Consider the following 56,672-nt stretch of genomic DNA (forward strand, 5'->3'; position numbering starts at 1 on the left):
CAGGCCCGTGAGGTCCTCGTCCGCCTGGCCGTGGCCGACCACGTGGGTGCGGATCACGTCCCCGCCGCCGCCGAACAGCCCGCCGCGCCGGTCGGCCTCCAGGACCACCTCGACCTTGCCCTCGGTGGTCACGAAGCTGATCTCCAGCGAGTTGCAGGCGTGCGCGTACTGCGGCGCCGAGGAGTACTCGATCTCCTGGTAGAACGGCAGCGTCTGCCCGGTGCCGCGGATGTGCCCGGCCTCCAGGTCCGCCGAGCGGAACCGGAAGCCCAGCTGCAGCAGGGTGTCCAGGATCCGGCGCTGCACCGGCAGCGGCTCGACCTCCAGCGGGTCGGAGTCGCCCTTGTCCAGCGCGCCCGCGATGTCGACCTCGGTGCGCACCCCGAGCTGCATGCCGTGCAGGCGCTGCCCGGCGACGCTGGTGACCGGCGTCTCCCACGGCACCTGGACGGCGAACGGGATCGAGCGGTTCTCGCCCGGCGCCAGCTTCAGCGGCGCGGTCACCGAGAAGCGCGCGAACGGGTACAGGCCGGTGCTCTCACCGTCCTCGTGCTCGATCTCCACCCGGGCGACCAGGGTCAGCGTGATCCCCCGGATGTCCGCCTCCACCGTCCCGCCGGTCAGCTCGACCGTGCCGGCCATCGTCCCGCCGGGCTGCACGACCGGCGTGCTCAGGACGGTGTCGACACCGGGACCGCCGACGCCCAGGGCACCGAGCAGCTTCTTGAACACCATGCGGACGCTCTCCTCGCATCAAATGGGTGTGGACCGGGCTCCGTCCTACCGGATCGCCGGTCGTCCGGAGGAACGCCAGGCCGCCCCGGACGGTTCCCGTCCCATCTCAAGCCCGGTTGTAGGATGACCGGACAAGCAGTTGTAGGATGACCGATGACCGAGGCCCTACGGGGCCGTGCGCCCGGGCCCGTGCCGGCCCGCAGCGGCCCGTACCCCGGGGAGGAGAGCCCGTCATGAGCAGCGCGAACAGCGGCAACGACACGCTGCAGACCGCCGGGCGGCGCTCCCTGGTCGACACCGCGATCGACCAGCTGCGGGAGCAGCTGAGCGCCGGCGTCTGGCCGGTCGGCTCGCGCATCCCGACCGAGCACGAGCTCGCCGAGCGCCTCGGCATCGGACGCAACACCGTGCGCGAGGCGATCCGGGTGCTGGTGCACGCGGGCATGCTGGTCTCCCGGCAGGGCGAGGGCACCTTCGTGCGCTCCACCAGCGACCCGGCCGCCGTCCTGCGCGGCGTGCAGCGCTCCGGCGTGCGGGACGTCCTGGAGGTCCGCGCCGCGCTGGAGACCGAGGCCGCCCGGCTGGCGGCGCTGCGGCACACCCCCGAGGACGTCCGGCGGATGCGGGCCGCGCTGGCCCGCGAGGCCGAGGTGTTCGCGGCGCACCCCGAGCGGGCCGGCCGCGAGGCGACCGTCGAGCACGACCTGGAGTTCCACACCGCCGTCGTCGAGGCCGCGCACAACCCGGCGCTGACCGAGGTGTACCGCTACTTCGGCGCCTCGGTGCGCGAGTCGATGCGGGCGGCGTTCGGCGACCACGAGATGCCCGAAGTGGTCATGGCGACCCACCAGGCGCTCGTCGACGCGATCGAGAGCGGCGACCCGGAGCTGGCCGAGCAGGCGTGTCGCACGCTGCTCGCCGAGCCGACCGCCGCCGTCGAGCAGCTCCTCGCCGCCATCGCCGCCCGGAAGTGAACGGGCCGAGGCCCCCGTTCCCCGCTCCTTGGGCGTGCCCCCGCACGCCCCGAACTCCACGAAGGCAGCACCACCCATGGCCGTCACCCGTACCCAGCAGCCGGTTGCCACCACCGCAGGCTCCGTCGCACTCCCCGTCCGCAGCCGGCTGGCCCATCCCGCGCTGCTGCTGACCGGCATCGTGCTGGTCGCCCTGAACATGCGCGCCTGCCTGGCGGCGGTGTCGCCGATGGTGGCCGAGATCCAGCAGACCTTCGGGCTCTCCGCCACCGCGAGCGGGATGATCACCACCGTGCCGGTGCTCTTCCAGGGCGTCGGCGCCCCGCTCACCCCGCGGCTGACCCGGCGGTTCGGCACCGAGCGGGTGGTGCTGGGCGCGGTGCTGGTGCTCGGCGCGGGCGTCCTGCTGCGGGTGCTGCCGTCGGTGGCGGCGCTGTACGCCGGGTGCGTGGTGATCGGCGTCGCGATCGCCGTGCTGAACGTCTCGATGCCGGGCCTGGTCAAGCGTGAGTTCCCCGGCCGGGCCGCGGCGATGACCGGCGTCTACTCGACCACCATGCTGGTCGGCGCGACGATGGCGGCCGGTCTCTCGGTGCCGCTGGAGCACGCGCTCGGCGGCGGCTGGCAGGCCTCGCTCGGCTCCTGGTCGGTGCTGGCGCTGGTCGCGACGGTGGCCTGGCTGCCGCAGGTGCTGCGGGCGCGGGCCGCCGGCGCTGCCGCGGGCACCGCGGGACCGGCCGCCCCGGCGGCCTCCTCCCGCCCGATCGAGGGCATCTGGCGCTCGCCGCTGGCCTGGCAGATCAGCCTGTTCATGGGCGTCTCGTCGCTGCTGGTCTACACCCTGGTCGCCTGGATGCCGACCATCCTGGCCGACCACGGCATGGACCGCGGCGAGGCCGGCCTGGTCTTCGCCTTCTCCAACCTGGTGCAGGTGACCGGCGCCTTCCTGGTGCCGCTGTTCGCCGGCCGGATGACCAGCCAGCGGGCGCTCGCCGTCTCGATGGCCGCGCTCAACGGCCTCGGCATCGCCGTCCTGCTGATCGCCCCGGTGCCCGGCGCCTGGGTGTCGGCCACCATCCTCGGGGTCGCCCAGGGCGGCTCGCTGGGCCTCGGCCTCGCCTTCATCGTGCTGCGCACCGACAGCGTCGCCGGCGCCGCCCAGCTGGGCGGCATGTCGCAGGCGATCGGCTATCTGGTCGCGGCGGCCGGACCGGTCGGCGCCGGCGCCCTGCACCAGCTGACCGGCGGCTGGACCACTCCGCTGGCGCTGATGCTGGTGCTGGCCGCCGTGGTCGCCGCCGCGGGCTGGGGCGCCGGGCGCAACCGGACGCTCTGACGCCGTCCGCTCGTGCCCGGGCGGGTCCTGTGACCGGGCCGGGCCCGGGCGGGTCCTATGACCGGGCCCTACGACCGGGCCCTACGACTCGTCCGAGGCCAGGGTGAGCCCGGCCAGCCGCACCGAGGCCAGCACGGTCGCCGCCACCGCGACCACCAGCAGCAGCGGCACGGCAGCCCCGAGCGAGACCGCCGAGGTGACCGAGCCCTCGGCGGCCACCGACTCGGCCACCGCCAGGCCCCACTGCTGGACGCTGAGCGTCCGGGCGCCCTCGATGAAGTTGCCGAACAGCGACTCCCACACCAGCGCGTACGCCAGCCCGGCCACCACCGCGTGCCGGGTCACCACGCCGAGCAGCAGGAACAGCGCGCTGTACGCGGCCCCGGAGACCAGCGCGGCGACCGTGTAGCCGAGCGCCAGGCCCTCCTTGGTCCCGTACAGCACCAGCCCGGCGATCAGCATCGGCACCGCCGCGAAGACCCAGGTGGTGCCGATCGCGACCGCCAGCTTGGTGGTGATGATCTTCCACCGCGGCAGCGGCTTGGCCAGCAGGTAGACGATCGAGCCGTCGTCGATCTCGGTGGCGATGGCACCGGTGCCGACGACCAGGCCGAGGATCGGCAGCAGGGTGCCGAGGCCGAGCTTGCCGAGGACGTTCACGACGAGTTCGTGCTTGTCGCCACTGGACCCCGCGGCGATCGCCGAGACGGTCAGCAGCAGGGCGGGGACCACCAGCAGCAGCAGGCCGCGGCGGCGGCCGAACAGGCCGCGCAGCGTCAGCCTGGCGACGGTCGGGTTCATGGTGGGTCGGCCTTCCTGGGGTCCTGGTGGTGGTGGGTTCCGGTCGGCGGGTGGTGCCCGCGCTAGGCGGAGACGAGGTAGGAGAACACGCTCTCCAGCGACTCGTCCGCCGGTGCCACGGTGTACAGCCGGATGCCGGCCCGCTGGGCGACCTTCGGCAGCAGCGTGGTGAACCCCTGGAAGTTCACCGCCTGGACGCGCAGCGCGTTCTCCTGCCGGTCCAGCTCGATGCCGGAGGTCGACGGGTCGGCGATCAGCGCCGCCGCGAGCCGCCGGTCGTCGCTGGAGCGCACCAGGTAGCGGTGCGGGCGGTCGGTCATCAGCCGGCGGATCTTCCGGAAGTCACCGGAGGCGGCGTGCCGTCCGGCCACCACGACCTCGATGTGCCGGGCCAGCTGCTCGACCTCCTCCAGGATGTGCGAGGAGAACAGCACCGTGCGGCCGTCCTCGCCGAACCGTCGCAGCAGGTCCATCAGCTGGAGCCGCTGGCGCGGGTCCATGCCGTTGAACGGCTCGTCCAGCAGCAGCACGGCCGGGTCGTGGACCAGCGCCGAGGCCATCTTGACCCGCTGCTTCATGCCCTTGGAGTAGGTGCCGGTCCGCCGCTCCTGGGCGTACTCCATCTCGACCAGGGCGAGCGCCTTGCGGGCGGCGGCGCCCGGGTGCGCCAGTCCGTGCAGTTCGGCGTTGGCGAGGACGAACTCCCAGCCGGTCAGGTAGTCGTACATCGACTCCCGCTCGGGGACCAGGCCGATCTGCCGGTACACCTGCTGGTTGCGCCAGATCGGCGCGCCGTCCAGGGTCACCGCCCCGCTGGACGGCGCCAGGAAGCCGCTCATCATGTGGATCAGGGTCGACTTCCCGGCCCCGTTGGGCCCCAGCAGGCCGGTGATGCCGGGGCCGATCGCCATACTGACGTCGTTGACGGCGACCACGTTCCCGAACCAGCGGGAGACCTTGTCGATGGTGATGGTGGCCATGACGCCCTCTCAAACGTTCCGGTAGCGGCGCAGCAGCAGCCGGTAGGAGCCGGCCACCATCGCGGCGGCGACGACGGTGAACACCAGCAGGCCGAGCCCGCCCGGCGCGTGGATCCGCTCGACGCCGCTCCCGAGGTCGAAGAGCTCGTTGGTCAGGCTCTCCACCAGCGCGACGGGCGACATCAGCGCCGCCCACTGCGCGGACTCCGGGAGCCCCTCGCCGAAGCCGGCGGAGTCCAGGCTCATCCCGTACACGACCCCGAACACCGTGGCGCTGACCGCGAGGTAGCCCATGATCGCGGCCACTCCGAAGCCGCGCCGCGGGGTGGCGGCGGCGATCACCACCGCGACCGAGGTCGGCACCAGCGCGTAGAGCACCGCGGCCACCAGGCCGTAGAAGAAGTGCTCGGTCTGGTCGCCGAAGTCCAGCTTGATCAGCAGCGAGCCGGCGTACAGCACCACCAGCGGCGCGGTCATCAGCAGCAGCTGCGCGCAGGCCATCGCCCCGAACTTGGCCCGCACGTAGTCGGCGCGGGTGATCGGGCGGGAGAAGTACAGCGGCACGGTGTGGTGGCGCAGGTCCCGGGAGAACAGCACCGGCGCCTGCGAGGCGAGGAAGATCGAGACCACCATCCCGATCGCGCTCAGGTACTGCGCGTAGTCGACCGGCAGTTCGTCGGACGACGTCATCACCGCGACCGCCACGATGATCAGGGCCGGCACGGTGGCCACGCCCAGCACGATCATCGGCAGCACCTTGGACTTGCCGGACCGCCCGAGGCCGTACGCGGCGCGCAGGCTCTGGGTGAACAGCGAGCGGGCGGCGTAGGCCCGGCCGAGCCGGGGGCCGGCGTAGCCGCGGTAGCCGATGTCGTGGATGACGCCGGTGTCGGCCGACCGGGCCTCAGGAGGCAGCGACATCTTCGGTAACCCCCTCGTTCTTCTCCGCGCTCCGCGTGAACAGTTCCGCCACCCGGTGCCGCCGCTCCTCCAGCCGGACCAGCCCGAGCCCGAGGTCCGCGACGGTGTCCCGGATGGTGTCGTAGGTGTCGTCGCCCGCCAGCCGGACCAGCAGGATCCGCACGCCCTCCGCCTCCACCGAGAGCCCCTTCGCCGCCAGCCGCTCGCGCACCGCGGCGCTCGCGTCCAGGGCGTGGTCCTCGGGGTGGTCCGTCACCTCGACCGCCAGGGTGGCCGTCGTACCGGTGAAGGAGGCGGTGGACGAGGAGCGCAGCAGCCTGCCGCCGTCGATCACCACCAGGTGGTCGCAGGTGCGCTCCAGCTCGCCCAGCAGGTGGGTGGTGACCAGCACCGAGATGCCGAAGTCCGTGTACACCCGGCGGATCAGCGCCAGCATGTCGTCCCGGCCGACCGGGTCCAGCCCGTTGGTGGGCTCGTCCAGCAGCACCAGCTTGGGGTCGTGCACCAGCGCCTGCGCCAGCTTCACCCGCTGCTTCATGCCGGTCGAGTAGCCGCCCATCGGGCGGTAGCGCTCCTCGTACAGTCCGACGTGCCGCAGCGTGTCCGCGGTCCGCTCACGCGCCGCGGCGGCCGGCAGCCCGGCCATCCGCGCCATGTGCACCACGAACTCGGTGGCCGAGACGTCGGGCGGCAGGCAGTCGTGCTCCGGCATGTAGCCGACCCGCTCGCGGATCTCCGACCCCTGGGTGGCGATGTCCAGCCCGAGCACCCGCCCGGTTCCGGAGGTCGCCGGGGCCAGGCCCAGCAGGATCTTGATGAGTGTGGACTTGCCCGCCCCGTTCGCCCCCACCAGACCGACCACCCCGGGCTCGACCTCAACGGTCAGCTGATCGAGGGCGGTCACCCGGGGGAACCTCTTGGTGAGGCCGTCCGTCTTGATGACAGTGGACACGCGCTTCAACGTAGTGCCCGCCCGCGCACCCGGTCATGAGCTGCGATGACGACCCCGCCTGCTGCTCCGGTATGACGGCGGCCCGCCCTTCCCCTAGGGGATGCGCCCGTCCCCGGGGGCGGCGGCCGTGACGCGCCGCCGCCCCCGGGTGGCGGTCAGCCCAGCTGGGCGAGGGCCTCGGTGGCGATGCGCTCGAAGACCGCCAGGTCGTTGGCGAAGATCGAGTCGGGGACCGGCCAGTGCACCACGAGTTCGGTGATGCCGAGCTCCCGGTAGGTGCCGGCCCAGTCGACGAACGCGTCCAGCGACTCCAGCGGACGCTCCGCCGTCGAGCCCTGGAGCAGCATCTTCTCCAGCGTCGCGACGTCCCGGCCGCGCTCCGCACAGGCCGCCGTCAGCTTCTCGATCTGCGCCGCGACGACCGCGGGCGCCTGCTCGACCGGCACGTCCGCCGGCGCCTTCGGATCGCCGTACGTCACCCAGCCCTGCCCGTACTCGGCCGCCAGCCGCATCCCGCGCGGCCCGGCGGCGGCGACGTAGAAGGGCGCCCGCGGGCTCTGCACGCAGCCCGGGACGTTCCGCGCCTCGACGGCGGAGTAGTACCGGCCCTCGCTGGTCGTCGCGTCGTTGCGCAGCAGCTCGTCCAGCAGCGGCAGGAACTCGCCGAACCGGTCCGCCCGCTCCTTCGGCGACCACGCCTCCTGCCCGGTCACCGTCGCGTCGAACCCGGTCCCGCCGGCCCCGATCCCCACGGTCAGCCGCCCGCCGGACACGTCGTCGATGGTGAGCAGGTCCTTGGCCAGCGTCACCGGATGCCGGAAGTTCGGCGAGGTCACCAGCGTCCCCAGCCGGATCCGCTCGGTCGCCGCGGCCGCCGCCGTCAGCGTCGGAACGGCGCCGAACCACGGCCCGTCACGGAAGCTCCGCCAGGAGAGGTGGTCATAGGTGTACACGGCGTGGAAGCCCAGGTCCTCGGCCCGCCGCCAGATCTTCTGACCCTCGCCCCACCGGTGGATGGGAAGGATCACGGTACTCAAGCGCATACGGTGACGATACGCGCGCAAACGACGGCGGTTTCGGACCGCCCGCGCGACACCGCGGGTGAGTCGGCTAGCGTGGCGCCGTGGGCACGTTGAGCAGGCGGGAACTGGCCGCGTTGGTCGATGAGGCGACGGTCGACACGTATGACGAGCACGAGCAGGTGTCAGGTCTGTTCGCCGCCGTCGAGGAGAACCTGGTGGTGCCGTTCAGCACTGTGGTGCTGGGCGTCGAGGTGACCGTGCGCAGCGTTGACCTCTCGCCGGACGGCAGGATCGTCGCCCTGTGCACCCGCGGTGAGTACCGGCAGACGATTGGACTGCTGGACCTTCCGTTACCGAAACCGGCTCCGGACGGAGCGGAGTGGGTCGAGGCGTATCGCCACTGGGCACAGTGAGCGCCGGAATCTTCACTAGCGAGAGGGCCCACATGGTTGTCGCCACACGGAGCGAGGACAAGGTGTCGTTGCAGCGCCTGATCGAGCGCAGTGCCGAGCTGAAGGACAAACTCGTCACCTTCGGGCAGAGCGCGCGCTTCGACCGGTGGTTGACTCCCCTCCTGCTGGAAGCAGCAGGTCCTGAGCGGCAGTTGGAGCAGGCCGAGGCGATCCGGATCATCGACCACTTCATCCTGCGGTTCCGTCTGCCGGACGGTTCGACCGTGGTGGACCGGTTCGTCGCCGGGCAGCGGGACCTGACCGAAACCGACCAGGAGATGCTGCTCGGCTGGCGTGACCCGATGGAGGGCATCTTCGAGATCCAGCGCAAGGACGGGGACGCTGTCGTCCTGCTGAACCTGGTCGACGACCTCGAGTACCGCACGTACTCGAACGTCGGGCGGGCGGCCTTCCGCGGAGTTTCCAAGGGCGGATTTCTCCTCACCTGCCTGGTACCCGTCCACCCGGCCGACGGGGCGTGGCTGGTCTCCGGGGCGATGTCGTCCTACCCGAAGTCCAGCGCCACCGAGATCGCCCAGGCCGCACTCCAGTTGGCCACCAGCCACCCCGAACTGGTCTTCCGCAACCCCAAGAAGATCGAACAGGGATGGCAGTCGATGCGGGCGGACCGGGCCGCGTTCATCGCGTACTACGGCGCCGACGAAGTGGTCCTTCCCCCACTCGAAGCCGAGGCGCGGCTCAACGCCTACTACCGGCACCGGCAGGAGGCCGCCGTCGCCGAGCACCCCGAGCGGGTCCGGGGCAGGCGGCTCCCCGGCCTGGCATTCCCGGCCTTCGAACTGCCGCCGGCCCTCGCGGACTCGGACACCATCGGCGTCATCTACGACGAGGTCGACGGGCTCAACTTCTACGCCGACTACGGGATGCTGCGCGACCTCTTCGCCGACCCGGCCCTCGCCGGCCGCAGGCCGTTTCAGGACCTGCTGCGCACGTACCTGCGCGAGGAGTCGATCGCCCCGCTGCCGATCCGCCGCCTCGCCGCCGCCCACCCGGAGACCGTCGACGCGGTATTCCGGAAGCTGCTGCGGAAGCCCGGCTTCACCTGGACCGAGCACGGAGAAGCCCTGCTGCGCCGACGCAAACCCGGGTACTACGCGCAGGAGCCCCGCCCGGGCGTCTCCGTGATCGGCGAGCGACTCAGCGAGCTCGCCGCAGGCGTTCGACGGTCGAAGTCCAGCAGAACACCGCAGGCGCCGTACACCTCCGGTCACTCCTAGGGACGACACGGCGACTCTCAGGGCCTTACTTGCATAAGACGCAAGCCACTCTTCAACTTGCGCAATCCCCTCCACCGGCACTGCTGTCGCTCCTGCGCACGCCGTTCCGGGGAGAGATGCCGACCTGACTGTATCCGCATCCGCAGGAAGAGACCTCGCTCGCCGACATCGCCGTACGTTTCGGCGTCTCGACGGCCACCGCAAGGCGCGAGGCGGAACGGGTGGTCGAGGCAGAACTGGTCACAGAGCGACAGCACGGAAACCTCTGGCTCCTACAGGCCAACGCCACCGGGCGGCTGGCCGGCCCCCTGACCGAGCTGCTCGCACGGTCCTCGGCCCGCCGCCAGATCTTCTGCCCCTCGCCCGCACCGGTGGATGGGAAAGGATCACCGTGCTCCGACCTCTGCGCATCAGTCCTGCGGTGGCCTGAACAAGCCCTTCCAGGCTGACCACCAGCAGCCTCACACATCATGTACTACAGTCGTTCCATGGATACACCGCGTCCTGGCAAGACCCGAGTCACCAGCGTCTCCCTGCGGGCCGAGACGCTGGAAGCGATTCGCGCCCGAGCCGGCAAGCAAGGCGTCTCCTCCTACATCGAGGAGGCCGTGCAGCGACAACTCCAGCGCGAAGCCATCGACGAATACATCAAGGCCGCCGAAGATGATCACGGCCCGGTCGACCCGGCCGAGGTCGCAGCCAAGGCTGAACGCATCCGCGCGCACCATGCCGCTCACCGCGGAGACTCCGCCCCGGCGAACGCCGCGTGAGCGGCACGCTTGTTCTCGACAGCGAGGCTCTCTCGAAGCTGTCCCGGCGGCATCGCGACATGACTGTGTGGTTGGACGTCGCCCGCGCGCTGGATCTTCTGGTCGTGACGAGCGCGGCCACCCTGGTGGAAGCGCGTGACCCCAAGGTGCCGCAGGCAGCGTTCGACCACGCGGTCTCCCTCGCCAAGGTGCGGCCGGTCACGGAGGAGATCGCACGCGGGGCCAGCAAGTTGCTGGTAGCCGAGGGGCTTCACGGTCATAAGTACGCTATCGACGCGATGCTCGCGGCCACCGCGCATGCGGAGCACGGCGATGTGACTGTGGTGACCAGCGACGTCGATGATCTACGCCGCTTGTGTCACCGCCGCATCGCAGTCGAGCCGATCTGACCCACGCGGCACGTTCAATACCTGCTCTACGGCATATCCTCGCAAGTCAGCGTGCGATGGGTGAACGAGGCTTGACCGAGGTCACCAGCGTCCCCAGCCGGATCCGCTCGGTCGCCGCGGCCGCCGCCGTCAGCGTCGGAACGGCGCCGAACCACGGCCCGTCACGGAAGCTCCGCCAGGAGAGGTGGTCGTAGGTGTACACGGCGTGGAAGCCGAGGTCCTCGGCCCGCCGCCAGATCTTCTGCCCCTCGCCCCACCGGTGGATGGGAAGGATCACCGTGCTCAGTCGCATGGCCCGACCCTATGCGGGCACGGGGGGCCGCAGTGGCGGGCGACTCGCCGGGGAGGGGGGTGGTCAGGGGTGCGGGCGCTGGGCGGGGAGGTGGAGGGGGTGGGCAGGGGTGGTGCGGCGGGCGAGGTCGGCGAGGGTCTCGAAGAGGATGTCGCCGATCAGCACGGGTTCGCGGGAGGCCGGTGGGGCCTCCTCCTCGGGGAGGGGCGCGGGCTCGATCTCGATCTCGTCTGGGACCTGGCGAGTTCGCATGGCTCTTCCTGCCGACGGGGTGGCCGAGGGGGTTCTGCCCGGTCGGCGGGGGCGGGACACCCCGGAAGCGGGCGGATCGGCCGGAAGTGGCGCAGCGGGGGCCGAAACGCGTCGCGGTGATCGCGGCGGGGCCCCGGGGCGGGGCGTGCGGGCGTGGTTCGGCGGTGGGCGAAGATGGAGCGGTGACCACACCGCGCACCGCTCCCCCGACCCGGCTGATCGCCACCGACCTGGACGGCACCCTGCTCTGCTCCGGCGGCACCGTCAGCGAGCGCACCGCCGCCGCCCTGGCCGCCGCCGAGGCGGCCGGGATCCAGGTGGTGTTCGTGACCGGCCGGCCGCCGCGCTGGATGCAGCAGGTGAGCGCGCACATCGGGGGCCACGGGGTGGCGATCTGCTCGAACGGCGGCGCCGTGGTGGACGTGCGGCGCGGCGCGCTGCTGGAGTCGTTCCCGCTGGCGGCGGAGGACGCGCTCGCGGTGGTGGGGCGGCTGCGGGCCAGGCTGCCGGGCACCGCGTTCGCCTTCGAGTACCCGGCCGGGTTCGCCCGCGAGCCCGGGTACGAGGTGCGGATGTGGGGGCAGGACGAGAACCACCCGGTCGGGCCGGCGGAGGAGCTGCTCGGCCCGGGCGGCCCGGTGCGCGGGCTGTTCAAGCTGCTCGCCAAGCACCCGGACCTGGAGCCGGACAAGCTGCTCACCCAGGCCAGGGAGGCCGCCGCGGGGCTCGCCGAGATCACCCGCTCGGCGCCGATACCGCTGCTGGAGATCAGCGCGCCCGGCGTCACCAAGGCCAGCACGCTGGCCCGCTGGTGCGCCGGGCGGGGGATCGACCGGAGCGAGGTGGTGGCCTTCGGCGACATGCCGAACGACCTGGAGATGCTGGCCTGGGCCGGCACCGCGTACGCCGTCGCGAACGCCCATCCGCAGGTGCTGGCGGCGGTGCCGCTGCACACCGTGAGCAATGAGCAGGACGGCGTCGCCGCGGTGCTGGAGGAGATCCTCCGGCACCGCGGCGAGTAGGACGGGTCCGGGCCGGATCAGCCGAAGCGGCCGTTGACGTAGTCCGAGGTCCGCTGGTCGTGCGGGGAGTTGAACACCTGCTCGGTCGGCCCGGCCTCGACGATCCGGCCGGGCGTGTCGTGCGTCGCCAGGAAGAACGCGCAGGACTGCGAGACGCGCTGCGCCTGCTGCATGTTGTGGGTGACGATCACGATGGTGAGCCGGCCGCGCAGTTCGGCGATGGTCTCCTCGACCCGGCGGGTCGAGGTCGGGTCCAGCGCCGAACAGGGCTCGTCCATCAGCAGGATGTCCGGCTCGACGGCCAGCGAGCGCGCGATGCACAGGCGCTGCTGCTGGCCGCCGGAGAGCGAGCCGCCCGGCGTGTCGAGCCGGGTGGCGACCTCCTCCCAGAGGCCGGCGCGGCGCAGGCTGGTCTCCACCAGGTGCTCGCGCTCGTCCCTGGACACCTTGATCCCGGCGAGCTTGAGCCCGCTGGAGACGTTGTCCTTGATGGACATCGCCGGGAACGGGTTGGGCCGCTGGAACACCATGCCGATCCGGCGCCGCACCTCGGCGGGGCGCCGGCCGGGCCGGTAGACGTCGTCGCCGTCCAGCAGCACCTCGCCGGAGAGCGCGGCCCCGCGGATCATCTCGTGCATCCGGTTGAGGATCCGCAGGTAGGTGGACTTGCCGCAGCCGGACGGGCCGATCAGCGCGGTCACCTCGCCGGCCGGCATGGCGAGCGAGACCCGCTCCAGCACCTTGCGGGAGCCGAACCAGGCGGAGACGTCGCGGGTCTCCAGCCCGGCCAGGACGGGCTCCTGGTCGTAGCCGTCGTAGTGCGCGTCCTGCGGGTACAGCAGGTGCCGGCCGTCCTGCCCGTGGCCGCCGGCCGGGGGGACGGCGGGCAGGGTCATCGTGGTCTCGTCGGCCCCCGGGGCCTGGTCGTGCGACAGGTCGGTCATCGGTGCATCCGTCATCGGTACGGTCCTCCGGGCGCGCTTCAGTAGAGGTTGGGCAGCAGGGCGGCGGCGTTCTCGTAGACCGCCCAGAGCAGCGCGCCGATCACCGGCGCGAGGCTGAGGTAGGCGGCCGAGCGGCGCCAGTACCGGGCCAGCACGACGACGGCGGTCACCGCTCCGAGCAGGGCCAGCGACCACAGCTGCAGTGCGCCCAGGGCGCTCTTGTCGGCGGCCAGCGCCTTGTCGTACGGCGTACCGGCGGGGCGGCCGCCGGGGTTGGGCTGCGGGTCGCCGTCCAGCCGGGCGCCGACCAGCACGGTCGAGCGCGGGGCGAGGTCGGAGTCCCCGGTGACCAGCACCAGCCGGTTGCGGGCCGGGTCCACGATCGGGTGGTCGCCGTCGCCGTACACGTTGACGGTGTAGGTGAACCTGCCCTGTCCGGTGGTGGCCTCGATCTTGTCGCCCACCCGGAGCTTGGCCAGGTCGCCGAACGGCGCGCCGAAGGTCGTGCCGCGGCCGAACAGCACCGCGACGCCGGTCTGGCCGGGCAGCGCGGTGTCGCGGCGGTGGCCGGGGCCCTTCATGAGGTCCCGGCCGGTGGTGCCCTCGACCACGACCACCTGGTGCAGCCCGATCGCCGGGATGTCCAGCAGTGCGACGGGGGCGCCGTCCGCGGCCTTGCCGGTCGGCGCGGTCGCCTTGCCCAGTTGGTCCCGGAAGGTCTTGTAGGACGTCGACTGGAAGTGCTGCTGCTGGAGGTGCGAGAGGGTGAACAGGTAGCCGACGAAGCCCAGGGTGAGCGCGGCCAGCAGGCTCACCGCCCAGGCGCCCTGGAGGAAGCGGGTGCGTCCGGCGGTCCGGCCGGTGCCGCCGTCGGATCCGCCGCCCGGCTTGGGCTCCTTCCCGGCGGCGGGGGCCGCCGCCGGACCGGCCTGGCCGGCCGGCGCGGACGCGGAAGCGGGCCGGGCGGCGGAGGCCGGCTTCTCCAGCGCCGGGGCGGTCACGACCGGCCGCCGGTGTTGGTGCGGCGGCGCAGCAGGCGGCGGCCGAGCAGCGGCGGGACGATCACGACGGCGAGCAGTTCGAGCGCCGTCAGGACGGTCAGCGTCCAGTCCTCGGGGCGTCCGCCGACCTCCACCACATTGGCCGCCACCTCGGTGGAGCCGCCGCCGGTGCGGGCACGGGCGACCACCTGGCCGGTCTGGGGGTCGACGACCTGCTCGGCGGCCTGCTCCTCACCGGCCGCGGCGCCGTCGGCGGCGGCCGGGTCGACGGCCGCGGGGTCGGCGGCCGGGTCGGCCGCCGCGGCTCCGGCGGCTCCGCCGTCAGCCGCGCCGCCGGTCCCGCCGGTACCCGCCCCGCCGGAACCGCCGGAGGCCGAACCCGCGCCGCCGGTGGCGGCGTTGGAGCCGTTGGCCGCTCCGGTGGTGCCGGTGGCCTTGCCTCCGGTGGTGGCGTTGGCCGCCTTGCCGCCGGCCGCGCCGTTGCCGCCGGTCGACGCGGCGGCGCCCGCGCCGGCGCCGCCGGAACCCGCACCGCCGGTGCCGCCGGTGCCGCCGGAGCCGCTGCCCCCGGTGGCGGCCGAGCCGCCGCCGCCGGAGGCGCCGGAGCCCGAGCCGCCCGAGCCGCCGCCGTTGACGCAGTCGAGCGGGGTGCCCTTGGCGTCGCAGGGGTTGGGCTGCGGGGCGTTGGTGAGGACGGTCAGCTCACCGGCGGCGTTGAAGGTCGGATTGTCGCAGTTCGCCAGCGAGTTGGGGTCGACCGGGCTGGCGTTGCCGGGGATGTGCTGGGTCTGCAGCATGCCGCCGCGGACCAGGTTGCGCGGGATCGGCGAGTACCCGAGGTCGTCGGCCTTGCCCTGGCCGGCGCAGAGCACGTACGAGATGAAGCGGCTGAGCGCGCTGCCCTTCTCGTCGTTGAAGCGCGGCGGGACCGGCAGCGCCGCGCCCTTGCGCGGCACGATCAGGTAGCTGTAGCTGGAGATCGGGTAGGACCTCGGGTCGTTCATGGTGTAGACGCCGTCGAGGTTCTGCTGGAGGTAGTTCGGGTCGTCCGGCGAGGTGTTGTCGTCGACGCCGCGGATCCGGGCGGCGGTCAGCGCCACGGCGACGTTGGACGCGGTGGGGAGCGAGTAGTAGCCGGCCGGGTTGAGCACCTTGACGACCGGCCAGTTGCTGCCCTTGGCGAAGGCGTACTCGTCGTAGCCGATGGTGCCGGCGCCGGAGGCGCCCATGATGTAGTTGGCGACGACGTCCGAGCCGTTCTGCGCGGCCATCCGGCCCGCCTTGGGGAAGAACTCGGTGTAGTCGCCGCAGCCGACGCCGTTGACGCTGCGGCAGTACGCCTCCCACTCGGCCTGGTGGGTGTGCTGCATCCACCGGGTGAACTGCGCGGTGGCGCCCGAGCCGTCCGAACGGATGACCGGGGTGATCGGGATCGACGGGAGGGCCTTGCCGTAGTCGGCGGTGATCTTCGGGTCGTTCCAGTTGGTGATCTTGTTGGTGAAGATGCCGACGATGGTGTCCGGCGACAGCCGCAGGTCCCTCACCTGCTTGTTGCCGATGGTGAGGTTGTACATGAACGCGGTGCCGCCGGCGGTGATCGGGACGTAGGAGTACCCGTACACGGGGTTCTCGATGTTGCCCGCGCCGCCCTGGTGGCCGCCGCTGCCGAGGCCGGTGTCCTCCTTGGTGCGGAACGGCACGTCGGAGGCGGTGAAGTCGTTCTGTCCGATGGACCACTGGTTGCGGCCGGCGGCCGAACCCGTCGCACTGAAGTTGATCTTGATGCCCTGCGGGTTGACGTCATTGCGCCACTGGTCGATGGCCGGGCCGGCCCAGCTCGACCCGTCGGCGTTCAGCGAGGTGGCCGCGAACGCCGGGGTGCTCTGGCCCAGCAGCAGCGAGGCCGCGGCGAGGGACAGGGTCAGCAACATGGCGAAGGTGCGTGCCACGGGGCGGCTTGCGGCCTCCCACGACATGGGAACTCCTCTGGTACGGAGGGTGGTTGGTGCGGTCAGTGGTGACATCAGCGGTTGCTCCCCGCCGTGATGGCCCGTCGGACCTGCTCGCGCCGCCGCTGGCGCCGGCTGAGGTCGCCGGGGCGGCGGCCACCGATCACCCGGGCGGTGACGAAGAGGATCAGCACCACGACCATCAGGGTCAGCGCGGCCGCGAAGGCCCGCGCGACCATGTCGGGGTAGGGCTGCTTGACGTAGTTCCAGATGAACAGCGGCAGCGAGACCTGGCGGTCACTGAACGGGTTGCCGTTGAACTGCGTGGTGAACCCGGCGGTCAGCAGCACCGGCGAGGTCTCGCCGACGCCGCGCGCCATGCCGAGCACCACCGCGGTGACCAGGCCCGGACGGGCGGTCGGCAGGACGACGTTCCACACCGTGCGCCACTGGCTGCCGCCGAGCGCGTAGGACGCCTCCCGCAGGGTGCCGGGCACCAGCCGGATGACCACCTCGGCGGCCCGGGTGACGATCGGCATCATCATCACGGTGAGCGCCAGCGAGGCCGCGAACCCGCTCTTCTCGAAACCGAAGGTGATGATCACGACGCCCAGCACGAACAGGCCGGCCACGATGGACGGCAGCGCGGTCATCGCCTCCACCAGGGTCCGCACCGGCCGGGCCATCCGGCCGCCGACCTCGGACATGAAGACCGCCGCCGCGATGCCCAGCGGGACCGCGAACAGCGTGGCCAGGCCCAGCTGTTCGAGCGAGCCGACCACCGCGTGGATCGCGCCGCCGGAGGTGATCGGCGAGAGCGCCGCGGTGGTCTCCATCGACTCGGTGAAGAAGTTGGAGTGCCGGGCGGCGTCCATGCCGCGCAGCGCCACGTAGCCGATCTGCTCGGCGATCAGCGCCACCACCAGCGCGCCCGAGCTCCAGGCCACCACGGACACCAGGCGCTCGCGCACCAGCAGCGCGCCCCACTGGAGCCGGCCGAGCAGGAAGTAGCCGCCGAGGAAGGACAGGTACCAGCAGAGCAGGAAGCCGAACGCGCCGCTGAAGGGCAGCACCCGCTCGTAGAGCAGCCAGTCCAGCGCGAGCGAGCCGGACAGCGCGCCGAACACCGTCAGCACGTCCTCGCGGGTGACGCCTCCGAGCTTGAGCTTCCGCTCGGGCAGCGGGGGCCGGGCATCCTCCGGAGCGGCGGGTGCCGCGGCGGGCGCGGCGTCGGCCGGCAGGTCGAGCGTGGTCATCGGGTCGTCCCTTCACGACGGGGCGGCAGCGGGCGGGGGCGGAGGGTGAGGGTCATGGTCAGTCCGCCGTGGCCGCGCCGGAGCGGGACCGGTTGATCACGAACCCGGCCGCCAGGTTGACCAGCAGGGTGAGCATGAAGAGCACCAGACCGGCCGCCATCAGCGCGGAGAGCGCCAGCGGGTCGGACTCGCCGAAGCGCAGCGCGATCAGCGCCGAGATCGAGTTGGCGCCGTTCTCCAGGATGTGGGTGACGACCTCGAAGTTCGGCGAGATGATCAGCGCGACGGCGATGGTCTCGCCCATCGCGCGGCCGAAGCCGAGCATCACCGCGCCGATCACCCCGCCCTTGCCGAACGGCAGCACCACCGTGCGGACCATGCCCCAGCGGGTCGAGCCCAGCGCGTAGGCGCCCTCGCGCTCGCCCTGCGGCGCCTGGGAGAACACCTCGCGGCAGAGCGAGGTGACGATCGGGATGATCATCAGCGAGACGACCACGCCGGCGATGAAGGTCGACGAGGTGTACGAGGTGCCGATGTCACCGGTGCGCACCTTGAGGAAGGGGATCGCGTCACCGAGGTGGTTGGTCAGCCAGCGGGCGAAGCCGATGATCCTCGGCTGGAGGAAGAAGAAGCCCCAGAGGCCGTAGACGATGCTGGGGATCGCGGCCATCAGGTCGACCAGCGAGACCAGGGTCGCCCGCATCCGGGCCGGCGCGTACTCCGAGATGAAGATCGCCGTCGCCAGCGCCACCGGAACGGCGATGACCAGGGCGATCACGGCGATCAGCAGGCCGTTCGGCAGCACCGAGGCGATGCCGAAGTTGTGCGCCTGGGTCTGCCACTTCTTCTCGGTGAAGAACGAGAAGCCGACCTCCCGCAGCGCGTCCGCGCCGCGCAGGATCAGGAAGAAGGCGATCAGGCCCATGATCGCGAAGACCGAGAGGCCGGCCGCCCTCAGCAGGCCGCGGAAGACCCGGTCGCCTGGCGTGGAGGGGGCCGTGATGGTGCGGGGTACGTCGGGGTCCGGCTGGTGGGGGGCCGCGGCGAACGGTGTCGCGGGCCCGGCGGCGGCTGTCATGGTCTGCTCTCCGGCGCGCTCGGAACGGAACTGGTGCGGGGAACGGGGGAAGGGACTCGGCGGGGCCTGAACGGCGGCCCCGCCGAGTCGTCACGGATCGGCCCTCAGGACCGCCGGACCGAACGCAACCGCGCACGGAGGGCGGACGCCCCCGCGGCGATCCGCGCGCCGGCGGGCGTACCCGCCAGGAGCAGCGCCGCCGGGCCGCCCAGGAGCAGGGCGATGCCGGCGATCAGCGCGATCGGCAGCAGCAGCCGGGCCGAGCCCGACCGGTCGGCGGCCGGGGTGCCGGCGGCGACCGGGGCCGCCGCGAGCGGGCCCTTGGCCGCGCCGGACGGGGCGGGCGTGGCGCCGGGCGCCGCCCCCGCGGGCTTGGCCCCCGCCGCGGCGCCGCCGGTGCCGGCCGTGGTGCCCGCGGTGCCGCCGGTGCCCGTGCCGCCGGTGCCGGAGGTGCCTCCGGAGAGCGAGCCGGAGGCGCCGGAGACCGAGCCGGTCGAGCCCGTACCGCCCGTACCGCTCGTACCGCCGGTGCCGGCCGAGCCGTCGGAGACCGGGGACACCGGTGAACCGGAACCGTCCGTGCCACCGCCGCCCGTACCGCCGGTTCCGCCGATGCCCGAGCCGGTCGAGCCCGTGCCACCCGTACCGCCGGTCGAGCCCGTGCCACCGGTGCCACCCGTGCCGCCGGAGTCGCCGCCGCCCGGGTTGCCGCCGGGCCCCGGGCCGGGCGTGGGCGCCGGGCCGGTCTGGTTGCCGGGGTAGGTGCCGTCCTGGGCGGCGACGTGCTTCACCGCGGCCTGCGCCTGGGCCAGCTGAGCGTCCGTCAGCGCGAGGAAGCCCCGGGCCAGCAGGCCGGCGGTGGTGCCGTACCGCTGTCCCTCGCCCCGGTCGGTGACCCGCCGCAGGAACTCCGAGGCGACCTTGGACTTGGTCGCCGAGAGGCCCTCGGTGGGGGTCATCGCGTACTGCACCGTGGTCAGCGGGTACGCCCCGGCCGCGCGGGCGAAGTCACCGCCCGCGCCGTAGGGCAGCCGCTGGGTGCCGGTGGCCGGGTCGGTGGCCATCACGTCGACGGCGGCCTGGAGGCCGGCCAGGCTCGGGGTGACGAACTGCCCCGCCGGGTTGCGCAGCGCGGCCTCGGGCAGCTCGTACGCCTTGGCCTGTCCGCTGTCCATGATCGCGAACAGCCCGCGCAGGCCGGGGTCGACCGACGGGCACGCGGGGTGCCGGCCGTCCGGGTCCAGCTGCCAGAGCTGGCAGGTGGGCTTGTTCAGCAGGACGTTGCGGGCCACCTGGGCCAACCCGTTCACCGGGTTCATCTCGAACTGCTTCACGTTGCCGGGGCCGGAGTAGTCCTGCACCCGGATCGCGTCCACCGGGTAGCCGCTGTAGGCCGGCCGCTGGTAGAAGGTGTTCAGCCGGGTGCCCCACGCGTCGGGCGAGCCCTGGAGGAAGCGCGCGGCCTCCGGGTCGGCGGCGATCCAGGTGGTGAGCTGCTGGATCAGGTCCGTGGTGCCGGAGAGCACGATCGGGGCCGAGTTGGGGACCCACGGGCTGGAACCGCACGTCGGCCAGGTCTCGCCGCTGCCGGCCGGGATCGGGTTGGCCGCCAGGAACTCCTTGTCCTCGAAGATGCAGTCCGGGTTCCCGGCCACCGACTCGATGGTGGCGCCGATGGCCAGCGTGTACGACTGCGTCAGCATCTTCGCGATCAGGAGCGGCGTCAGGTTCATGTGCCTGAACTGCTTGGTGCTCACCGGGTCGTCGACCACGTACACGACGGAGATCGCGCCGTTGGCGAGCGGCGCGTAGACGTGCGGACGGGTCGCCGGTTCGTTCTCCGGCAGGGCGGTCAGCGCCAGGTCCGGCCCCTTGCGGGAGCGGAAGGCGGCGCGCGCCTGCGGCTCGCCGGTCGAGGGGATGTAGGAGATCCCGAGCGGCGCCTCGCCCTTGCAGAGCCCGGAACGCCACTGCTGGACCGCCCGGTTGGCCATCGCCAGACCGGCCATCTCCAGGTCGATGGCCGCGCTCTCGCACTCGCCGGCGGTGGGGGCGAAGGTCAGCGGGACCACCGCCCGGTTCGCCCAGGAGCAGGCCTCGCCGGGGAACCAGTTCTCGTTCGCCGCGGCGCTCGTGCTGTAGACCGACTCGGAGGCGTTGGCGTAGAAGCCGTTGATCGCCGGGTTGTCCAGCGAGTGGTCGGCGCAGTCGGCCCGCGCCTCACCGCTGTTCGCCCCGAGCGAGTCGCCGCCGTAGTTCGCCTCGACCACGATCGAGCACGGGTGCGCGGCGTCGCAGCCGAGCTTCTGGCTCTCCTGCGAGGTCCAGACCTCGATGTCGGCCTCGCCCCGGCCGTCCGGTCCGGTCACCCGGACGCTGCCGTTGAACGGGAACTCCGGGTTCTGGGTGCCGGCCGCGGGCCGCTCCTGGAAGAAGCCCTTGCCCGGGTCGGCGGCGCCGAAGAGGCTGCTGCCGTAGCAGTCGAAGATCGTCGGGTCCGTGCCCCGGCACTGGTAGACCCGGACCGCGTAGAGGTCCTGGCCGGTGTTGCTGTTCAGCTTGACCGAGCGCAGCGGCCTGCCGGCCGGGTCGACGGTCGGGGTGAAGCCCTCCCAGGAGACGTGGACGACCTGGTTGGAGAGGTCGGTGGTGTCCGAGACGGTGACCTTGCCCCGATCGCCGTACTCCCCGCCCTCGCCCTTCGGCTTCCAGAGCCGCGGCCCCTCGACGGTCTTCGGCGAGGCTGCCGATGCCACGGACACCGTGCCCGCCCCCAGCGGGAGGATCACCGAGACCCCGACGACGGCCCAGGCCAGCGCCATCGCCAGCAGCCCCTTGCCCCACCTCCCCAGGGCTCTCGAACCCGGTGGACGGACTCTCATGACGTGCACCTCCAGGGAACGCGCTGCGCGCGTAGACGAGGGAACCGGCCGGACCGTGGACATGTGACTGGCCAGAAGCCGCCGATGGTCCGTCACCATTCGGCCAGCCGTACATGGACGGCTCGGATCGCCCGGATGTACGGGGCCACAACACGCCTGCGAACCAGGCCCGTTGGACCCCGAACCTCGTCTTTCCCCGGAGCACGGAACAGCGGGGTCCGGACACCGGACCCCGCCACCGCTACCGGGTTCGACCCCGTGTCAGCTGCCGGCCTTGAAGGAGAAGCTGAAGGAGCCCACCGACTGACCCGCCTGGAAGAAGGTGGTGTTGAGCTTCGAGTCGAGGAACTTCGCGCCCTCGTCGTCCACCTGGAGGTCGGAGGACTCCAGCTTGCCGTCCGCCTGGGTGCCGGTCACCACGGTGTCGCCGGCCGGGTCCAGCAGCGCGACCGGAGCGGAGGTGCCCTCCAGGACGCCGGTGACCTGCCAGGTGTCGATGCGGAAGGCCAGGTTCTTGAAGACCGCGCTCTTGCCGGTGCGGAGGTTGACGAAGAGCAGGCCGCCGCCGAGCTGGACGTTGCCGTAGAAACCCGGGAGGTTCGCGGAGCCGCCGGTCACCGGGAAGGACGCCGACAGGCCCTTGGTGCTGTCGTAGGAACCGGTGGCGTTCGGCAGCGCGAAGACCAGGACACCCGCCGACAGGGAGCTGAGCAGGAAGCTGTTGCTCTCGTTCACCACGGCGGAGCCGGTCGGGGCGGTGGCCGCGGCGGCGTCGGCCACGGCGGAGACGGTCAGGCCGGTGGTGGCGATCACGACGGTGGTGGCGATCGCGGCGAGGCGGGTGCTGGTGCGGGACATGCTGCTCTCCTAGGTGTGCAACGTGGAACGGTTCGGCCGTGGGGCCGTGGTGTCTTGCCCTGCGTGGAGCGGTGGAGCGGTGGTGCGGTGGAGCCGTCGGACGGTGGAGCGGTCCCGCGCGGCCGGTGGCCAGGGGCGCGGACGCCCCCGGCCACCGGGTGTTACGGGGTGTTACGGAGTGTTACGGGGCGGAGATCAGGGGGTGGGGACGGAGATGGTGCCGCACGCGGTGCCCGGCAGGGTGCGGAAGCCGTAGCTCTTGATGTCCGCGATGGCGGTCGCGTTCTTGCAGATCCAGCCGTCCTTGCTGAAGATCGCCTTCAGGGCGGTGGCGCGCGCGTCACCGGCGTTCCAGTCGGCCTGGCGGACGACGTTGTACACCGAGCGGCCGAACGCCGAGTTGGCGAAGGTGGCGGACAGGGTGTTGGTCAGCGGGTCGACCGGGGCCGCACCGTCGATCGAACGGATGGACAGCGGGCCGGCCGCGTCCGTGCCGCTGCTGTGGCCGTTGTAGACCTGGCCGATGTAGTGGGCGGCGGAGTAGGGGACGATCGCGTCGACGTCGTTCAGGACCGCGTCGGTGCCGCGGTTCTCCTGGACGGTGGTGGCCTGGATGCAGGTGCCCGGGTTGGTCAGGCCCAGCGCCTGGAGGAAGAAGGCGCGGGTGCCCGAGCCGTTCTGCGGCAGGAACGCCTTGATCGTGGCGGTGGACAGCGACGGGTCGATCTGGTTCCAGGTGGTGTAGGTGCAGTTGTAGATCTTGGTCAGCTGGTCCGTGGTGAGGTTCGCCGGAGCGTGGCTGCCCGTGGAGAGGGCGGCCCAGGAGACCGCGTCCTTGGCGTAGGCGATGAAGAGGTCGGTCACCGGGTCGCCGCCGGTGCCGTTCTTCGGGCCGCGGGAGGAGCGCGCGAAGTCGAGCGTGGCGCTGTTGTTGGCGTTCAGCGCGGTGATGCCGGCGCCGGAGCCGTTCGGACGCGGGATGGTCAGCGCGCCGGACTTCGGGGTGATCGGCGAGGTGCCGGTCGCGTCGTAGCTGTAGAGCTTCGTGCCCGAGGCGCCGACGAAGGCGTTGTAGTCCGTGGAGAACTTGTTGAACAGCGCCTGGGTGGTGTCCGAGCCCACGCCGACGATGTCGGTCGCGGCGGGGGTGACACCGGCGGCCGGGTCGGCGACGGCGGTGCCGCCGGCGATGGTGGCGACCGAGGTGGCGATGGCGGCGACGGCGAGCAGCTTGGCAGCGGTCTTGCGCATGTTGCACTTCCTCCGGTGGGAGAGACGTACATCGCTTGCCCGGGTACTGCTTGTCAGTCCCGGGGCCGGGAGCCGCGTCCGCGGCGGCCCGTTCCGGCAGTGCCGATCCTGTCGGGCGGCGCGGTTCCGTCGGAAGGGTGGACGGTCGCCGCCGGCGATTGTCGATATCTCGGTTCGGAGAGGTTTAGCAACAGGTCAGCGGGCCCGCAGAGGGGGGGATAACCGCAGGTCAGAGGCCGGTGACGTTCTTCTCCAGGTGTCGGCTCGGGGGGTTGCCGGATACCTGCGCTTCACCGGAAGAGGGGGAAGCGGGGGCGTGGCCGGGGCCAACGCGAGAAGCCGCCCGAAGGCGGCTGCGGGAGGGGCGGACGGGCCGTCAGAACGGCCAGGCGTCGTCCCGCCCGGGGCGGCGCAGGTCCTGCCCCAGTCGCTGGAGTCCGGCGAGGAAGCCGGTCACGCCGGCCTGGCACTGGTCGCGCCGCAGGTACCCGCGGGCGCTGCGGGCCACCGGCCCGGCGGCGTCGGCGGCGCCCGGGCGGGTGGTGCGCAGCGGCAGGTACGCCGTCCACACCCACAGCCGCGCCTCGGACTGGCCGACGGCGCACCGCAGCGCGGCCCGCTCGATGATCAACTCCCTGACGGCCTCGGCCAGTTCGGCCTCACCCCGGTAGGTCCGCACGCCGACGCCGAGCTGCCGCCCGTTCGCCGCGCGCAGCGTCCAGGACAGCGCGCGGTCGCCGACCGGGACGGTCAGCAGCCGCGGCCCGCGCCGGTCAGTGGACATCGGACGTTCTCAACGACGGCCCCCGTTCGGCGAGTTCGTGTAGTTCCGGCAGTTCCAGGGCGGGCTGCTTGGCCAGCAGCACGACGAAGCGCCGGAAGGCGTTCTGGCAGGTCGCGTACCGCTCGTAGGCACGGCTGGACCGCACCTCCGGCAGCGCGCGCGATCCGGGGATCACCCAGATCCAGCCGATGCCGTCCCGGACGTGCGTGATCCGGGCGGTGAGCCCCTCCGCGGCGACCCGTAAGCCGTCGAAGCCGCGCTCCGCCTCCCCGGCCGTTTCGTACGCGGCCGGGGTGACCGCGACCACCCGGCCGTTCGGCGCCTTCAGCTGCCAGCGGTACCGCCCGTCCGGTGCCCGTTCGGCCCGGAACCCCCCTCGACTTGCCCCTGCTGCGGTGTGACCGCGGCTCGACGCGTCCACTGCTCCCCCACAGTCCGGTTCCTCTCCGAGACGGGAGTAAAGCTATGTGTGCACACGAGAGCGCCGGAAGGCTGCGAAATGCACAACTTGCTCCGTTGGCCGGGAAGTTCTCTCTCGTTAAACTTTCACCGAGTGCACACCAACCGCGCGCCAACCAAACCCGGCACCGATCCCCGTCGTTTACAAACTGCTCGAAGACGTCCGGGCGGCGTCCCACCCTTCGGACGGGCGTTCACAGCCGGGCGGTCCAGCGCACCCGGGTGCCCCTGCCGTACGGGCCCCGCTCGTGCCAGGCGTCGCCGCCGAGCGCCTCGGCGCGCCGGGTCAGGTTCCGCAGGCCGCTGCGCCGCCCGCCCTCGGGGATGCCGACGCCGTCGTCGGTGACGGTCAGCAGGACGCCGGGCCGCCCGCCCCGGTCCAGCGACTCCGGGTCGCCGCCGACCGGCCGGCCGCCGTCGTCCAGGTGCACGGTCGCGTCGACCTCCACGCCGACCCGGGAGGCCCGGGCGTGCCGGGCCGTGTTGGACAGCATCTCCCGCAGCGCCGCGAGCAGCTGACGGCCGGTCTTCTCGCCGACCAGGCTCTCCACCGGGCCGACGAAGGAGACCGAGGGCTTGAAGCCGAGCGCCGCCGCGGCCTGGCTGCACTCGCGCAGCACCCGGGTCCGCAGGGTGTCCGGCTCGTCGCCCTGGTCGTCGTGCTGGAGCGCGTAGATGGTGGTGCGGACCTCCTGGATGGTGGCGTCCAGCTCGTCCACCGCCTCGCCGATGCGGACCTTCACCTCGGGGACGATGGCGCGCCGGGCGGCGCCCTCCAGCATCATGCCGGTGGCGAACAGCCGCTGGATGACCAGGTCGTGGAGGTCGCGGGCGATCCGGTCGCGGTCCTGGAAGACCGCGAGCCGCTGCTGGTCGCGCTGGCCCTCGGCCAGCCGCAGCGCGAGCGCGGCCTGCGAGGCGAAGGTCTCGGCGAGCTGCTTCTCGGCCTCGGAGAACGGCACGGCGCCGCGCGAGCGCCAGACGCAGAGCCCGCCGAGCACCCGGCCGGCGGCGACCATCGGCACGGCCAGCGAGGGCCCGAAGCTGCGGGCGAGCCGGATCACCACGGTCGGGTCGGTGGACATGTCGTCGAGGTGGACGCTCTCCCCCTTGAGGAGCTGGACCGCGACGCTGCCGGGCGGCATCAGCTCGCCCTGGAGGAACTCGGCCGCCTCCCCGGAGGCGTGCGCCACCCGCATCTGGCCGTCGACGGTCGGCAGCAGGATCATCCCGAGCGCGGCGTCCGCCAGCTCCCGGACCTGCTCGGCCGCGACGGTGAGCGCCACCTCGGCCTCGTCGGTGGAGAGCAGCGCGGTGGTGACGGCGGCCGCGCCCGCGATCCACCGCTCCCGGCGCCGGCCCTCCTCGTAGAGGCGGGAGTTCTCGATCGCGACGCCGGCCGCGGCGGCCAGTGCGTGCACCACCTGCTCGTCCTCCGGGGTGAAGGCGCCGCCACTGCGCTTCTCGGTCAGGTAGAGGTTGCCGAACACCTCGTCGCGGATCCGGATCGGCTCGCCGAGGAAGGTCTTCATCGCCGGGTGGTGCGGCGGGAAGCCGTAGGAGCGCGGATCGGCGGTGAGGTCGCTGAGCCGCAGCGGCTCGGGCCGGTCGATCAGCGCGCCGAGGATGCCCCGGCCGACCGGCAGCTCGCCGATCTCCTGGACGGTCTCGTCCTCGACGCCGACGTGGATGAAGTCCTGCAGCCCCTGCCCGCCGGGCGCGACCACCCCGAGCGCCGCGTACCGGGCGTCCACCAGCTCGGCGGCGCCGGCGGCGATCCGGTGCAGGGTCGCGTGCAGGTCGAGACCGGCACCGACCGACACGACCGCCTCCAGCAGCCGCTGCATCCGGTCGGTGACGGCGGCGGCGGACTGCAACCGCTCGGACACCTCGGTGACCAGCGTGTCCAGCCCGAGCGAGGAGATCTCGGGCACCCGGTGCGGCGCCTGGTCGGGCTCCGGCGCCGGCGGGGTGAAGTCGGGCAGGTCTGGCGTGGGGTCCATGGTGAAGAGCGTAGTTTGTACGGTTTTCGACAGAAGTAACGACGCGACGGGCAGAAGGGCCCGCCCCGGTCATCCGACCGCGAGCGGCAGCGCGTCGGCCTCCCGTTCGCGGTCCCGCATCCGCCGGAGGCGGCCGCCGGGGCGGGCGGTCAGGTCGGACCAACGGCCGCGCTCGACGACCCGGCCGGCGTCCAGGACGAGGACCTCGTCGACGGTGCTGTCGTCGAGGCCGGCCAGCCGGTGGGTGATCAGGACGGTGGTGCGGCCGGCGGTCGCGGTGAGCAGGTCGGCGGTGAGGGCGTCGGCGGTGGGCAGGTCGAGGTGCTCGGCCGGCTCGTCCAGGACCAGCACCGGGAAGTCGGCGAGCAGCGCCCGGGCCAGGGCGAGCCGCTGGCGCTGGCCGCCGGAGAGACGGGCGCCGTGCTCGCCGACCATGGTGTCCAGGCCGTCGGGCAGGGACTCGGTGAAGTCCAGCAGCCGGGCGGCGGCGAGGGCCGCGCGCAGCTCCTCCTCGTCCGCCTCCGGCCGGGCCAGGCGCAGGTTCTCGCGCAGCGAGCTGTCGAAGACGTGCGCGTCCTGGGCGCAGAGCCCGATCACCCGGCGGACGTCCTCCCCGGCGAGTTCCCGGCTGTCCACGGCCTGCGGACCGCCGGCGGCGAGCCGCACGCTCCCGGCGTCCTGGTCCAGGAAGCGCAGCAGCGCCTGGGCCAGGGTGGTCTTGCCGGAGCCGGAGGGGCCGACCACGGCGATCCGGCGGCCCGCGGTGAGGTCGAGGTCGACGCCGGCCAGCGCGTCGCGGTCCTGGCCGGGGTGGCGGGCGGTCAGCCCGCGGACGGCGATCGGCAGCGGCCGCTCGGGCAGGGCCTTCGGCGCGGCCGGTTCGGCGACGGCGTCGGGCGCGTCCAGCACCTCGTCCAGCCGGGCCGAGGCGGCCTGGCTGCGCCGGCGGGCCTGGACGGCGAGCGGCATGCCGGTGACCGCCTCGAAGGCGGCCAGCGGGGTGAGCACGACCACCGCCAGGCAGACCGGGGCGAGCGCCCCGGACTCCACGCCGCGCAGGCCGACGGCCGCGGCGGCGGCCACGGTGAGGCCGGTGAGCAGGGTGATCAGCCCGGTGCCGAGCGCGGCGGTGGCGGCCGAGCGGGCGGCCAGCCCGGTCAGCGCGGTGTCGGCGGCGCGGACGGCGGCGAGCCGGCCGGGCAGCGCCCCGGCGACGGTGAGTTCGGCGGTCCCGCTGAAGGCGTCCAGCACGGTGGTGGCGAGCCTGCCGCGGGCCGGGGCCTGGCGGCGCTCGGCGGCGGCCGACCAGCGGGCGGCCAGCGCGGGCACCACCAGGCCGGCCAGCAGCAGGCCGAGTCCGAGCACCAGCCCGGCGGCGGGCAGGAAGGCGCCCATGGCGAGGGCGGCGGCCAGCGAGACCACCGCGGCCACGGCGGCCGGCAGGCGCCAGCGCAGGTAGTGGTCCTGGACGGCGTCGACGTCGGCGACCAGCCGGGAGAGCAGGTCGCCGCGGCGGAACGCGGGCAGCGCGGCCGGGGCGAGCGCGGTGAGCCGGCGGTAGACGGCGGCGCGCAGGGTGCCGAGGGTGCGCAGCACGGCGTCGTGCGAGACCAGCCGCTCGGCGTAGCGGAAGACACTGCGGCCGATGCCGAAGGCGCGCACCGCGGTGACGGCCATCATCAGGTGCAGGACGGGCGGCATCTCGGAGGCGCGGGAGATGAGGTAGCCGGAGGTGGCCATCAGCGCGACGGCGCAGCCGAGGGCGAGCGAGCCGAGCAGGACCGAGAGGGCGAGCCGGGGCTTGACGGCGTCCTTGCCGGGCGCCGGGCCGTCCTGCGGGGCCGGCCGGGTGGGCCGGCCGCGGTGCGCGAGGACGGGGACGGCCGCCTCGGAGGCCGGGGGAGCGGCGGGGCCGTCCAGCCGGACCTGCCGGTCGGCGGCGGCCAGCAGCGCGGGCCGGTGCGCGACCAGCAGCACGGTGCGCGCCGGGTCGGCGGCCAGCGCCCGGACGGTGTCCACCACGGCCGCCTCGGAGGCGCCGTCGAGGTTGGCGGTGGGCTCGTCGAGCAGGACGAGCGGCCGGTCGTCGGCGAGCAGCACCCGGGCGAGCGCGAGCCGCTGGCGCTGGCCGGCGGAGAGTCCGGCGCCGTCCTCGCCGAGGGGGGTGTCCAGCCGGGTGACGAAGTCGAGGGCGTGCGCCGCGCCCAGCGCCGTCCACAGCTGCTCGTCGGTGGCCTCCGGCCGGTAGAGCCGCAGGTTGTCGCCGACGGTGCCGGCGAACAGGTGCGGGTGCTGCGGCACCCAGGCGATCTGCCGCCGCCAGCTCTCCGGGTCCAGTTCGGCCAGGTCGTGGGCGCGCCCGTCGGCGGCGGTGATCCGGACGGTGCCGGCGTCCGGGGCGGTGAGGCCGAGCAGGACGCCGAGCAGGGTGGACTTCCCGGCGCCGGACGGGCCGGTGAGCGCCACGGTCTCGCCCGGGCGCAGCACCAGCGCGGCGCCGTCGAGGGCGGGCGCGGTGCGGTCGGCGAAGCGCACGGTGAGGCCGTCGGCCTCGACGACGGCCCCGGCGAGCGCGGGCGCGGGCACCGTGCCGGCGGCCGGCAGCGGGGTCTGGAGCACCTCGAAGATCCGGTCGGCGGCGGTCAGGCCCTCGACGCTGGAGTGGTAGAGGGCGCCGACCTGGCGGATCGGGAAGTAGACCTCGGGCGCGAGGATCAGGATCAGCAGCCCGGTCTCCAGGTCGAGGCTCCCGTTCACCAGCCGGAAGCCGATCGAGACGGCGACCAGCGCGACCGAGAGGGTGGAGAGCAGCTCCAGGGCGAAGGAGGAGACGAAGGCGATCCGCAGGGTGCGCAGGGTGGCCCTGCGGTAGTCGGCGGTGATCTTCGCGATGGTGGCGGCCTGGGCGCGGGCCCGGTTGAAGACCTTGAGCGTGGGCAGTCCGGCGACCACGTCCAGGAAGTGGTGGGAGAGCCGGGAGAGGGTGGTCCACTGGCGGTCCATCCGGGCCTGGGTGGCCATCCCGATCAGCACCATGAACAGCGGGATCAGCGGCAGGGTGCCGGCGATGACGGCGGCCGAGGTGGCGTCGGCGCCGACGATCCGCAGCAGCACGGCGGCCGGGACGACCACGGCGAGCGCCAGCTGCGGCAGGTAGCGGGCGAAGTAGTCGTCGAGGGCGTCCACGCCCCGGGTGGCGAGGGCGGTGAGTTCGCCGGTGCGCCGGCCCGCCGGGTGGGCCGGGCCGAGCGCGGTGGCGTGGTCGAGCAGCTTGCGCCGCAGGGTGGACTTCACCCGGGCGACGGAGCGGTGCGCGGTCAGTTCGGTGAGCCAGCCGACCAGCCCGCGCCCGATCGCGGTGAGCACCAGCAGCGCCAGCGGCGCGGTGAGCTCGTCGAGCCCGGTCCGCTGCTGGAAGCCGCGGACCACGAGTTCGGCGATCAGGCCCGCCTGGGCGACCACCAGGGCCGCGTTCACGGCGCCCAGGAGGACGGTCCCGGCGAGGAAGGTCCGGGTGGTGCGGGCGTACCCGAGGAGTCGGGGGTCGACCGGCTTCATGGCGTCAGACCTTGTCGAGGGCGGCGGCCGGGTCGTGCCCGGGGATGTGCTGGACGCCGATCCGCTTGCGGAACACCCAGTACGTCCAGCCCTGGTAGAGCAGCACGAGCGGGGTGAAGATCACCGCCACGATGGTCATCAGCTTGAGCGTGTAGGCCGCGGAGGCCGAGTTGCTCACCGTCAGGCTCCACTCCGGGTTCAGCGTGGACGGCATGACGTCGGGGAAGAGCGACAGGAAGAGCATCGCGACGGCGGCCACGACGGTGACGCCCGAGAGGACGAACGCCCAGCCCTCGCGGGCCACGTGGTTGGCGCCGAGCGCGCCGACCAGCGCCAGCACGGCGATCACCAGGGCGGCGAGGCTCCAGCCGTTGCCGTGGTCGGCCTGGGTCCAGATCAGGAAGACCGCGGCGAGCGCCGCCGTCGCCAGTCCGACCCGCAGGGCGGTGGCCCGGGCCCGCTCGCGGATCCCGCCGACCGTCTTGAGCGCGGCGAACACCGCGCCGTGGAAGACGAACAGCGCCAGCGTCACCAGGCCGCCGAGCAGCGCGTACGGGTTGAGCAGGTCCCAGAAGGTGCCGACGAAGTTCTTCTCGGCGTCGATGTCCACGCCGCGCACGATGTTGGCGAAGGCGACGCCCCAGAGGAAGGCCGGGATCAGCGAGGTCCAGAAGATCGCCTCCTCCCAGTTGCGCTGCCAGCGCGGTTCGGGCCGCTTGGCCCGGTACTCGAAGGCGACGCCGCGCACGATCAGGCAGACCAGGATGATCAGCAGCGGGATGTAGAAGCCGCTGAACAGGGTGGCGTACCAGTCCGGGAAGGCCGCGAAGGTGGCACCGCCCGCGGTCAGCAGCCAGACCTCGTTGCCGTCCCAGACCGGGCCGATGGTGTTGATCAGCACCCGCCGCTCGGTGGTGTTGCGGGCCAGCGTCTTGGTGAGGACGCCGATGCCGAAGTCGAAGCCCTCCAGGAAGAAGTAGCCGATCCAGAGGACGGCGATCAGGACGAACCAGACGTCGTGAAGTTCCATGGTGTGTCGGTCCTATCGATCCTCGGGGGCCTCAGTAGGCGAAGGCGAGCGGCTTGTCGGCGTCGTCGTCGGCGGCCGGGCCGCGCAGGGACGGGTCCTTGGCGGGCGGCTGCTCGTCGGTGGCCGGGCCGGCCTTGGCGTACTTGACCAGCAGCCTGACCTCGATGACGGCGAGGATCGCGTACAGCGCGGTGAAGGTGGTCAGCGCGCCGATCTGGGTGCCGACGCTCACGTTGGGGGAGACGGCGCTGGCGGTGGTCATCAGGCCGAAGACGGCCCAGGGCTGGCGGCCCATCTCGGTGAAGATCCAGCCGAAGCTGTTGGCGATCAGCGGGAAGCCCATGGTGAGGATGCCGATCCGCCAGCTCCACTTGGTGAGGAACGGGCCCAGCTCCCGCTTCGGGGTGAGCATCAGCCTCGGCACCTCGTCGTCGCCGGTGCGGAACTCCGGGGCCAGGAACCGCTTCCTGCGGGTGGTCCAGAGTCCGATCAGGCCGGCCACGAAGGAGGTCATCCCGAAGCCGATCATGAGGCGGAAGCCCCAGTAGGTGACGAAGATGCTCGGGATGTAGTCCTTGGGGTCGCCGCCGTGCTTGGCGGCCTCGGCCGCGGCGGTGTCGTTGATGCCGGGGACGGCGGAGCTGAAGTCGCTGTTGGCGAGGAAGGACAGCGCCGCGGGGATCTCCAGCTCGACCGAGTTGTGGCCCTTGCTGACGTCGCCGACCGCGAAGACCGAGAACGGCGCGGGGGCCTTGGTGTCCCAGAGCGCCTCGGCGGCGGCCATCTTCATCGGCTGCTGGCGGAACATGACCTTGGCGAGCTGGTCGCCGCTGAGCGCGGTGCCGAGGCCGGCGATGACGGCGATGACCAGGCCGAGCCGCAGCGAGGTGCGCATCGCGGCGACCCGCTTGGGGTTGGCGGTGGCCGGCTTGTGCTTGGCCTTCCAGAGGTGGAAGGAGGCGATGCCCACCATGAACGCCGCACCGGTCAGGAAGGCCGCGGTCAGGGTGTGCAGGACGACGGTGACGGTGGTGTCCTGGAACAGCACCCGCGCGATGTCGTTGAGCTGGGCCTTCCCGGTCGCCGGGTCGATCGCGTAGCCGACCGGGTGCTGCATCCAGGAGTTGGCCGCCAGGATGAAGTAGGCGGAGAGCACGGTGCCGAGCGCGACCATCCACATGCAGGCGCAGTGCAGCTTCCGGGGCAGCTTGTCCCAGCCGAAGATCCACAGGCCGATGAAGGTCGACTCGAAGAAGAAGGCGATCAGCGCCTCCATCGCGAGCGGGGCGCCGAAGACGTCACCGACGAAGCGGGAGTAGTCGGACCAGTTCATGCCGAACTGGAACTCCTGGACGATGCCGGTGACCACGCCCATCGCGATGTTGATCAGGAAGAGCTTCCCCCAGAACTTGGTGGCGTGGAAGTACTTCTCCTTGTCCGTCCGCACCCACGCGGTCTCCAGCCCGGCGACTATCGCGGCGAGGCTGATGGTGAGCGGGACGAAGAGGAAGTGGTAGACGGTGGTGATGCCGAATTGCCATCGCGCGATGGTCTCGTGAGCGATTGCCAGTTCCACGTCGCCCTCTCTCCAACCGACCCTCTGAGGTCACATATCGGACAAACTTCTCATGACTAGCCGGAGACCGCCGCCCAAGCGGCAAGCTTGTCCGCTTGTGAACGTGAACACGTTCACAAGCACAGTATCCATCACCCTTACGCGGATGATGCGGGCGGGGTGGGGTTGGGCCTGTGGCCGACCAGCGGCGATGCCGTGCGCACAGTCTGTAAGGACACCCGCCCGGCCACAACGAGCGGCCGGGCGGGTGGGGTGGGAAATCTGGACGATCCGTAGCATTGACAGCCGGGTGCTCATACAGGACGGCCCAATCGGACCGGCCGGGCGGAGCGGCCGCTCCCCCGGCGCCGGGTGGGCTGCCGCAGGGGCGGGTGATCAGCTCCATCCCGTGGCCGGCCGGTGACCGGCACGTGATGCCGTAGGCATGATCCTGGATCCGCCGTTCCCGCTCATGCCGGCGCCTTCCGCACTGCCGTGCCAGACTCCCACCCCATGCGAACGATCGTCGAGGAGATGGCCGGACGGCTGGCCGAGGTGCCGGGCGTGGTCGGCGTCGTGCTGGGCGGCAGCCGGGCCCGGGGCGAACACCGGCCGGACTCCGACTGGGACTTGGGCCTCTACTACCGTGCCGGGCTCGACCTGGACGCGCTGCGCGCGGTGGCGGGGCCGGACGCCGGGGTGACCGGTCCGGGCGGCTGGGGGCCGTGGGTCGACGGCGGGGCCTGGCTCACCGTCGAGGGCCTCGGCCGGGTGGACTGGATCCTGCGCGACCTCGACCGGGTGGACCGGGTCCGGGCCGACTGCCTGGCCGGTCGCTACGAGGTCGGGATCCAGGCCGGGCACCCGCTCGGCTTCTGGTCACCCTGCTACGTGGGCGAGTTGGCCCTCGGCCAGGTGCTCGCCGACCCGTCCGGTGCGCTGACGGATCGACAGCGCGCGTACGCGGTCTACCCGGAGCTGCTGCGGGCCGCCCTGACCGGGAGCACCTGGGAGGCCGGGTTCCTGCTCGACGGGGCCGCCAAGGGCGCGGCCCGCGACGACGTCCTGTACGTCGCGCTCTGCCTCTCCCGCGCCCTCGGCGTCCTGGTGCAGGCGCTGTACGCGGCCGACCGCCGCTGGTGCCTCAACGAGAAGGGCGCGCTCGCCGTCGCCGGGACCCTGCCCGGCGCCCCGGACGGCTTCGCCCCGCGCGCCCGCGCCCTGCTCGCCGCCCCCGGCGACGGACCGGCGGCGCTCGCCGCCACCGTGGCCGCCGCCCGGGCACTGGTCGCCGACACCGAGGCCGCCCTGCGCATCTCCTGACGACCCATCAGGCACGGCCGAGGAGCTGGGTCCCGGAAGCGGAGGGGGCGCGGGCGGTGAAGTAGTCGACGAAGCCGCGCAGGAACTCCGCGGCGGTGATGACACCGTCCCCGTCGGTGTCCAACTGGCGGAAGCCGTGCGAGAGTTCAGCCGGGTGCAGGCGCCGCCCGTCGAACAGCACCCGGTACTCGGCGAAGTCCAGCAGGCCGTCGCCGTCGGCGTCGGCCGCGGCGAACACCGCCCGCAGCGCGGGCAGCATGCCACCCTCCAGGTACGCCGGGTCGCGGTCGCAGCCGGCCAGCGTCGCACCGATGAACTCCTCCCGGCTGATCCGGCCGTCGCCGTCGGCGTCCATGCCCGCCCGCAACTGCTCCCACCACTCCTCGAACGCGGCGTACACCCGGGCCTCGCCGTCCTCGGAGAGCTCCAGCCGCCAGCAGACGTTGTGCGCCATCGCCTGGAGGTCGCGGACGGTGAGCCAGCCGTCCCCGGTCTGGTCGAGGACCTCCCGGAAGAAGCGGTCCAGCCGGGGCGGCCGGGTGTCCTGGCGCGGCATCCGCCGGGGCCGGGACGGCGGGCGCACGCCCGGGGCGCGGTAGCGGAGGCGGTCCGGCAGCCTGGTCAGCACCAGCCGGCCGCCGCCGTGCAGCAGCCGGGAGAGCAGCGCCCCGCGGCGGGTGGGGACCAGTCCGAACCGCTCGCGGTACACCGCTGGGAGGTCCGCCACGGTCAGCTCGGTGACCGCCTTGGCCACCACCCACCGCAGCACCCGCCAGCCGGCCGGCCCGAGGAAGCCCAGCCGGCGCGGGCAGGGCGCCTCGCGCAGCATCCCGTACAGCAGGTGGCGCGCCGTCCCGGTGAACTCCAGCCGCTCGGCGGTCGTCCGCCGCAGGTAGCCGGGCAGCTCGGCGGCGGTCTCGGGCAGCTCCCCGGGCGGCAGCCCGAACACCGCCGCGATGTCGGCGAACTCCCGGTAGAGCGCTTCGAGTTCGTCGGCCGTATAAGGGTCGCCGCTCAACTCCCGCATGGCGGCCACCGATTCGAAGAGGGTGAGCAGCACCCAGGCCCGGGTGGCCGGGTCGTGGGCGTCGTAGGCGCGGCCGTCCCCGGTCGTGCCGCGGATCCGCCGGTGCGCCCGGTCGAGCCGCTTGACCTCGCGCCAGAGCTGCTCCTGGTCGGCCTGGAAGAGCCGCCGCCCGCTGCCGAGGGTGTGCTCGATCCGCCGCCAGGGGTGGCCGCGGTAGGTGGAGTGCTCGTCCATCCCGGCCGCGACCACCGGATGGGACGCCTGGAGCACCAGCAGTCGCCAGGCGACCAGCACGATCCGCCACTCCGAGAGGTCCCGGCGGAAGGAGACCCCGGGACGTGGTGCCGACGCTGAGGACGCTGCTGACGCTGCCATCCGGGATCTCCTGGGACTTGCGGGACCTTTCGCGTACGGGCGAGGCCCTTCCCGGCCGTCCGACCGGGAAACCAGGCGGAGGATTGGTCAGACAGTCCTACTTGGCAGGCACTGTCACCTCGGCGAGGTCCGCGAGGTCGGCCGCGTCCAGGCGCAGCGCGGCGGCGGCGGTGTTCTCCTCCAGGTGGTCCGGCGAGGAGGCCCCCGGGATGGCCAGCACCGCCGGCGACAGCGCCAGCAGCCAGGCCACCATCACCTGGGCCCGGGTGGCGCCGTGCCGCTCGGCGACCCGGCGCAGGGCCGGGCGGTCGGGCACCCCGGTTCCGCCAAGCGGGTAGAACGGGACGAAGGCGATGCCCCGCTCGGTGCAGTCCGCCAGCAGCCGCTCACCGGCCTCGTCGCGCTCCAGCACGCTGAACCTGTTCTGCACCGCCACCACCGGGGCGATCGCCTCCGCCTCGGCCAGCTGCGCCGCGTCGACGTTGCTGACGCCCAGCCGGCCGATCAGCCCCTCCTCGCGCAACTCGGCGAGCGCGGCGAAGGGTTCGGCGATCGAGGACTGGCTGGGCAGCCGGCGCAGGTAGACCAGGTCGAGCCGGTCCACGCCGAGTTCGCGCAGATTGCGGTGGACCGCGGCGCGCAGGCCGGCCCGGTCGGCCGGGTCCATCCAGGAACCGTCCGGTTCGCGGCCGGGGCCGACCTTGGTGGCGATCACCAGGTCGTCCCGGTAGGGATGGAGGGCCTGGCGGATCAGGCCGTTGGCGGAGACGTCGCGGAAGAAGTAGAACCAGGCGGTGTCGATGTGGTCGATGCCCAGCTCCACCGCCCGGCGCAGCACCCGCAGGCTCCGCCCGGGGTCGCAGGCGGGGCCCTCCCAGTCGCGGGAGGGCAGCTTCATCGCGCCGAATCCCATCCGGGAGACCGGCAGTTCGCCGCCGAGGAGGAAGGTGCCGGCCGCACCGGCGGCGGGGGCGGCGGCGGGGGCGGAGGCCTGAGGAGTCGTCGTCATGCCCTCCACCCTCGCCCGGGGTCGCCGGACGGCCGTCCGATCTGGCAGTTTGCTGCCATGAGCACCGATCGGATCATCACCCTGCACGGCGAACGCGAGCTCGTCCAGCGGGCCGGCCACCTCTTCCTCGCCTCGCGCGAGGAGTTCCTGGTCGCCGCGGCCGATCTGATGACCTGGTCGGCAGGCGTCAACGCGGCCTTCCGGGAGGGGAAGCGGCCGCGCGTCGTCCCCGGTCTGACCATGCGCAAGCTGTACAGCCGGCGCGCCCTCGCCGACCCCGAGTCGCAGCGGCGGCTGCGGCGGATCGCCGCGAGCGGCATCGAGGTCCGGATCTCCGACGGGCCGATCGCCCGGGAGGCCATCGTCATCGACCGCCGCACCGCGATCCTGGCCGGCGCCCCGGTGCGCGGCGTCCCCACCTACACCGTGGTGCACACCCCGGAGGTCGTCGACGGCGTGCGCTCGCTGTTCCGCGCCAGCTGGGAGACCGCCACCGACCTCGCCGACTGCACCGTCCCGCCGCCCCCGCTGACCGACCAGGCCCGGCAGATCCTGCGCACCCTCGCCGCCGGCCACACCGACGAGACCGGCGCCCGCCTGCTCGGCGTCTCGCTGCGCACCTACCGCCGCCGGGTCGCCGAGCTCATGACCGCCCTCGGCGCGACCTCCCGCTTCCAGGCCGGGCTGCTCGCCCAGGGCCTGCCGACCGGGCAGGGCGGCCCGGCGGACCCCGGCTGATGCTCGGCTGATCCCCGGTGGTCAGCGCTGGCGGTCAGCGCTGGCGGGGGAGTTCGAGGCGGAAGGTGGCGCCGCTGCCGGGGGCGGTGTGGAGGGTGAGGGCGCCGCCGTGGGCGTGGGTGAGGGCGGTGGCGATGGCGAGGCCCAGGCCGGCGCCGCCGCGCCGGTCGTGGCGGCTGCGGGAGGCGTCGACGCGGTAGAAGCGGTGGAAGACCAAGGCGGCCTGGTCGGCGGTGAGGCCCGGCCCCGAGTCGGCGACCTCCAGCAGGCAGAGGCCGTCGTCGGTGCCCACGCCGATCCGCACCGGGGTGCCGGGCGGGGTGTGCTTGACGGCGTTGCCGACCAGGTTGGTGACCACCTGGCGCAGCCGGGCCTCGTCACCGAGCACCGGGGCGGGTCCGGGCGGACCGCCGCCGGCCGGGCCGGTGAGCGCGACCGGGCGGCTGGGGTCGAGCGCGGTGAGGTCGTGGAGGGCGTCGGCGGCCAGCGTGCGCAGGTCCATCGGGGCGAGGTCGAGCGGGCGTTCCTCGTCGAGCCGGGCGAGCACCAGCAGGTCCTCGACGAGGGCGCCCATCCGCACCGCCTCGTTCTCGATCCGGCCCATGGTGCGCCGCACGTCCGCCTCGGTCGGCAGGGCGCCCATCCGGTAGAGCTCGGCGAAGCCGCGGATGCCGGCCAGCGGGGTGCGCAGCTCGTGCGAGGCGTCCGCGACGAACCGGCGCATCCGGGCCTCGGACTCGGCGCGGGCGGCGAACGCGGACTCGATCTGCGCCAGCATGCCGTTCAGCGCGATGGAGAGCCGGCCGACCTCGGTGTGCGGCGCGAGTTCGGGCATCCGGTGGGAGAGCTCGCCGGCCGCGATCAGCTCGGCGCCCTCCTCGATCCGGCGCAGCGGCCGCAGCCCGGTCCGGACGGCGAAGAAACCGAGCGCGGCGATCACCACCAGGACGCCGCCGCCGATGCCGAGGAAGGCGGTGCGCAGCCGGGCGACGGTGCCGTCGATGTCCTCCCGGGAGACGGCGACCATCACGTAGGCGGAGCTGGGCGCGGGCGCGGCGAACGGGCCGGTCTGGGAGCTCTGCCGCTGGACCGGGAGCACCACCGTCCGCCAGCGGTGCCGGCCGCCGCGCTGGTCGGGCAGGTCGAAGGGGGTGCCGGCCTCGACCTTGGCGGGGTCGAAGCCCGCCAGCTGCGGCGCCGGGTCGTTCTCGGAGACCGGCTGGCGCACCACGAACTGCACCTTGCCGTCGGCGGACAGGTACTGGACCAGGTACTGGCTGGGCAGGGTGGCCAGGTACTGGCTGGCGGAGCGCTTGCCGCCGACCGCCGGCTGCTGCTTGGCGTCCGGCCAGTTGAGCCGGGACGGGGCGCGCCGGGCGAGCGGGTCGGCGTAGCGCTCCAGCTGCTCGTCGAGCCGCTGCACCAGCTGGTGCCGGACGCTGCCGAGCACCACGGTGTCGCTGATCACCAGCCCGGTGGTGACCAGCACGAGCAGCAGCACCAGCAGCCGGGCGCGCAGCGACAGCCGGCCGAGCCGGCGGGACGGGGCGGCGGTCAACTCCGTGCTGCTCAGCCCTGCGGCGGGCGGCGCAGGGCGTAGCCGATGCCGCGCACGGTGTGGATCAGCTTGGGCCCGTGCGCCGGACCGGAGTCGAGCTTGCGGCGCAGGTAGGAGATGTACGACTCGACGATGGAGAGGTCGCCGCCGAAGTCGTAGGCCCAGACGTGGTCGAGGATCTGCGCCTTGGAGACCACCCGGCCGACGTTGGCCATCAGGTAGTGCAGCAGCTTGAACTCGGTCGGGGAGAGCGCGACCACGCTTCCGCCGCGGGTGACCTCGTGGGCTATCGGGTCGAGGACGAGGTCGGCGACGGCCAGCCGGCCGTCCTCGGCCGGTCCGCCGGAGCGGCGCAGGATGGCGCGGATCCGGGCGATCAGCTCCTCCAGGCTGAACGGCTTGGTCACGTAGTCGTCGGCGCCCGCGGCCAGGCCCTGGACCTTGTCGCCGACGCCGTCCTTGGCGGTGAGGAAGAGCACCGGCAGGTGGTCGCCGGGGTGGCCGTGGGCGGGGCCCGCGATGAGGCCGCGGCTGGTCTGCTCGCGCAGCCGCTCGACGACGGTGAAGCCGTCGAGGTCGGGCAGCATCACATCGAGGACGACCAGGTCCGGGCGGTCCGCCGCGATCAGCCGGAGCGCCTCGGCCCCGGTCGCCGCGGAGGCCACCCGGAAGCCGGAGAAGCGCAGCGAGGCGGACAGCAGTTCGCGGATGTTCGGTTCGTCGTCGACGACGAGGAGGTAGGCCTCCCCCTGGCCGCCGCTGGTCACCGCCGAGGTTCCTGGTGTCGACACAGTGCCTTGCACGGGGGTTCCGCCTCCCGGTCGGACGATGGCGTTCAGCTCGAGGCTAGCCCGGGGAGGCTATGGGCCATCGATGAATGTTGGATTAACACCTTATCGGGCGGTTTTGTACGGAGGGACCCGCGGGGCGGGCCTCGATGGTGTGCGTACTGCCCCGGACGCCCCCGAACGCCGCGGCGGAGCGGGCGGCCGCACCGGGCCGTCCCGCTCCGCCGTCAAGCGCGGGGAGGGTCAGAGCTCCTTGCGGAAGGCCTCCGCCACCGTGAGGAAGATCGAGTTGCCCTCGACCTCGCCGATCGAGATGCGCACGCCCTCCGGGAACGGGCGGACGATCACACCGGCCTCGGCGCACGCGGCGGCGAACTCCTGCGAGCGCTCACCGAGTTCCAGCCAGACGAAGTTGGCCTGCGAGTCCGGGATCTCCCAGCCCTGGGCGCGCAGCGCGGCCACCACCCGGCCCCGCTCCTCGACCAGCGCGTCCACCCGGACCATCAGGGCGTCCTCGGCGCGCAGCGAGGCGACCGCGGCGTCCTGGGCGAGCTGGGTGACGCCGAACGGCACCGCGGTCTTGCGCAGGGCGTTGGCCACCGGCTCGTGCGCGATCGCGAAGCCGACCCGCATCCCGGCCAGGCCGTAGGCCTTGGAGAAGGTGCGCAGCACGCAGACGTTCGGGCGGTCCCGGTAGAGGTCGATGCCGTTGGGCACCTCGGGGTCGCGGATGAACTCGATGTACGCCTCGTCGATGACGATCAGCACATCGGCCGGGACGGCGTCCAGGAAGCGCTCCAGCTCGGCGCGGTGGATCACGTTTCCGGTGGGGTTGTTGGGGTTGCAGACGAAGATCAGCCGGGTCCGCTCGGTGACCGCGGCCAGCATCGCGTCCAGGTCGTGGTCGCCGCCGGCGGTGAGCGGCACCGGGACCGGGGTCGCGCCGGCGACCTGGGTGATGATCGGGTAGGCCTCGAAGGAGCGCCAGGCGAACATCACCTCGTCGCCGGGGCCGGCCGTCGCCAGGATCAGCGACTGGGCGACGCCGACCGAGCCGGTGCCGGTGGCGATGTGCTCGGCGGGCACGTCGAAGCGCTCGGCCAGGACGGCGGTCAGCTCGGTGCCGGCCATGTCCGGGTAGCGGTTGAGCCGGCCGGCCGCGGTGACCGCCGCCTCCAGCACGCCCGGGAGCGGCTCGTACGGGTTCTCGTTGGACGACAGCTTGTACGCGTCGGCGCCGGCGGGCTTGCCCGGCTTGTAGGTGGGAATGCCGTCCAGGGTCGGCCTGAGGCGGGGCCCCTGTGCTGCGGTCACGGTCGGTCTCCTTCTGTTCTTCCGCTGCGTTCACCCGCCACGGTCGGGATCGCCGCCGTGCCCGGGAATCGGAACGCACCCGGTCCACCCCGGTCGGGTGCCCTGAACATAACCGATCGCACTCACCCGTAGGAGTGAGATGCCCGGTCGGGTTACAGGTGCAGATCAGCCATTCTGCCGGGTTCCTTTGGCACATGTCAGAGGTAAACCGGCTGGTTTCGTCCGGGGATCAAAGGGGCGCACGCGGGCTCACTCATGGAGAAACGTATCTCCACAGGCTCCCAATGCGCCGGTCACAGACCCTTGTCAGGAGCCATACGATCGGTCCGCCATGACAGCAGCAGCCAACCAGAGCGGTCGGCGTCCCACCACCTCACGGCGTCTGGAGCGGGCCGGCATCCGGGATGTGGCAGCAGCCGCCGGAGTGTCGATCACCACCGTCTCCGACGCGCTGAACGGGAAGGGCCGCCTGCCCGACGAGACCAGAAGCCGGGTGCGCGAAGTCGCCGAGCGCCTCGGCTACCGCCCCTCGGCGGCCGCACGGACCCTGCGCACCGGACGGTCCGGCCTGATCGGGCTGACCGTCACCACCTACGGCGAAGAGCCGTTCACCTTCACCGAGTTCGCCTACTTCGCCGAGATGGCCCGGGCCGCCACCAGCGCCGCCCTGGGCCGCGGCTACGCGCTGGTGGTGCTGCCCGCCTCCTCCCGGCACGACGTCTGGGGCAACATCGCCCTGGACGGCACCGTGGTGATCGACCCGCCCGACCAGGACCCGCTGGTGAGCGAGCTGTACCGGTCCGGCGTCCCGGTGGTCAGCGACGGCAAGCCGGGCAACTGCCCGGTCACCGCCTGGGTCGACAACGACCACGAGGCCGCCGTGCTCGGCATCCTCGACCACCTCTCCGAGGCCGGCGCCCGCCGGATCGGACTGCTCACCGGCACCAGCACCGACACCTACACCCGGCTCTCCACCGAGGCCTACCTCGGCTGGTGCGCCAAGGTCGGCCAGGAGCCGGTCTACGAGACCTACCCCGCGCACGACCCGGCCGCCGGCGCCGTCGCCGCCGACCGGCTGCTCGCCCGCCCCGACCGGCCGGACGCCGTCTACGGCCTGTTCGACCCCAACGGCACCGACCTGCTCGCCGCCGCCCGCCGCTACGGCCTGCGGGTGCCCGATGACCTGCTGCTGGTCTGCTGCAGCGAGAGCGACGTGTACGCGGCCACCGAGCCGCCCATCACCACCCTGTCGCTCAAGCCGCGGCGGATCGGCACCACCGTGGTGAACCTGCTGATCGACGCCATCGAGGGGGTGGACTCCGGCACCGGCGTCGACATCGCCCGGCTCTTCCCGCCCCGCTTCCGCACCGCCGGCACCGGCCCGCCGCCCGGCACCCTGATGCCCACCGAACTCATCGTCCGCGCCTCCTCCCAACGGCGGAGCCCGCGCACCACGGTCAGCCCGCCCCGCCCGCCGGGCGAGATGTGACCCCGGGCCGCACCCTCCGGGTGTGCGGCCCACCCCTGCCGAGTCGGGACAAAACGGACCTGACGGACCGACCGGCTGACGCTCCGGAGGATTGGATACCCACCAGGTGACGACGCCGGGAGAGTGGTCTTCCTATGATGGGCGAATGACACCCGAGGACCGCTTCCCCGGGCCTGAACACCCGGACTCAGGCCCACGCCACCAGCCGGACCTCGACGTGCTGCCGTACGGCACCTATTACGAACCCGAACCCGCCGGCGGGTACTCCGGGGGCGGCTACGAGGCCGAGACCTACAGCGGCTACGGCGGCGCCCGCTACCTCGAACAGCACTGGCCGGCCGCCGGTCCCGAGCACGGCCACACCGTGCACGCCCCGACCGGCCACGACGGTCACGACGGCCGTCACGATGGCCACAACGGCCACGAGGGTCACAACGGCCACGACGGCCACACCGGTTACGAGCCGACGCTGACCGACCACCCGTCCCCCGCGCACGGCGGCCACCAGGGCCCCGGCACCGGCCCGCAGAGCGACGACCCGCCGACCATCGAGCTCGGCCCCCCGCTCGCCGAACCCGGCCTGCCCTACCACCCGTACCCGGCCCCCGGCCCCGGCGAGCCGCCCGGCCCGCTCTACGTGGTCGGCGACGTGCACGGCTACCTCGATGAGCTCCGCGCCGAGCTGCGCCACCAGGGCATCATCGACGCCGACGGCCACTGGTCGGCCGGACGCGCCCGGATCTGGTTCCTCGGCGACTTCACCGACCGCGGCCCGGACGGCATCGGCGTCATCGACCTGGTCATGCAGCTCGCCGCCGAGGCGGCCGCGGCCGGCGGCTACTGCCGTGCCCTGATGGGCAATCACGAACTGCTCTTCCTGGGCGCCGCCAGGTACGGCGACGAGCCGGTCCAGTCCACCGCGGGCACCGCCTCCTTCCTCGCCGCCTGGCGGCTCAACGGCGGCCAGCAGAGCGACCTGGAGCGCCTGGAGGCGCACCACATCAGCTGGCTCTCCCGGCTCCCGGCGATCGCCCTGGAGGACGGCCACCTGCTGCTGCACTCGGACACCACCGCGTACCTGGAGTACGGCGAGTCCATCGCCGAGGTCAACGACGCCGTCCACGACCTGCTCGCGGACGAGGGCGTCGACGAGTGGTGGGACTGCTTCCGCCGGTTCACCAAGCGGTTCGCCTTCCGCGGCGACGCCGGCCCGATGGCCGTCCGCGAGCTGCTGGACGCCTACGGCGGCGCGCGGGTGGTGCACGGGCACAGCCCGATCCCGTACCTCACCGGCGCGGTGCACGCCGACGACGGCATGCCGCCGCACGTCCCGGGCCCGTACGTCTACGCGGACGACCTGGCCGTCGCCATGGACGGCGGCGTGACCATGGAGGGCCGCCTGCTGGTCGCCCGCCTGCCGGTCTGACGCCGGGCCCGGACCCGGCGCACCCGCCGCACCGCCGCACCGCCGCACCGCCGCCGGACGGACACCGTTCCGGCGTGCGGCCGGCCGCGTCCGCACGCCCTGACCGGCGCCCTCGCACCCCCTCTCCGCCGCGCCCGTACTGACCTGCACCGACGACCTCCGAGCACGAACCAGCCGACCCCCGCGCGGCCGTCCGCCAATTCCCTCCGGTTTAATGTGCCCCCTGGCCGGGGGGGTGCATCTGGATCGCCCTCCGTTTGTTCGAGAGGGATAGAACTGACATGGACCAAACCGGGGGGAAGTCCGGCACGTCCGAAAACAGCGTGACAACGGGGCTTCAGCCCCCCATTGTCCGTATTGCCGTGATTGCCGGACTGGTGGCCATGAGCCTTGCGGTGCGCGGGCTGATGGCAGACCGGGAGTCCATGGATTTCACGTTCTTCCTGGCGCACTGGTACCGGACGCTGGACGAGAACGGCGGATTCCTGGCGCTCAAGGAATCGGGGTTCTCGGATTACAACGTCCCGTACCTCTACCTCCTGGCGGCACTCACCTATCTCCCGTTTTCGGCACTCACCGGAATCAAGCTCGTCTCGATCGTGTTCGACCTGCTCCTGGCCTTCTTCGCCTTCCGGATCGTCGCCCTCCGCCACCCGCGGCCCGACGACTGGCAGCCGATCGCCGCCGGCGGGGCGGTACTGCTGCTGCCCACGGTCGCCATCAACAGCGGCTGGTGGGCCCAGGCGGACTCGATCTACACCTCGTTCATCGTCGGCAGCGTCTACTTCGTGCTCCGCCACCGCCCCTGGTGGGCCTGCGCCATGCTCGGCTTCGCCCTGGCCTTCAAGCTGCAGACCGTCTTCGTCCTCCCGTTCCTGCTGGTCCTGCTCGCCGTCCGGCGGATCCCCTGGCACACCCTGCTCGCCATACCCGGCGTGTACCTCGCGCTGGACGTCCCGGCCGTCCTGCTCGGCGCCGACCCGGTCAAGCTGCTCACCGTCTACGCCCGGCAGACCGGGACCTACCAGCAGCTCACCCTGAACGCGCCCTCGGTGTACCAGTTCATCGACCAGCCGGCGTCCGCCGAGCAGGCCGCGAACATCCGCACCGCGGGCGTCATGATCGCCGGCGCGGTGGTGCTCACGCTGGTCACCCTGGCCGTCCTCTCCCGGGCCGGCCAGGCCGCCTGGCGGCGCGGCGAGGGACACGTCGCGCTGAGCGACGACCTGGTGGTGCTGCTGGCGACCTGCTCGGCGATCGTGGTGCCGTTCCTGCTGCCGTCCATGCACGACCGCTACTTCTACGTCGCCGACGTGCTCACCCTGATCGCCGCGTTCCTGCTGCCGCACCGGCTCTGGTTCGCGCCGTTCCTCACCCAGCTGTCCTCGCTGGCGACCTACATGGCCTTCCTGCGGCCCCCGTCGGTCGAGTTCGCGGCCGAGTACAACTACTCCGTCCGGACCTGGGTGCTGCTCGCGGTGGTGATGGGCGGCGCGGCCGTCGGCGTGGTCGTGGTCACCTTCGGTGAGTTCCGCCGCCACCAGGACCCCGAGGCCGGTCCCCCGGAGGACCCCGCCGTCGAGCCGCGGCCCCCGGTCCCGGCCGCCCCCTGATCCTCCGGCTCCCCGGCTCCGCGCGCCGGAACGACGACCGCCCCGGAAGGCCTTGGCCTTCCGGGGCGGTGCGGCTTCCGCGGCGGGTCAGCCGCGACGGGCGCGGCGGGCCAGCGCGACGGCGGCGCCGCCGACCGCGATCAGCGCGGCGGCGATGCCCGCCGGGACGGCGGGGTTGGAGCCGGTGTCGGCCAGTTCGCCGGCGGCCTCCCTGGCCGGGGAGGGCTTGGCGACGGCCTTGACCACCGACGGGGTCGCGGTCGGCGTGACGGTCGGCACCGGCACGACGGCGACGGTGCTCGGCGCGGCGGTGCTCGGTGCGGCGGTCGGCTTGGCGGTCGCGGTCGGCTTCGCGGTCGGCGTCGGCTTGGCGGTCGCGGTCGCGGTCGGCGTCGGTGTGGTGGTCGGCACCGGCGCGTCCGGGTTCACGCAGTCGGGCGCGCCGTCGACCGGGGTCGTGGCGATCCGCTCGGTGGTCCAGAAGAGCACCGGACCGGCCCCCGGGTAGTAGCCGAAGTTGAGCGACGGGTCCGAGGGGTCGAGCCTGAAGTTCTTCCCGAGGGTGATCCGGGCGTTGAGCACCTTGTTGTCGACCGGGCCGGTCGCCCACTTCGCCACGTCGACGGAGCCCCCGACCATGCCGACCGCGCCCAGGTCCACCCGGTGCCAGCTGCCGTCCTTCGGGTCCTGGACGTCCACCTCGGCGTCACAGGCCGGCGGGCCGTCCATCGAGCCGACGCCCTGGCCCGCCCAGAGGAAGAACGAGGCCTTGGTGAGATGCCAGTCGAAGCCGTTGGCGGTCTTGATCGAGACCTTGAACGGGTGCGGCCTGCCGTCCGCCGGAATCGACTTGGGCAGCCCCTCGATGGTCGTGGTGAGGCCGTTCACCTTGACCACCCGGCCGGTACCGGCCGTCCGCTCCCTGACCTGGCCGTCCGGCCTCAGCGCGGGCCCGAGGTAGGCCTCGAACCCGATGTCCACCGCCGGGCCCTCGTGCTTCGACTGCACCACCTTGAAGCGCAGCTTGAAGGTGCGCTCCGCGTGCGGCTGCAGCTCCAGTGCGGCACCGGTGACATCGGCCGCGGTGCCCTCGTAGCCGCCGGTCCCCCCTCCCAGGTCCTGGGCCTTCATCGGCACCGGCTGCCACGTGCCGGAGGCGCCGTCGGCGTACTCCACCAGGATCTGGTCCGGGCCGAGCCACTGGGAGCCGACCACGATCAGCAGGTGCTGGTCGACGGAGGGCTTGTCGGTGTCGTTCCTGACCGTCACCGACCCCTCGGACCAGCCGCCGCCGGGTTCGACGGAGGCGAGCCCGTCCAGCCTGATGCTGTGGCTCTGGTCGCCGCCGGCCGCCTGGGCGGCGGGGGCGGTCAGTGCGATCGGCGACGCGACCAGCGCCGCGGCAATGAGCGCATGGCGAATTCTCACATGTACCTCAATGGTCCGAAATAGACGCAATTCCCGGCGAGCGCACTAGGGCTCCCCCCATCGCGCGGGCCGCAGACTATCCGATCCCCAGGTTGGAATGTCAACCAACTAATTTTTGGAGCGGGCATTCCCTACAAGTCGACAAAAACGGCCTTGATCGCGGTGGCCGTCCGGCGGATCGTGGAAGACGCACCGCCCGACCGCCACCCCGACTGGAGACACCCATGACCACCCTCCGCGTGAAGGCCTTCGACCACCTCGTCCTCAACGTCGGCGACGTCGAGCGCTCGCTGGAGTTCTACAGCGGCCTGCTCGGGCTGGAGCCGGTCCGCGTCGACGAATGGCGGGCCGGCAAGGCCCCCTTCCCGTCCGTCCGGATCACCCCCGAGACCATCATCGACCTGACGTCGCGCCCGCGCGGCGAGTCCAACGTCGACCACATCTGCCTCACCGTCGACCCGCTCGACTGGCAGGAGGTCATCGACTCCGGCGCCTTCACCGTCCTGGAGGGCCCCGTCACCCGCTACGGTGCCCGCGGCGACGCCACCTCCGTCTACGTCCAGGACCCGGACGGCAACACCGTCGAACTCCGCTGGTACCCCGAGGACGCCGCCTGACCGGCCGCGCCCCTCCCGGAACCGCCCGGGCCGTCCGGTCCACCGCCACCCGATGGCGACGGCTGCGGCACTGGTGCGCGAACGATCAATCCCGGAAGCTCTTTTCCGGTGCTGCGTCCGCCTCGGCTCCGGGGGGAATCGGCCATGTCCACGAACTCGTCCGCCCGGTGTTCCCCCACACTCGCCGCCGGCCGGGAGCCGCCCGGACGACACGACCGAACGCACGTGGCCCTCGTGGCACTGCCGAGCCACCGTCACCGCATGGTCACCGTCGACCAACGGGGCCACGGCGCGGCTCGCGCCGACCGGGCGACGTCTCACGCGCCGCCTGCGGACGAACGGCGGAGCCGAGAACGACGAAGCGCCGTCCCGGAAGGTACTCGGGGCGGCGCTTCGGACGCGGACGTCAGTCGGCCAGGGGGAGGTAGACCTTGTTGCCCTGGGCCTTGAACTCCTCGGACATGGCCTGCATGCCGGCCAGGGCATCGGCGTCGTAGCCGGACGCGACGGCGGTGGCGCCGTCGCCGTGCTCGTCGCGGATCTTCTGGGAGATCTTCATCGAGCAGAACTTCGGGCCGCACATCGAACAGAAGTGGGCGGTCTTGGCGGGTTCGGCGGGGAGGGTCTCGTCGTGGAAGTCGCGGGCCGTCTCCGGGTCGAGGGCCAGGTTGAACTGGTCCTCCCAGCGGAACTCGAAGCGGGCGTCGGAGAGGGCGTCGTCCCAGGCCTGGGCGCCGGGGTGGCCCTTGGCGAGGTCGGCGGCGTGGGCGGCGATCTTGTAGGTGATGACGCCGGTCTTCACGTCGTCGCGGTTGGGCAGGCCCAGGTGCTCCTTGGGCGTGACGTAGCAGAGCATCGCGGTGCCCCACCAGGCGATCATCGCGGCGCCGATGCCCGAGGTGATGTGGTCGTAGCCGGGCGCGACGTCGGTGGTGAGCGGGCCCAGGGTGTAGAAGGGGGCCTCGTCGCAGATCTCCTTCTGGAGATCCATGTTCTCCTTGATCTTGTGCATCGGGACGTGGCCCGGGCCCTCGATCATCACCTGGACGTCCTTGGCGCGGGCGATCCGGCCCAGCTCGCCCAGCGTCTGCAGCTCGGCGAACTGCGCCTCGTCGTTGGCGTCGGCGATCGAGCCGGGGCGCAGGCCGTCACCGAGGGAGAAGGTGACGTCGTAGCTCGCGAGGATGTCGCAGAGTTCCTCGAAGTTCGTGTAGAGGAAGTTCTCCCGGTGGTGCGCCAGGCACCAGGCGGCCATGATCGAGCCGCCGCGCGAGACGATGCCGGTCTTGCGGCGGGCGGTCAGCGGCACGTAGCGCAGCAGCACGCCGGCGTGCACCGTCATGTAGTCGACGCCCTGCTCGCACTGCTCGATGATCGTGTCGCGGTAGACGTCCCAGCTCAGCTCCTCGGCCTTGCCGTCGACCTTCTCCAGCGCCTGGTAGAGCGGCACGGTGCCGATCGGCACGGGGGAGTTGCGCAGGATCCACTCGCGGGTGGTGTGGATGTTGCGGCCGGTGGAGAGGTCCATGACGGTGTCGGCGCCCCAGCGGGTGGCCCAGGTCATCTTCTCCACCTCCTCCTCGATCGAGGAGGTGACGGCGGAGTTGCCGATGTTGGCGTTGATCTTCACCAGGAAGTTGGTGCCGATGATCGCCGGCTCGACCTCGGGGTGGTTCACGTTGACCGGGATGACGGCCCGGCCGCGGGCGACCTCCTCGCGGACGAACTCCGGCTCCAGGCCCTCGCGCAGGGCGACGAACTCCATCTCGGGGGTCACGATGCCGCGCTTGGCGTACCCGAGCTGGGTGACGGCGGCGCCGTCACGGCCGCGCAGCGGGCGGCGCGGGCGGCCGGGGAAGACGGCGTCGAGGTTGCGCAGGTCGCCGCCGCGCGGCGAGGTGTGCCTGATGCCGTCGTCCTCGGGGCGCGCCTCGCGGCCGTCGTACTCCTCGACGTCGCCGCGCTGGCGGATCCAGGCGTCGCGCAGCGCGGGCAGGCCGCGCCGCACGTCCGGCTCGTAGTCCGGGTCGGTGTACGGCCCTGAGGTGTCGTACAGCGGGACGGTCCTGCCGTTGGTGAGCACGACCTCGCGGTACGGCACGCGCAGGTCGGGGCGGGACCCCTGGCGATGGGCCTTGCGCCAGGCCGGGGTGGGGTAGCCGGTGCCCGCGCTGGTGACGGCGGTCCCGTCGCCGGACTGCGGACGGGCAGACTGCGGCTGTGCCTCAAAGGTGGTCATCGGACCTCAAACTCCCTACGCCGGCATTACCCGGTCAGGTTCCTGCGGTCGACGCAGCCTCCGGTCCGTCCGTCGACGTCCCGTTCAGCGCCCTCTCAGCCCGGTGCTCCGAGCTCCCGCGTCCGCAGGCGGTGTTGCCCGCGCATGACGTCCAACACCGTAGCGAGCCGATCGCCGGAGGTCCAGAGGGGGTCCTGGAGGGGGAACGCCGAGGTCCGGACGGTGAACGGGGGACGGGAGGCCTCCTCTGCGGGCAGACTGGCCCCGTAGTCGACGAGTCGAGGAGGCCGGCGTGGTCGGGAGCACGGGGCGGGTCACCGGGGCGGTTGGCGCGGGGCTGGTCGGCGAGGTGATGGTGCACGTGCCGGAGCGTCAGGGCACCGAGGCGTTCCTCGCCTACCTGGCCGTGCCGGGCGAGCGGCTGACGGTCGGGACGCCGGTGGTGGTGATCGAGTACCAGCCGCCGAGGACGGTGTACGTGGCGCCGATCGGCCCGTGACGCGCCGATGACCGTCCGGTGACGACCTTGTGACGGTCCGTCATGTCACTTCCCTTTCCCCCGGATCGGCCCGGGCGGACAATCCGAATCGGCGCTTCTCCAGCGCCGGAAGGGGGAGTTGGACCATGGGCTACATCGTCGCCGGGGCGGTCGCCGCGGCACTGGTCGTCGGGATCACGCTCTTCAAACTCATGTGGCGGGTGGCGGAGCCGAACGAGGCACTGATCATCTCCGGTTCCCGGCACCGCACCGAGGGGGTCGGCGACGGTCTGGGCTTCCGGATCGTCACCGGTCGCGGCACCCTCGTCACCCCCGGCCTGCAAGGGGTCCGGCGGCTCTCGCTGGACCTCAACGAGGCCGAGCTGAACGTCGAGTGCGTCACCACCCAGGGCATCCCGGTCCGGGTGAAGGGCGTGGTGATCTTCAAGGTCGGCGACGACGAGGTGTCGATCGCCAACGCCGCCCGCCGCTTCCTGGACCAGCAGAAGCTGATCAGCCAGCGCGTCCACAACGTCTTCGCCGGCCACCTGCGCTCGATCGTCGGCGGGCTCACCGTCGAGGACATGATCCGCGACCGCGAACGGCTCACCGGCGAGACCCGGGCCGCCTCCGGGCTGGAGATGGAGAAGCTCGGGCTGATCATCGACACCCTGCAGATCCAGGAGATCATCGACCCGACCGGCTACATCAAGAACCTCGCCATCCCGCACGCCGCCGCCGTCCAGCGGGACGCCCGGATCGCCCAGGCCGAGGCGGACCGACTGGCCACCGAGGCCGAGCAGGAGGCCGCCGCCCGCAAGGCCGAGGCGACCCGCAACAGCGAGATCCAGCAGTCCTCGTACCAGGCCGAGATGGACACCGCCACCGCCCGCACCCGGCAGGCCGGGCCGCTCGCGGACGCCGCCGCCCGGCAGGAGGTGGTGGTCCAGGAGACCCGGGTCGCCGAACTGGAGGCCCGGCGCAAGGAGCAGCAGCTCCAGATCGACGTGCGCAAGCCCGCCGACGCCCGCGCGTACGACACCCGCACCAGCGCCGAGGCGGCCCGCGACGCCCGGATCTCGGCCGCCCAGGCGCAGGCCCGGGAGACCGAGCTGGCGGCGGCGGCCGAGGCCAGCCGGGTCCGGGTCGCGGCCGAGGCGGACGCCGAGGCCACCCGGCTGCGCGGTCTGGCGCAGGCCGAGGCGACCACCGCGGCCGGCCAGGCCGAGGCATCCGCGGCCGAGGCGCGCGGCCTGGCCGACGCCGCGGCGGCCCGGGCGATCGGGCTGGCCAGGGCCGAGGGAATCAAGGCGCGGGCCACCGCCCTGTCCGAGAACCAGGACGCGGTGGTCGCCCAGGAGTTGGCCGAGCAGTGGCCGCAGATCGTCCGGGCCGCCGCCGAGTCCTTCGGCAACGTCGAGCACATGGTGCTGCTCAACGGGGCCGACGGGATGGGCGAGTTGTTCGCCAAGGCGCTCGCGATGGGCGGCACCGGGCTGGGCCTGGCCCGCCGGCTGCTCTCCACGGCCGGCCCGGACGGCGCCGCCCCGGCGGCCGCCGCACCCGCGCCCACGGCGGTGGAGGCGGTCCCGCTGGACGCGGTACCGGCGGACGCCGTGCCGGTCGACGCCGTGCCCGCGACCCTCACCGGCCCGGCCCCCGAGCAGGGCTGACCCGCTCTGGGTAGCCCGGTCCCGGCCGCCTGAGTACCCGTACTCAGGCGGCCGCGGCCGGGCGCACCGGACGATGGGCACATGCATCCAGCAGCCACCGCACGGATCGGCATCACCGCCGTCGGCTCCCAGCTCCCCGCCCGCCGGCTGACCTCCCGGCAGCTCCAGGACGAGATCACCGCCGGCGGCCGACTGCGCCTGCCGGAGCGGACCTTCGAGAAGGCCACCGGCATCGTCACCCGGCACTTCGCCGCCGACGACGAGTACGCCTCCACGCTGGCCGTGGCCGCCGCCAGGCGCGCCCTGGACGCCCGCGGCCTGCACCCGCTCGACATCGACCTGCTGCTCTTCGCCTCCGCCACCCGGGACGTCGCCGAGCCCGCGACCGCCCATCTGGTGCAGGCCGAACTCGGCTCCCGCGCCCACGCGTTCGACGTCAGCAACGCCTGCAACAGCTTCCTCAACGGGATCGACCTGGCCCGCGCGATGATCCTGGCCGGCCGGGCCCGGCGCGCCCTGGTGGTCACCGGCGAGACGCCCAGCCGGGCGATGCGCCGCGACCCGAGCGGCGCGGAGCAGTTCCGCGAGGGCTTCGCCGGCTACACCTTCGGCGACGCGGGCGCCGCCGTGGTCGTCGAGGCCGTACGGCGCGGCGGCATCCTCGACGTGGAGACCGAGACCGCCTCCGAGCACTGGCGGACCGGCGGCATCCCGGGCGGCGGCTCGCGCCACCCGCGCGGCGACGAGTACAGCTACTTCCGGGGCGGCGGCACGGAGTTGCGCGAGGTGTTCGAGAAGACCGGCCGACACATCCTGACCCGGGTGGCGGCCCGCACCGGCTTCGGCTGGGACGACTACGCCCGGGTGCTGGTGCACCAGGTGACCGTCCCCTACCTGGAGCGGTTCGTCGAGGTCACCGGGGTCCCGGAGGAGAAACTGGTGGTCACCGTGCCGGAGGTCGGCAATGTCGCCAGTGCCACGATAGGACTCCAACTCGATCGAATACACGGGACGTTGGAGCCCGGCGACAAGGTGCTGATGGTCGGCCTCGGCGGCGGTGTCAGCCTGATGACGATGGTCTGGGAGGCGTCGTGACCGAGCTCTGGGTGATCGTCCCCGCCTACCAGGAGGAGGCCAGGATCACCGGCACCCTGAACGCCCTCGCCGTCCAGCGGGACCGGGACTTCACCCTGCTGGTCGCCGACAACGGCTCCACCGACGGCACCGTGGACGCCGTCCGCGCCTTCGCCGCCCGGGCGCCGTTCCCGGTCGAGGTGCTGGTCGAACCGGAGAAGGGCGTCGGATCCGCCGTCGACACCGCCTTCCGGCACGCCATCGCGCACGGCGCCGCCCTGCTCGCCCGCACCGACGCCGACTGCCTGCCCGAACCCGGCTGGACCGCCGCCGCCCGGGCCGCGCTGCTCGACAGCGGCGGGCTGGTCTGCGGCCGGGTCACCGCCCGCCGCGACGAGCACGGGCCCGCCGGGCGCGCCGTCTTCCTGACGCTGGTCGCGCTCGGCGCGTTCTTCGGCCGGATCCGGCCCGCGCACCGGCGCCGGCACGGCTACCTCACCCCGTACCGGATGCACGCGGGCAACAACATGGCGATCACCGCCGAGCTGTACCGGGCGGTCGGCGGCATGCCGCGCCGCCCATCCCCGACCGACCGGATGTTCATCAACCGGATCCGCCGGCACACCACCGCGATCGTCCACCGCCGCGACATGGTGGTGCAGAACTCCACCCGGCGGATCCGCGCCTACGGGGTGGTGGGCACCGCCCGCTGGTACCTGGAGCGCGGCGCCGGCCCCCGCGCCGTCGACGTCCGCTGACCCCCGCCGCCCGCCTTGGCCCCGATCCGCCGAAACCCGAGGACACCCCGTGCTCGACCGGCTCGCCCACGCCCTGCGCACCGTCCACCCCGAACGCCCCGCCGTCCTGCGCCACACCAGGCTCGGCGGCACCCGGGTGCGGATCCGCCGCGGCGAACTCGCCGCCCTCGCCGACAACTACGCCGTCGCCCTGCGCGCCCGCGGCCTGCGCGACGGCGACACCCTCGGCGTCGCCGTCCGCCCCGGCCCGCGCGCCCTCGCCGTCCTGCTCGCCGCGCACCGGCTCGGCCTGCGCGCCGCCGTCCTCGACCCGACCGCGGGCCCCGACGTGCTGGCCGCCCGGCTCGCCCTGGCCCGGCCCGACCTGGTGCTCGCCGACGCCGCCGCCCAGGCGGTGGCCGGCTGGGCCGGGCCGCTCGCCCGCCGCGCCGACCTCGCACTGCCGCCGCTCGGCACCCTCGGCCCGGTCGCCACCCTCGGACGCCGGCTGCCCGGCTGCGCGCCCCGGCTGCGGACCAACCCCTTCGGCGCCTCGGTGCCGAGCATCCCCGGACGCGACGCCCCGGGACGCGACGCCGACGCCGTCATCGTCTTCACCTCCGGCACCACCGCCCGCCCGCGCGCCGTCGTGCACTCCCGCAGCGGCCTGGCCGCCGGACTGGACACCGTCACCGCGCTGGTCGGGCCCCGGCCCGGCACGGTGGTGCTCGGCGGCACCTTCTTCGTGCTGGTCCCCGCGCTCACCGCCGGCGCCGCCGTGGCGCTGCCGGCCCGCGAACCCGCCGCGCTGGCCCGCCAGCTCGGCCGGCTCGCCCCGGCCCACACCTACCTCACCCCGCCGCAGCTGCGCGCCGCGCTCGGCGCCGGGGCCCGCTTCACCGGCCGGGTCTGGACCGGCTCGGCGCCCGCCGACGCGGCGCTGCTGCGCCGGGTCAAGCAGGCCGGGGCCGAGCAGGCCTGGAGCGTCTACGCCCTCACCGAGCTGTTCCCGGCGGCGGCCGTCGAGGAGGCCGAGAAGAGCGCCTTCGACGGGCCCGGCGACCTGGTCGGCGCCCCGCTGCCGGGCGTGCGCACCGACCTCGGCGACGACGGCGAACTGCTGCTCACCGGCCCCGGCGCCCGGCACCGCCACCTCGGCGAGGAACCGGGGCCCTGGGTACGCACCGGCGACCGCGCCGCACTCGACCCGGACGGCCGGATCGTGCTCGCCGGCCGGCTCAAGGACATGGTGCTGCGCCGCGCCGAGAACATCTACCCGGGCCTGTACGAACCCGCACTGCACCTGCCCGGCGTCGAACTCGCCGTGCTGGTCGGCGTCCCGGACGGGGACGGCGACGAGCGGCTGGTCGCCCTCGTCCAGCCCTCGCCCGGCTCCGACCCCGCGCGGTTGCGCGCCGCGCTGGCCGGCCCGCTGGAGCGGATGGGCTCCGCCCGCCCGGACGCCCTGCTGTTCGGCGAGGTGCCGCTGGCCGGCCGCTCCCGCAAGCCCGACCGGGCGGCCGCCTCCGCCCACTGCGCACGGGAGTTGGCGAGATGACCGCCGCCGGACCGGGCCGCGAGCCCGCGCCGCACCCGGGCGCCCGCCGCCGCGACCGCCGGGTCTATCTGCGCAGCCACCCGCTGCTGTTCGCGCTGCTCGCCGCCACCCGCCGCCGGCCGGTGACCAGGATCGGCCGCACCGTGCTGGTGCACGGCGCCGAGGCCTACCGCGAGGCACTCACCCGGATCCCGCTGGACCGCACCGCGCCCGGCACCACCGGCGGAGCCGCCGCCGAACTCACCGACGGCGCTGTGCTGTTCGACCAGCAGGGCGCCGACCACCGCACCGCCCGGCGGGAGCTGGCGGCCGGGCTGGACGCGGCGGCGGTGCGGCGGCTGCGCCCGCGCTGGCAGGCGGTGCTCACCGCCCGGACCCCGGCGCTCGCCACCGGCGAACTCGAACTCGTTTCACTGTCACGCGAGTTGGCCGGCGTGACGGCCGCCGCGCTGACCGGCGCCACCGGCTGCCCGCACGCCCTGGCCGGCGCCGCCGCCGAGGCCGCCGCAGCCGCCGCCCGCGACCACCTGCCCGGCCCGCGCCCGCGCGACGCCGCCCGGACCGCCGCCGCCCGCGCCGCCGATCTGGCCGCGCTGCTGCCCGACGCCCGGGACGCCATGGTCGCGGTGGCCACCGTCAACACCACCGTCGCCGCCCTCCCCCGGGCCGCCGCCTGGTGCGCGGACGCCGGGCTCTGGCCCACGGTCGACACCGCCCGCGCGCCCGCCCTGGCCGCCGAACTGCTCCGGCTCACCGCCCCCTCCCCGCTGCTCCCCCGGGTGGCCGCCGCCGACGCCGAACTGGCCGGACGGACCGTCCGCAAGGGCGACCGGCTGATCCTGGTCGCCCGGCACGCCGCCGGCGCGCACCGCCCGGCGCCGTCCCCCGGCCCCGCCGCCGCCCAGGCGGTCTTCGGCGCGGGCCCGCACGCCTGCCCCGGCGCCGGGGTGGCCCGCGTCCTGCTCGCCGACCTGCTGCTCGCGCTGGCGCCGTACGCCCCGGTGGTCACCGGCGCCCGGGCCGACCGCCGGGCCGCCCTGCCCGGCTGGGCCGAACTCACCCTGCGCGCCGCCCGCGCCCCCGGCTGAGCCCCGCCCGAAGAGCCGCCCCCGCCAGAAAGCCCCCGAACCACCCGAGGAGACCCCCGATGCGGATCGCCGTCACCGGCGCGAGCGGCTTCTGCGGCTCGCACGTCGTCCGGGCCGCCGTCGCCGCCGGCCACGAGGTGCTCTGCTACGGCCGCCGCCCCGGCCCGGCCGGCCGCCACGTCCGCTGGGACGCCACCGCCGGGGAGCCGGACTTCACCGGCGCCGACGCGGTCGTGCACTGCGCCGCCGCCGTCGCCGACCTGCCCCCGGGCACTCCGGCCGAGGCCGCCCAGCACGCCGTCAACGTCACCGGCACCGAGCGCCTGCTGCGCGCCGCCGGGGACCGGCCGCTCGCCTGGGTCTCCAGCGCCAGCGT

48 protein-coding genes, 1 pseudogene and 1 riboswitch (2 of these 50 cut by a window edge) are annotated in these 56,672 nt (G+C 73.3%); of the genes and pseudogenes, 20 read left to right on the plus strand and 29 right to left on the minus strand.

The genetic code is table 11. The features are described 5' to 3' along the window. Window positions 1-735, minus strand: the 5' portion of a protein-coding gene (locus ACFZBX_RS05165) for a sporulation protein (RefSeq protein WP_391531595.1). 30 nt of this gene lie to the left of the window's left edge; 735 of the gene's 765 nt are visible here — the first part of the coding sequence; its start codon is at window positions 733-735; its stop codon lies off the left edge, out of view. Between the two features lie 233 nt (window positions 736-968). Between ACFZBX_RS05165 and ACFZBX_RS05170 the strand changes: the two genes are divergently transcribed. Then, window positions 969-1,709 (plus strand): FadR/GntR family transcriptional regulator, encoded by a 741-nt coding sequence (locus ACFZBX_RS05170; RefSeq protein ID WP_391531596.1) that lies wholly within the window; start codon window positions 969-971, stop codon window positions 1,707-1,709. 76 nt (window positions 1,710-1,785) lie between these two features. Further along, window positions 1,786-3,045 carry a CynX/NimT family MFS transporter gene (locus tag ACFZBX_RS05175; protein WP_391531597.1) on the plus strand — a complete coding sequence of 420 codons (1,260 nt, stop codon included), beginning with the start codon at window positions 1,786-1,788 and terminating at the stop codon, window positions 3,043-3,045. A gap of 81 nt (window positions 3,046-3,126) precedes the next feature. Here the strand turns inward: ACFZBX_RS05175 and ACFZBX_RS05180 are convergent, their stop codons facing one another. From ACFZBX_RS05180 to ACFZBX_RS05200, 5 genes are all read right to left on the minus strand, one after another. Continuing rightward, window positions 3,127-3,846: an ABC transporter permease gene (locus ACFZBX_RS05180; protein ID WP_391531598.1), complete on the minus strand. Its 720-nt coding sequence runs from the start codon at window positions 3,844-3,846 to the stop codon at window positions 3,127-3,129. Window positions 3,847-3,908: 62 nt separating this feature from the next. After that, window positions 3,909-4,826, minus strand: coding sequence for an ABC transporter ATP-binding protein (locus tag ACFZBX_RS05185; protein ID WP_391531599.1), 918 nt, complete (start codon window positions 4,824-4,826; stop codon window positions 3,909-3,911). A 9-nt stretch (window positions 4,827-4,835) separates the two neighbouring features. Further along, window positions 4,836-5,747, minus strand: a complete 912-nt coding sequence (locus ACFZBX_RS05190; protein WP_391531600.1) for an ABC transporter permease — start codon at window positions 5,745-5,747, stop codon at window positions 4,836-4,838. Next, on the minus strand, window positions 5,731-6,699 hold the full coding sequence (locus ACFZBX_RS05195) for an ABC transporter ATP-binding protein (RefSeq protein WP_391531601.1): 969 nt from the start codon (window positions 6,697-6,699) through the stop codon (window positions 5,731-5,733). Before ACFZBX_RS05195 ends, ACFZBX_RS05190 begins: the two co-directional genes overlap by 17 nt. A 155-nt stretch (window positions 6,700-6,854) precedes the next feature. After that, a complete protein-coding gene (locus tag ACFZBX_RS05200; RefSeq protein WP_391531602.1) occupies window positions 6,855-7,742 on the minus strand; it encodes an LLM class flavin-dependent oxidoreductase in 888 nt (295 codons plus the stop codon). A gap of 80 nt (window positions 7,743-7,822) precedes the next feature. On the opposite strand from ACFZBX_RS05200, the gene ACFZBX_RS05205 reads away from it, so the two are divergent. The 4 genes from ACFZBX_RS05205 (at window position 7,823) to ACFZBX_RS05220 (ending at window position 10,570) form a co-directional block, all read left to right on the plus strand. Further along, window positions 7,823-8,134: a hypothetical protein gene (locus tag ACFZBX_RS05205; RefSeq protein WP_391531603.1), complete on the plus strand. Its 312-nt coding sequence runs from the start codon at window positions 7,823-7,825 to the stop codon at window positions 8,132-8,134. A 32-nt stretch (window positions 8,135-8,166) separates the two neighbouring features. Then, window positions 8,167-9,411, plus strand: a complete 1,245-nt coding sequence (locus ACFZBX_RS05210; protein WP_391531604.1) for a hypothetical protein — start codon at window positions 8,167-8,169, stop codon at window positions 9,409-9,411. Between the two features lie 488 nt (window positions 9,412-9,899). Then, window positions 9,900-10,181, plus strand: a complete 282-nt coding sequence (locus tag ACFZBX_RS05215) for a hypothetical protein (protein ID WP_391531605.1) — start codon at window positions 9,900-9,902, stop codon at window positions 10,179-10,181. Next, window positions 10,178-10,570, plus strand: coding sequence for a type II toxin-antitoxin system VapC family toxin (locus ACFZBX_RS05220; protein WP_391531606.1), 393 nt, complete (start codon window positions 10,178-10,180; stop codon window positions 10,568-10,570). Before ACFZBX_RS05215 ends, ACFZBX_RS05220 begins: the two co-directional genes overlap by 4 nt. A gap of 55 nt (window positions 10,571-10,625) precedes the next feature. On the opposite strand, the pseudogene ACFZBX_RS05225 reads toward ACFZBX_RS05220, so the two are convergent. Further along, a pseudogene (locus ACFZBX_RS05225) lies at window positions 10,626-10,862 on the minus strand (LLM class flavin-dependent oxidoreductase); the annotation flags it as partial. A 63-nt stretch (window positions 10,863-10,925) separates the two neighbouring features. After that, a complete protein-coding gene (locus ACFZBX_RS05230) occupies window positions 10,926-11,114 on the minus strand; it encodes a hypothetical protein (RefSeq protein ID WP_380752390.1) in 189 nt (62 codons plus the stop codon). Between the two features lie 182 nt (window positions 11,115-11,296). Here ACFZBX_RS05230 and ACFZBX_RS05235 point away from each other — a divergent pair, with 182 nt between their 5' ends. Beyond that, entirely contained in the window at window positions 11,297-12,136 is an 840-nt protein-coding gene (locus ACFZBX_RS05235) for an HAD family hydrolase (RefSeq protein ID WP_391531607.1), read from the plus strand. A 17-nt stretch (window positions 12,137-12,153) separates the two neighbouring features. On the opposite strand, the gene ACFZBX_RS05240 is transcribed toward ACFZBX_RS05235, so the two are convergent. The 14 genes from ACFZBX_RS05240 to ACFZBX_RS05305 form a co-directional block, all read right to left on the minus strand. Then, the gene (locus ACFZBX_RS05240) at window positions 12,154-13,095 is read right to left on the minus strand and encodes a phosphate ABC transporter ATP-binding protein (protein WP_391531608.1); all 942 of its coding nucleotides are present in this window, start codon (window positions 13,093-13,095) and stop codon (window positions 12,154-12,156) included. A 23-nt stretch (window positions 13,096-13,118) separates the two neighbouring features. Beyond that, window positions 13,119-14,081: a class E sortase gene (locus ACFZBX_RS05245; RefSeq protein WP_391531609.1), complete on the minus strand. Its 963-nt coding sequence runs from the start codon at window positions 14,079-14,081 to the stop codon at window positions 13,119-13,121. Continuing rightward, complete coding sequence (locus ACFZBX_RS05250; protein WP_391531610.1) at window positions 14,078-16,012, minus strand: substrate-binding domain-containing protein; 1,935 nt, start codon at window positions 16,010-16,012, stop codon at window positions 14,078-14,080. Before ACFZBX_RS05250 ends, ACFZBX_RS05245 begins: the two co-directional genes overlap by 4 nt. Before the next feature lie 92 nt (window positions 16,013-16,104). Then, window positions 16,105-17,286 carry a phosphate ABC transporter permease PstA gene (pstA, locus tag ACFZBX_RS05255; RefSeq protein WP_391531611.1) on the minus strand — a complete coding sequence of 394 codons (1,182 nt, stop codon included), beginning with the start codon at window positions 17,284-17,286 and terminating at the stop codon, window positions 16,105-16,107. A 58-nt stretch (window positions 17,287-17,344) separates the two neighbouring features. Next, the gene (gene pstC / locus ACFZBX_RS05260) at window positions 17,345-18,364 is read right to left on the minus strand and encodes a phosphate ABC transporter permease subunit PstC (RefSeq protein WP_391531612.1); all 1,020 of its coding nucleotides are present in this window, start codon (window positions 18,362-18,364) and stop codon (window positions 17,345-17,347) included. Window positions 18,365-18,468: 104 nt separating this feature from the next. Then, on the minus strand, window positions 18,469-21,246 hold the full coding sequence (locus ACFZBX_RS05265; RefSeq protein ID WP_391531613.1) for a hypothetical protein: 2,778 nt from the start codon (window positions 21,244-21,246) through the stop codon (window positions 18,469-18,471). 261 nt (window positions 21,247-21,507) lie between these two features. Then, window positions 21,508-22,104 carry a hypothetical protein gene (locus ACFZBX_RS05270; RefSeq protein ID WP_391531614.1) on the minus strand — a complete coding sequence of 199 codons (597 nt, stop codon included), beginning with the start codon at window positions 22,102-22,104 and terminating at the stop codon, window positions 21,508-21,510. A 195-nt stretch (window positions 22,105-22,299) separates the two neighbouring features. After that, window positions 22,300-23,355 (minus strand): PstS family phosphate ABC transporter substrate-binding protein, encoded by a 1,056-nt coding sequence (locus ACFZBX_RS05275; protein ID WP_391531615.1) that lies wholly within the window; start codon window positions 23,353-23,355, stop codon window positions 22,300-22,302. Window positions 23,356-23,731: 376 nt separating this feature from the next. Then, the gene (locus tag ACFZBX_RS05280; RefSeq protein WP_391531616.1) at window positions 23,732-24,139 is read right to left on the minus strand and encodes a hypothetical protein; all 408 of its coding nucleotides are present in this window, start codon (window positions 24,137-24,139) and stop codon (window positions 23,732-23,734) included. Continuing rightward, window positions 24,129-24,560 carry a DUF1508 domain-containing protein gene (locus ACFZBX_RS05285; protein WP_391531617.1) on the minus strand — a complete coding sequence of 144 codons (432 nt, stop codon included), beginning with the start codon at window positions 24,558-24,560 and terminating at the stop codon, window positions 24,129-24,131. The genes ACFZBX_RS05280 and ACFZBX_RS05285 overlap by 11 nt, the downstream gene beginning before the upstream one ends. Window positions 24,561-24,792: 232 nt before the next feature. Beyond that, window positions 24,793-26,601: a GAF domain-containing sensor histidine kinase gene (locus tag ACFZBX_RS05290; protein WP_391531618.1), complete on the minus strand. Its 1,809-nt coding sequence runs from the start codon at window positions 26,599-26,601 to the stop codon at window positions 24,793-24,795. Window positions 26,602-26,670: 69 nt separating this feature from the next. Continuing rightward, on the minus strand, window positions 26,671-30,159 hold the full coding sequence (gene cydD, locus ACFZBX_RS05295) for a thiol reductant ABC exporter subunit CydD (RefSeq protein WP_391531619.1): 3,489 nt from the start codon (window positions 30,157-30,159) through the stop codon (window positions 26,671-26,673). A gap of 4 nt (window positions 30,160-30,163) precedes the next feature. Continuing rightward, on the minus strand, window positions 30,164-31,189 hold the full coding sequence (gene cydB / locus ACFZBX_RS05300; protein ID WP_391531620.1) for a cytochrome d ubiquinol oxidase subunit II: 1,026 nt from the start codon (window positions 31,187-31,189) through the stop codon (window positions 30,164-30,166). A 31-nt stretch (window positions 31,190-31,220) separates the two neighbouring features. Continuing rightward, entirely contained in the window at window positions 31,221-32,765 is a 1,545-nt protein-coding gene (locus ACFZBX_RS05305; protein ID WP_391531621.1) for a cytochrome ubiquinol oxidase subunit I, read from the minus strand. A gap of 492 nt (window positions 32,766-33,257) precedes the next feature. On the opposite strand from ACFZBX_RS05305, the gene ACFZBX_RS05310 reads away from it, so the two are divergent. After that, window positions 33,258-34,067 carry a nucleotidyltransferase domain-containing protein gene (locus ACFZBX_RS05310; RefSeq protein WP_391531622.1) on the plus strand — a complete coding sequence of 270 codons (810 nt, stop codon included), beginning with the start codon at window positions 33,258-33,260 and terminating at the stop codon, window positions 34,065-34,067. Window positions 34,068-34,074: 7 nt separating this feature from the next. Here the strand turns inward: ACFZBX_RS05310 and ACFZBX_RS05315 are convergent, their stop codons facing one another. Next, a complete protein-coding gene (locus tag ACFZBX_RS05315; RefSeq protein ID WP_391531623.1) occupies window positions 34,075-35,469 on the minus strand; it encodes an oxygenase MpaB family protein in 1,395 nt (464 codons plus the stop codon). A 97-nt stretch (window positions 35,470-35,566) separates the two neighbouring features. Further along, window positions 35,567-36,478 (minus strand): aldo/keto reductase, encoded by a 912-nt coding sequence (locus ACFZBX_RS05320; RefSeq protein WP_391531624.1) that lies wholly within the window; start codon window positions 36,476-36,478, stop codon window positions 35,567-35,569. 57 nt (window positions 36,479-36,535) lie between these two features. On the opposite strand from ACFZBX_RS05320, the gene ACFZBX_RS05325 reads away from it, so the two are divergent. Further along, window positions 36,536-37,216, plus strand: a complete 681-nt coding sequence (locus tag ACFZBX_RS05325; protein WP_391531625.1) for a DNA-binding response regulator — start codon at window positions 36,536-36,538, stop codon at window positions 37,214-37,216. Window positions 37,217-37,250: 34 nt separating this feature from the next. On the opposite strand, the gene ACFZBX_RS05330 is transcribed toward ACFZBX_RS05325, so the two are convergent. From ACFZBX_RS05330 to hisC, 3 genes are all read right to left on the minus strand, one after another. Then, on the minus strand, window positions 37,251-38,774 hold the full coding sequence (locus ACFZBX_RS05330) for a sensor histidine kinase (RefSeq protein WP_391531626.1): 1,524 nt from the start codon (window positions 38,772-38,774) through the stop codon (window positions 37,251-37,253). 11 nt (window positions 38,775-38,785) lie between these two features. Next, the gene (locus ACFZBX_RS05335) at window positions 38,786-39,541 is read right to left on the minus strand and encodes a response regulator transcription factor (protein ID WP_391531627.1); all 756 of its coding nucleotides are present in this window, start codon (window positions 39,539-39,541) and stop codon (window positions 38,786-38,788) included. Window positions 39,542-39,805: 264 nt separating this feature from the next. Further along, window positions 39,806-40,876, minus strand: a complete 1,071-nt coding sequence (gene hisC / locus ACFZBX_RS05340; RefSeq protein WP_391531628.1) for a histidinol-phosphate transaminase — start codon at window positions 40,874-40,876, stop codon at window positions 39,806-39,808. Between the two features lie 331 nt (window positions 40,877-41,207). On the opposite strand from hisC, the gene ACFZBX_RS05345 reads away from it, so the two are divergent. The 3 genes from ACFZBX_RS05345 to ACFZBX_RS05355 all read left to right on the plus strand — a co-directional run bounded on the left by ACFZBX_RS05345 (window position 41,208) and on the right by ACFZBX_RS05355 (window position 45,404). Then, a complete protein-coding gene (locus tag ACFZBX_RS05345) occupies window positions 41,208-42,365 on the plus strand; it encodes a LacI family DNA-binding transcriptional regulator (protein WP_380764274.1) in 1,158 nt (385 codons plus the stop codon). A gap of 145 nt (window positions 42,366-42,510) precedes the next feature. Further along, on the plus strand, window positions 42,511-43,791 hold the full coding sequence (locus ACFZBX_RS05350; RefSeq protein WP_391531629.1) for a metallophosphoesterase: 1,281 nt from the start codon (window positions 42,511-42,513) through the stop codon (window positions 43,789-43,791). A 425-nt stretch (window positions 43,792-44,216) separates the two neighbouring features. Continuing rightward, the gene (locus ACFZBX_RS05355; protein ID WP_391531630.1) at window positions 44,217-45,404 is read left to right on the plus strand and encodes a hypothetical protein; all 1,188 of its coding nucleotides are present in this window, start codon (window positions 44,217-44,219) and stop codon (window positions 45,402-45,404) included. Between the two features lie 87 nt (window positions 45,405-45,491). On the opposite strand, the gene ACFZBX_RS05360 is transcribed toward ACFZBX_RS05355, so the two are convergent. After that, window positions 45,492-46,832 (minus strand): hypothetical protein, encoded by a 1,341-nt coding sequence (locus ACFZBX_RS05360; protein ID WP_391531631.1) that lies wholly within the window; start codon window positions 46,830-46,832, stop codon window positions 45,492-45,494. A gap of 224 nt (window positions 46,833-47,056) precedes the next feature. Between ACFZBX_RS05360 and ACFZBX_RS05365 the strand changes: the two genes are divergently transcribed. Next, a complete protein-coding gene (locus ACFZBX_RS05365; protein ID WP_391531632.1) occupies window positions 47,057-47,449 on the plus strand; it encodes a VOC family protein in 393 nt (130 codons plus the stop codon). 406 nt (window positions 47,450-47,855) lie between these two features. Here the strand turns inward: ACFZBX_RS05365 and thiC are convergent, their stop codons facing one another. Then, window positions 47,856-49,688, minus strand: a complete 1,833-nt coding sequence (gene thiC, locus ACFZBX_RS05370; protein ID WP_391531633.1) for a phosphomethylpyrimidine synthase ThiC — start codon at window positions 49,686-49,688, stop codon at window positions 47,856-47,858. Then, window positions 49,684-49,818: riboswitch (TPP riboswitch) on the minus strand. (Overlaps the previous gene by 5 nt.) 162 nt (window positions 49,819-49,980) lie before the next feature. Between thiC and ACFZBX_RS05375 the strand changes: the two genes are divergently transcribed. The 7 genes from ACFZBX_RS05375 to ACFZBX_RS05405 all read left to right on the plus strand — a co-directional run. Further along, window positions 49,981-50,187, plus strand: coding sequence for a hypothetical protein (locus tag ACFZBX_RS05375; RefSeq protein WP_350560485.1), 207 nt, complete (start codon window positions 49,981-49,983; stop codon window positions 50,185-50,187). 125 nt (window positions 50,188-50,312) lie between these two features. Next, window positions 50,313-51,839, plus strand: a complete 1,527-nt coding sequence (locus tag ACFZBX_RS05380; RefSeq protein ID WP_391531634.1) for an SPFH domain-containing protein — start codon at window positions 50,313-50,315, stop codon at window positions 51,837-51,839. Window positions 51,840-51,920: 81 nt separating this feature from the next. After that, window positions 51,921-52,934 carry a 3-oxoacyl-ACP synthase III family protein gene (locus ACFZBX_RS05385; RefSeq protein WP_391531635.1) on the plus strand — a complete coding sequence of 338 codons (1,014 nt, stop codon included), beginning with the start codon at window positions 51,921-51,923 and terminating at the stop codon, window positions 52,932-52,934. Further along, complete coding sequence (locus tag ACFZBX_RS05390; RefSeq protein ID WP_391531636.1) at window positions 52,931-53,671, plus strand: glycosyltransferase; 741 nt, start codon at window positions 52,931-52,933, stop codon at window positions 53,669-53,671. The genes ACFZBX_RS05385 and ACFZBX_RS05390 overlap by 4 nt, the downstream gene beginning before the upstream one ends. A gap of 49 nt (window positions 53,672-53,720) precedes the next feature. Then, on the plus strand, window positions 53,721-55,208 hold the full coding sequence (locus tag ACFZBX_RS05395; RefSeq protein ID WP_391531637.1) for a class I adenylate-forming enzyme family protein: 1,488 nt from the start codon (window positions 53,721-53,723) through the stop codon (window positions 55,206-55,208). Then, window positions 55,205-56,296: a cytochrome P450 gene (locus tag ACFZBX_RS05400; protein ID WP_391531638.1), complete on the plus strand. Its 1,092-nt coding sequence runs from the start codon at window positions 55,205-55,207 to the stop codon at window positions 56,294-56,296. The genes ACFZBX_RS05395 and ACFZBX_RS05400 overlap by 4 nt, the downstream gene beginning before the upstream one ends. A gap of 59 nt (window positions 56,297-56,355) precedes the next feature. Then, window positions 56,356-56,672, plus strand: partial view of an NAD-dependent epimerase/dehydratase family protein gene (locus ACFZBX_RS05405; RefSeq protein ID WP_391531639.1) — the 5' portion only. 589 nt of this gene lie beyond the right edge of the window; only the first 317 of its 906 coding nucleotides appear in the window; its start codon is at window positions 56,356-56,358; its stop codon lies beyond the right edge, outside the window.

Origin of the sequence: Kitasatospora sp. NPDC008115, from assembly GCF_042957205.1 — a bacterium.
In the GTDB taxonomy this organism is placed as follows: Bacteria; Actinomycetota; Actinomycetes; order Streptomycetales; family Streptomycetaceae; genus Kitasatospora.

Bases quoted from the DNA above. Each gene is read 5' to 3' on its own strand.
- ACFZBX_RS05170 (WP_391531596.1), top strand. From the start codon at position 969: ATGAGCAGCGCGAACAGCGGCAACGACACGCTGCAGACCGCCGGGCGG.
- ACFZBX_RS05175 (WP_391531597.1), top strand. From the start codon at position 1,786: ATGGCCGTCACCCGTACCCAGCAGCCGGTTGCCACCACCGCAGGCTCC.
- ACFZBX_RS05180 (WP_391531598.1), bottom strand. From the start codon at position 3,846: ATGAACCCGACCGTCGCCAGGCTGACGCTGCGCGGCCTGTTCGGCCGC.
- ACFZBX_RS05185 (WP_391531599.1), bottom strand. From the start codon at position 4,826: ATGGCCACCATCACCATCGACAAGGTCTCCCGCTGGTTCGGGAACGTG.
- ACFZBX_RS05190 (WP_391531600.1), bottom strand. From the start codon at position 5,747: ATGTCGCTGCCTCCTGAGGCCCGGTCGGCCGACACCGGCGTCATCCAC.
- ACFZBX_RS05200 (WP_391531602.1), bottom strand. From the start codon at position 7,742: ATGCGCTTGAGTACCGTGATCCTTCCCATCCACCGGTGGGGCGAGGGT.
- ACFZBX_RS05210 (WP_391531604.1), top strand. From the start codon at position 8,167: ATGGTTGTCGCCACACGGAGCGAGGACAAGGTGTCGTTGCAGCGCCTG.
- ACFZBX_RS05215 (WP_391531605.1), top strand. From the start codon at position 9,900: ATGGATACACCGCGTCCTGGCAAGACCCGAGTCACCAGCGTCTCCCTG.
- ACFZBX_RS05230 (WP_380752390.1), bottom strand. From the start codon at position 11,114: ATGCGAACTCGCCAGGTCCCAGACGAGATCGAGATCGAGCCCGCGCCC.
- ACFZBX_RS05240 (WP_391531608.1), bottom strand. From the start codon at position 13,095: ATGACGGATGCACCGATGACCGACCTGTCGCACGACCAGGCCCCGGGG.
- ACFZBX_RS05250 (WP_391531610.1), bottom strand. From the start codon at position 16,012: ATGTTGCTGACCCTGTCCCTCGCCGCGGCCTCGCTGCTGCTGGGCCAG.
- pstA (WP_391531611.1), bottom strand. From the start codon at position 17,286: ATGACCACGCTCGACCTGCCGGCCGACGCCGCGCCCGCCGCGGCACCC.
- pstC (WP_391531612.1), bottom strand. From the start codon at position 18,364: ATGACAGCCGCCGCCGGGCCCGCGACACCGTTCGCCGCGGCCCCCCAC.
- ACFZBX_RS05265 (WP_391531613.1), bottom strand. From the start codon at position 21,246: ATGAGAGTCCGTCCACCGGGTTCGAGAGCCCTGGGGAGGTGGGGCAAG.
- ACFZBX_RS05270 (WP_391531614.1), bottom strand. From the start codon at position 22,104: ATGTCCCGCACCAGCACCCGCCTCGCCGCGATCGCCACCACCGTCGTG.
- ACFZBX_RS05275 (WP_391531615.1), bottom strand. From the start codon at position 23,355: ATGCGCAAGACCGCTGCCAAGCTGCTCGCCGTCGCCGCCATCGCCACC.
- ACFZBX_RS05280 (WP_391531616.1), bottom strand. From the start codon at position 24,139: ATGTCCACTGACCGGCGCGGGCCGCGGCTGCTGACCGTCCCGGTCGGC.
- ACFZBX_RS05290 (WP_391531618.1), bottom strand. From the start codon at position 26,601: ATGGACCCCACGCCAGACCTGCCCGACTTCACCCCGCCGGCGCCGGAG.
- cydD (WP_391531619.1), bottom strand. From the start codon at position 30,159: ATGAAGCCGGTCGACCCCCGACTCCTCGGGTACGCCCGCACCACCCGG.
- cydB (WP_391531620.1), bottom strand. From the start codon at position 31,189: ATGGAACTTCACGACGTCTGGTTCGTCCTGATCGCCGTCCTCTGGATC.
- ACFZBX_RS05310 (WP_391531622.1), top strand. From the start codon at position 33,258: ATGCGAACGATCGTCGAGGAGATGGCCGGACGGCTGGCCGAGGTGCCG.
- ACFZBX_RS05315 (WP_391531623.1), bottom strand. From the start codon at position 35,469: ATGGCAGCGTCAGCAGCGTCCTCAGCGTCGGCACCACGTCCCGGGGTC.
- ACFZBX_RS05320 (WP_391531624.1), bottom strand. From the start codon at position 36,478: ATGACGACGACTCCTCAGGCCTCCGCCCCCGCCGCCGCCCCCGCCGCC.
- ACFZBX_RS05325 (WP_391531625.1), top strand. From the start codon at position 36,536: ATGAGCACCGATCGGATCATCACCCTGCACGGCGAACGCGAGCTCGTC.
- ACFZBX_RS05345 (WP_380764274.1), top strand. From the start codon at position 41,208: ATGACAGCAGCAGCCAACCAGAGCGGTCGGCGTCCCACCACCTCACGG.
- ACFZBX_RS05350 (WP_391531629.1), top strand. From the start codon at position 42,511: ATGACACCCGAGGACCGCTTCCCCGGGCCTGAACACCCGGACTCAGGC.
- ACFZBX_RS05355 (WP_391531630.1), top strand. From the start codon at position 44,217: ATGGATTTCACGTTCTTCCTGGCGCACTGGTACCGGACGCTGGACGAG.
- ACFZBX_RS05365 (WP_391531632.1), top strand. From the start codon at position 47,057: ATGACCACCCTCCGCGTGAAGGCCTTCGACCACCTCGTCCTCAACGTC.
- thiC (WP_391531633.1), bottom strand. From the start codon at position 49,688: ATGACCACCTTTGAGGCACAGCCGCAGTCTGCCCGTCCGCAGTCCGGC.
- ACFZBX_RS05380 (WP_391531634.1), top strand. From the start codon at position 50,313: ATGGGCTACATCGTCGCCGGGGCGGTCGCCGCGGCACTGGTCGTCGGG.
- ACFZBX_RS05385 (WP_391531635.1), top strand. From the start codon at position 51,921: ATGCATCCAGCAGCCACCGCACGGATCGGCATCACCGCCGTCGGCTCC.
- ACFZBX_RS05400 (WP_391531638.1), top strand. From the start codon at position 55,205: ATGACCGCCGCCGGACCGGGCCGCGAGCCCGCGCCGCACCCGGGCGCC.